Raw genomic sequence first — 55,713 nt, 5'->3', positions numbered from 1 at the left:
TTTCACATCCGTTGCAACACCTTTTTTATGATTTATTTTACGCATGTCGCTTTTTTGAACACATAAACATTCTTTTGTATTATTATTGGGCTATATACGCCCTATTTCATATAATAAAACGTATATAAACCCAATTTTCATTCCATTTAATTTAAGACATTTTTGATTTCGTATGGTTGTTTTTAAAAAAACTGCCTATTTAATAATGGCGTGCTCCATTTCACCCTTATTATATGCAGCTCCCACAGCAAATATTTTCACAACCACTTTCTCTATTTTGAGTTATGCCAAGTGGGAAACCACTTCACCCAAATTTTGCGTGATTAATAATTCAAGTTTAGTCAATGATTTTAAAAAACTTGCGCCAACCCACAGCACTTATAAAATTACAGCCATCAATGTGATTGACATCAAATCTAGTCATTGCCAAGTTTTATTTTTTTCCAATCTATCAGCAAAAGAAGAACAAAGTATTTTAAACAACCATGTTAATTTCCCCGCCCTCTCTCTAAGTAGTAACAATAGTGAGTGTGAGTCGGGCAGTGCATTTTGTTTGTATAAAAAAAATCAGAGTTATTCGTTTAAAATTAATATGGAAAGCTTAACGCAGTCACAAATACATATTGATCCACGTGTTTTATTACTGGCGAAGTCCTCGGAGTCAGCTGAATGAAACAACTCTATAACCCAATTACATTACACCAATTATTTACGCGTTCGCAGCTCACTATCTTTGCTTTAACTTTTACGATTTGTTCTGCGATTTTTTTGGTTATTTCCACTTATACTATGCATACCTATGCAAAAAATAGCTTAACGATTTTATCAAATGCGATAAACGAACGTGTTCAACCCGCTGTGGTGTTTAATGACCAAACAACGATGCGTCAAATTTTAAACGAATACACTCAATTGTATCCCATTCGATCGATAGAAATTACCAACCTTCAAAATGCGTCGCTTGCTCATGCTGAGCAAAAAGAAATTTCAACATTTTCCAGCCAAGCGATTTTAGATTATTTCTTTTTTAGCCAACCGATTCGCTTAGATATTCATCATGATCAGAAAAATTACGGCGAACTGGTCGTATATGGAAACTCTTCAGATTTAGTTAGTTTCTTCCATAAAATTTTATTGGGTTTATTTTTAGGTTTTATACTTTTATTGGCTACCGTGTTTTGGTCGGTGAATTCTGTTTATCAATACTTAATGCAATCCGTTCGCTCGATTGTTGAATCAGCTCAAACCATTAGCATTAAGAAAGATTATAAAATGCGGGTTTCAAACTCTGATATTCAAGAATTACACGCACTCAGTACCGCCTTTAATGGTTTACTTAGTGAAATTGAACAGTCAAATAAAAACTTGATTTCAGAAAATGACAAGCTAATTCATCTAGCACGTCATGATGCATTAACCCAATTGCCAAATCGTAATTATTTTTATGAAAAGCTGTTTGAGCTATTTGACTTACAAGCGAACGCTGCTGTGTTCTTTGTCGATATTGAAAACTTTAAACATGTGAATGAACAATATGGACACTTAGCTGGAGATGCAGTACTGCGTGCCTCATCACATTGTTTAAAACAAGCACTACCAGATGATGCTTTAGTTGCACGACTCGGTGGTGATGAATTTGCAATTATTATCAATCGTTTAAATGTCCTAACAGAACTCGAGGTCTTTTGTCACAAAATACATGAATGCTATGGTTCAACATTTGTTTATGAGCAACATAATATTACATTACAAGCTAATATTGGTGTGGCACTGATCCAAAATGCGAAATCGCCAGAAGATCTAATCGCTGATGCGGATCGCGCCATGTATGATGCTAAACTTTCTAATAATCATTGGTGCATTGCACTTCAACGCCCCAACTCATAGGAGTTGCTATGTTAAAGAACGCATTTAAAGTTTTATTTATACTTGCATTCACGGCTACTATGACAGCCTGCATGAGTTTAGGTAACTTAAGCTATAAACAAGCACGTATGCTTAAAAAAGAAGGTTTTGTCTTGACCAATGATGGTTGGACACTTGCCCTACCAGAACGACTTTTATTTGGTTTTGATGATTATCAAATACAACCTCACCAACAAGTCAAGTTAAATACCCTCGCCACTCAACTGATTAAATATGATCTAAACAAAATTAAGTTTATTGGTCATACGGATAATGTTGGACAAGCCAATTACAACCAACAACTTTCAGAAAAACGTGCGCAAAGCGTCGCAAACGTCTTTTTAAAGCAAGGTTATAACAGTTCAAATATTCAAATTATTGGCCGTGGTGCTGAACAACCTATGGTTTCTAATGACACCGAAACCAATCGTGCCATCAACCGTCGTGTAAATGTCACGATCATTCCCTAAATAGCGAAATTTGGAAAAGCCACCTTATGGTGGCTTTTTTATTGTGTTTATAAATTTTAGGCATAAAAAAACCGCTATATGCGGCATCCTTTACAGTATTGTTTTTGAAATAAATGGTCGGAGCAGTAGGATTCGAACCTACGACCCCCTGGTCCCAAACCAGGTGCACTACCAGGCTGTGCTATGCTCCGCTTTCAACTTTAAAAGTTGGGGTGAATGATGGGATTCGAACCCACGACAACCGGAATCACAATCCGGGGCTCTACCAACTGAGCTACATCCACCATCATGTTCTTGCTTGTGAATAACCAATATAACGCATTTTAAATTACAGGCATAAAAAAACCGCTGTATGCGGTATCTTTTATCGACCGTTTTCTTTGAGAAAATGGTCGGAGCAGTAGGATTCGAACCTACGACCCCCTGGTCCCAAACCAGGTGCACTACCAGGCTGTGCTATGCTCCGAATTGGGGTGAATGATGGGATTCGAACCCACGACAACCGGAATCACAATCCGGGGCTCTACCAACTGAGCTACATCCACCATCACAACAAGTTTCAGATTCTAGTATCAGAACACCATTAAAATGGCGCGCCTGACAGGATTCGAACCTGTGACCATCCGCTTAGAAGGCGGATGCTCTATCCAACTGAGCTACAGGCGCATTACCGATGACATAGACTATCACGCGATTTTTGCCTTGAGAAATTGGTCGGAGCAGTAGGATTCGAACCTACGACCCCCTGGTCCCAAACCAGGTGCACTACCAGGCTGTGCTATGCTCCGTTTCATCTCAGCTTTCGCTGTATCGCATATCGTGCGGTACGGTGTGCATTCTAGGCGTGACGTTGATTAACGTCAACACCTATCTTCAAAAAAACATAAAAAATCATTTCAAGCGATTATTTATCAAGCACTTTAATCATTTTTCAAGCAAAAATTAACGTTTTAAACTGGCACTGAAATTCAACATCCGATCTAAAGGCAATTTAGCACGTTCAGCCAATGCCGGATCTACAAAAATTTCCTGATCGCCTTTTTGTAAAACTTCGAGAATGCCATCTAATTCATTCATCGCCATCCAAGGGCAATGCGCACATGAACGACAAGTCGCTCCCTCACCTGCCGTCGGTGCTTCGATGAGAATTTTATTCGGCACAGCTTGCTGCATTTTATAAAAAATACCGCGATCTGTTGCCACGATTAAACGTTCGTGTGGCAAGGTTTGTGCAGCCTTAATCAATTGCGAGGTGCTACCGACGGCATCTGCAATATCCACCACAGATTCTGGTGACTCTGGATGTACCAAAACTGCTGCATCAGGATACAGCGCTTTCATATTGGCAATACCACGTGCACGGAACTCTTCATGGACAATACATGCCCCATCCCATAGCAACATGTCTGCACCGGTTTTCTTTTGAATATAGCGACCGAGATGCTGATCGGGTGCCCAAATAATTTTTTCACCTAAACTATCTAAATGCTCAACAATTTCAACAGCACAGCTCGAGGTTACCACCCAATCTGCACGCGCTTTCACTGCCGCCGAGGTATTGGCATATACCACAACCGTATGATCCGGATGTGCATCGCAAAATTTGGTAAATTCATCGACAGGACAACCCAAATCAAGTGAGCATGTTGCCTCTAGAGTAGGCATCAGTACGGTTTTCTCAGGAGATAAAATCTTCGAGGTCTCCCCCATGAATTTCACTCCTGCAACCACCAACGTCGTTGCTTCATGATCCCGACCAAAACGTGCCATTTCAAGTGAATCCGAAACGCATCCACCGGTCTGTTCTGCTAGTTCCTGCACTTCAGGATCACAGTAATAGTGTGCAACAAGGACAGCGTTACGTTTTTTGAGTTCCGCTTTAATTAATTCAAACTTTTCAAGCTTTGCAGCTTCCGTTAAGTGATGCTCTTTAACATCACCCAAACGATCCAAATGCGCTTGTACAATTGATTTTGCTTCATTTGCAATTAAGTTGTTTGCATTATTCATCACAACGTCTTCTCTACCCTTAATGCCTGCTACTACACAGGTGCTTCACAACTGACCCATAAATATGGCACTTGGCTATTTTTTACCGGTCATTAAAAAGTTCCACTTATAAAAAAGCCTCACAACGGAGGCTTTTCAAAAACATCAAATATTTTATGAACGGTAATCTGCGTTAATCTTGACATAATCATACGACAGGTCACAGGTATACACAGTATCTCGCGCACTGCCACGTCCTAAATCTACACGGATCGTGATCTCAGATTTCTCCATCTCTGCAGCCCCTGCTGCTTCGGTATAATCTGCTGCGGCACCACCGTCTTTACAGATTTGAACATCACCTAACCAGACCTGAATTTTTTCAACATCTAAGTTTGGCACACCTGCATAACCAATAGCTGCCAAAATACGCCCCCAGTTTGGATCTGATGCGAAGATTGCAGTTTTAACCAACGGTGAATGTGCAATGCTATAAGCAATATCACAACATTCTTGAGTATCTGCGCCGCCTTCTACCGCCACAGTAATAAACTTCGTCGCACCTTCACCATCACGGACAATGAGCTGTGCAAGACGCTTCATTACACGTGTTAACACGTCTAAAACAGCAGCATAACGTGAATCTGATTCTGAAGTAATTTCTACGCCACCAGCTTGGCCCGTTGCAATCAAAATACATGAGTCATTGGTCGAAGTGTCACCATCCACCGTAATACGGTTAAACGACAGGTTAACTGTGGTTTTCAAAAGCTGTTGCACCAGCTCACGGCTAATGGGTGCATCAGTTGCCACATAGCTCAACATGGTCGCCATATTTGGACGAATCATGCCTGCGCCTTTAGAAATGCCTGTCATAGTATACAGAACGCCATCTAACTCAAATTGTTCAGATGCACCTTTAGGTGTTGTATCTGTGGTCATAATGCCCGTTGCCGCATCCAACCATGCATCTTCCTGCAAACTATCTAATGCGGGTTGCAAGCCTTGAACCAAACGATCAATAGGTAATTGCTCACCAATTACACCTGTTGAAAATGGAAGAACTTCTGTATTTTGAACACCTGCTAGTTCTGCCAGTTTCGCACACGTCGCCTCAGCATTTGCCATGCCGATTTTGCCAGTACCGGCATTGGCATTTCCGGTATTAATCACCAAATAACGTGGATTACCTGCCAATAAGTGTGCTTTCGAAATATGAACAGGCGCGGCACAAAATGCATTTTGAGTAAATACGCCTGCAACATTAGAACCTTTAGCAAATTCAAAAATGACAAGGTCACGTCGGTTCTGATAGCGCACATATGCTTCAGCCGAACCGATTTTTACACCTTTCACCACATGCATCTGTGGCATAGATACGTCACCAACTGCCATTTTTCAACGTCCAACTATATGAGTTATAAAAAATACAGCTTAGTGCAAAATCTATAAAAAATCGAGCAGAAGCACGGTTTTGCTGTAATTTTATTGTGGATTTCTTTTGCACATAAAAAAACCAGCCTTTCGACTGGTCTTTATCGCTGTTCGTCGTAAATTAGTTACGCGCCAGCTGAGTTGCTTCATCAAGAAGCACTTGTTTCGCTTTTTGTTGACTCGCAGCAGAAAGGGCTGGGTTTTCAGCCACAATACGGTCAGCATTCGCCGCATTGGCTGCTGCAATTTTTGCAGTTTGCAATACGATTGGACGATTTGGATTGGCAAAGGTATAACGAATACCCGTACGCGGGCTTGCTACAGTCACTTGACCGTCAGTACCAACCTGTACTTGAGTTGTTGTTGGACCAACTGCTTGTTGAACTTTCTCTAAAGAAGTCGTCTGAGGAGCGTTTGCAAAGGCAAAAGTTGGCAAAGCCAAAGCAGCAATCATGAACGGTTTTAGTACTTTTTTCATTGTCTTTTCCGTCTTACGGTTATTGATAGAAACTAAATAACATTTAATCTACTGCACTGCAAATACTATTCAGGTCAGATTAGTAGTGTAAATAAAAAATCAGAGCGCGAAGGCTCTGATTTATTTGAAATTAAACAATGCTGTTTAAATTTTACCGTGACATTGTTTATATTTTAGACCTGAACCACATGGGCAAGGCGAGTTACGACTTTCTGGCGGAACAATCACTTGCTCTGCAGGTGTGTATTGCGCATCGATAACATCATTACCATTGGCTTCAGCCAACAAATTATCAAAGTCATTGTGTGACAATTGAAGATTCATTGATTCAGCTTGAGCCTGTTTTTGAGCTTCCATTTCTGCAAGTTCTTCGGCTGTAGGCACATGAATACGAGATAAATCTGTCACGACATCGGACTTAATCACAGCAAGCATGTTTACAAATAAATTAAAGGCTTCTTTTTTGTATTCTTGCTCAGGATTTTTCTGCGCATAACCACGTAAATGAATCCCTTGACGTAAGTAATCCATTGCTGCCAAATGCTCTTTCCAATGGCGGTCCAATGAATTCAACATAAAGTGACGTTCGAGCATTGCAGCCGTTTCGTCACCCATTTGCGTACGACGTGAACGGTAGTGCTGAAGAACTTCATCAGTAATACGTTCAACCAAAGCCTCTTCATCCAAACGACGATCTTGCTCTAACCACTGCGAAATTGGCAATTCAATCGATAGATCTTCACGTAGCGCCTTTTCAAGACCTTCTATATCCCACTGATCGTGAATAGACTCAGGTGGAATATATATTTCGATCATGCCTTTAGTCACATCCTGAATCATCGTTTCGATGTAATCTTGTAAAGACGGTTCAACAAGAATTTCATCACGCTGAGAGTAAATAATCTTACGTTGTTCGTTGTTTACGTCATCGTATTTCAATAGATTTTTACGAATATCGAAGTTACGTGCTTCAACTTTACGTTGTGCATTTTCAATCGAGCGTGACACCATTTTATGCTCAATGGCTTCATCTTCTTTCAGCCCCATGGCACGCATCATTGCAACCACGCGATCACCTGCGAAGATACGCATCAAGTCATCTTCAAGCGACAAGTAGAAACGTGATACACCTGGGTCACCTTGACGGCCCGCACGACCACGTAACTGGTTATCGATACGACGAGATTCATGACGTTCTGAACCAATGATGTGTAAACCACCAGAGTTCAGCACCATTTCATGATTTTGTTCCCACTCTGCTTTCAAACGTGCTTCATCTGCTTCAGTCGGCTCTTCAATCTTCGCCAGCAACGCTTTCCAGTTACCACCTAACAGAATATCAGTACCACGACCAGCCATGTTAGTCGCAATGGTTACTGCACGAGGTGAACCCGCTTGCGCAATAATATCCGCTTCGCGCTCATGTTGTTTCGCATTAAGTACTTCATGTTGAATACCAGCTTCTTTCAGCTTATCTGATAAAATTTCAGAGGCTTCAATGGTTGCTGTACCAATCAGAATCGGCGCAACACCCGCTTCATGAATACGTTGAATTTCTTGAATGATGGCGTTGTATTTACCTTCACGGTTTAAATAGATTAAATCGTTTTGGTCATTACGAATCATTGGGCGATGGGTTGGAATAAGTACAACATCCAAGCCATAAATTTCTTTCATCTCTGCAGCTTCAGTATCTGCAGTACCCGTCATACCCGATAATTTTTTGTATAGACGGAAATAGTTCTGGAATGTTGTAGTTGCTAAAGTTTGGTTTTCAGGCTGAATTTCCAAACCTTCTTTTGCTTCTACTGCTTGATGCAAACCTTCTGACCAACGGCGACCCGGCATGGTACGACCAGTGTTTTCATCGACAATGATCACTTCACCTTCGTGGATGATGTAATGCACGTTGCGTTGGTATAGGTAATGCGCACGAATGGCCGCAGAAACATGGTGTACCAAGTTTAAATTAGCAGATGAATATAAACTTTCACCTTCAGCAAGCAAGCCCATTTGAATCAATTCAGCTTCAACAGTTTCATAACCGACTTCGGTCATTTCTACAGAGCGCTGTTTTTCGTCAATCCAGAAGTGACCGCCATCTGGTACCTTTTCTTCTTTTTGTGCATGAAGTTTTGGTGGAATGCTGTTAATTGCAGCATACAACTGAGAAGAGTCTTCTGATTGACCAGAAATGATCAACGGTGTACGTGCTTCATCAATCAGGATCGAATCGACCTCATCGATGATGGCATAGGTTAAGCTGCGCTGTTTTTTCTCAGCAGCAGAAAACACCATGTTGTCACGCAAGTAATCGAAACCGAATTCGTTGTTGGTACCGTAAGTAATGTCAGCTCGATACGCTTGAGCTTTTTCAGTTGGGTCTTGCATTGAGTAAATAATCCCAATGCTTAAACCTAAAAATTCGAATAATGGACGGTTTAACTCAGCATCTCGCTGTGCGAGATAGTCGTTCACCGTAATCACGTGAACACCTTCACCACTAATCGCATTGAGGTAACAAGCAAGCGTTCCCATGAGGGTTTTACCTTCACCGGTACGCATCTCTGCGATCTTACCTTCATGTAAAGTAATACCACCAATCAGCTGTACATCATAATGACGCATGCCCATGACACGCTTCGCAGCTTCACGACAAACAGCAAACGCTTCAGGTAATAATTTATCAAGGCTGTCGCCTTTTTTATAACGTTCTTTGAATTCTTCAGTTTTTGCAGATAAGTCTGCATCGCTTAGAACAGATATCGTCGGCTCGAGCGCATTAATCTTCTCTACGATTTTACGCATGCGTTTGAGTTCGCGCTCATTTTTGGTACCGAAGATTCCTCCGATCAGACTTGCCAACATGAATAGACTCTCTAAATCTTGCTTGTCAAATGAATATATTTTCTTAGTCGTTATTATGGTGCTAGAAATTCGAAGTACAAGGGTTTTGCACAAAAATCCCCTTAAATATTCTGCGCTCGGGTTCTAGCCCCGGAGACTTAAGGCAAGCTAATGTAACAAATTTTCTGCAGACAACATAGTGACTCTGTCGTGAGATATTTCGCATTTATCCCCCAATAAAACTGTTTTATATGAAATATATTCATAAAGAAATGAAAAAACACTATTTTTAATCATAAAAAAAATCCTTCATATTTATTTTCAAGTTAAACAAATTCAATAAATACGGGGATATTCCATGACGATTCGTTTAGGTGATACTGCACCAGACTTTACTCAAGACTCAAGCGAAGGCAGCATTCATTTTTATGACTTTTTAGGTGACAGTTGGGGCATTTTATTTTCGCATCCTGCCGATTACACCCCAGTCTGCACCACAGAACTTGGATTTACCGCAAAACTAAAAGATGAATTTAGCAAACGTGGTGTCAAGGCCATTGCCCTGTCTGTTGATGATGTTGAGTCGCATCATGGTTGGATTAACGACATTAATAATACTCAAAATACCACGGTGAACTTCCCGATCATTGCAGACAAAGACCGTAAAGTGTCCACCCTTTATGATTTCATTCACCCCAATGCCAGCGAGACATTAACTGTTCGCTCTTTGGTGATCATCGATCCAAATAAAAAAGTCCGTTTAATCATTACTTATCCTGCATCTACAGGGCGTAACTTCCATGAAATTTTACGTGTCATTGATTCTTTGCAACTGACAGACAACCATAAAGTTGCAACACCCGCTAACTGGCAACAAGGTGAAGATGTGGTAATTGTGCCGTCATTAAAAGATGAAGCTGAAATCAAACAACGCTTTCCTCAAGGGTATAACGCCGTTACGCCTTACCTTCGTTTAACGCCTCAACCTAAGTAAGGATAAAACGGAGCATTACGCTGTCCGAGCGCAAGATAAGAAGCTCTGCGGCGAGTGACCAAAGCGAAGGTACAACTTTAACTATTTTTAAGCGCGGCACCTGAGTCAACGATGGATCATAACCATAGTTAGTTTAGTTTTCCCCTCAGAACGAATGACGAGCCCGTTCTGGAATTCTCCAACCTGCTCATCTTCGGATGAGCTTTTTTTGATTACAAATTCCTCTCAGGGATTAGATTGGTTAAACCTCTCAAATCCGTTATAACTAAGAAAAACTTGAAAATAACAAACCGTGATTCATCAAATTCATCATTTACATTGTGGTAGTTTTTGTCCAACGTGTGCCCCTTTATTTGGACAGAAAGGCTTTCGCGCACATTTGGTCTGTCATTGCCTGCTCATTGAAACTGATAAAGGGCTCGTCTTAGTCGATACAGGACTGGGCTTACAAGATTATTTGCATCCACAAAATCGTTTAGGTCGGTTTATTTCACGCACAGCGCAGATCAAATTTAATCCGCAACTGAGTGCGATTCATCAAATTCAAAAATTAGGCTTTAAGGCTCAAGATGTTCAACACATTTTGTTGTCACACTTAGATTTTGATCATGCTGGCGGGATCTCTGATTTTCCGCAGGCGACTGTGCATGTCTTAGCCAGTGAATATAATGCCACTCAAAACCTTCATAGCTTAAAATCACGACTGCGCTATCGACCACAGCAATTCCAACTGCATCGTTATTGGAATTTTATCGAAAGCATCGGGACGCAAGCATGGTTTAACTTAGAACACACTGCCGGTCTGTCTATTTTTCAAGATGACATTTTAATGCTTCCACTTTTGGGACATACCGCGGGTCATGCCGGTATTGCGATTAAAAATAACCAGCGCTGTTGTTATATTGTGGCGATGCTTATTACTCACAGCATCAATTAAATCCAAATTTTCATTCGCGGGCCTTAAATCAGCTTGAGCGTTTATTTGCCACCAACAATACACAGCGACTGCACTCCCTTCATAAGATTCAGCAGTTAGCGCAGCATCCGGACATCGATCTCATCTGCGCACATGACCCTTTCGAACTCGCTCGATATCAGAACACAAACTATGACCGCTAAAATCCTGCCAATGATCCTACTCAGTGCTAGCTTCACGGGTTGCATGACATCAAATCCATTACCGTTAAATGAACGTCCTCAGCATTGGGGGAAAGTCGTTCATCAACAGCATAATTTTTATCAAATCAGCCCAACGCTATTTCGCAGTGAACAACCTGATGCAGATCTCGCCCCTGTTCTACGAGAACAGCAAATCGATGTGATCATAAATTTACGTTCACGGCATCATGACCCAGAACGCTTAAACAATGTCATTGATACGCAAAAGATTAATTTTGTACATATTCCGATACACACGTGGCAAATCGATCGTGAAGATTTACTGGCGGTGATGAAAACCATAAAAGAAGCTGAACAACAGCAGCAAAAAGTATTAATCCATTGCTACCACGGCTCAGACCGTACAGGCGTGAGTGTGGCCATGTACCGTATTATTTTTCAGCATTGGTCCATTGAGGAAGCAAAACGTGAAATGAAACAAGGTGGCTATGGCTTCCACCCTATTTGGAAAAATATTGACCGATTATTCAGCCCTGAAAATGTAAAATGGATTCAGCAGCAACTACTGAATCCATCTTATTAAAGGTCATTCCTCAAATAAACTTAGCGTTTATCGAGTGGTACCCAATCAATCACCCACGCAGATTTCATATTCAAACTTGCATCTGAATTGATCTTTTTACGTGTTGCGTCCGCAGCATCACGGTCCTTCGAAGGGCGACCATAATACGAATGCCTTTAGATGTAGGACTCTTCGTCACTTTATAGCCTTTTGCACGTAATTTTGCAGCGACAGCATCTGCATTGGCTTCATTGGCAGCCAATGCAACTTGCACCATCCATTGCTTATCGCCATTTTCCAACAGATCACGTGCTTTTTCAGCTTCAGCTTTTTTCTTAGCTTCTGCTTTACGCTTTTCTTCTGCCTTGTGTTTTTCTTCGGCTTTACGCTTTTCTTCAGCTTGTTGCTTCGCTTCGGCTGCTTTCTTATCTGCTGCTTTTTTCTCAGCTTCAGCATGTGCTTTACGTTCAGCTTCTTTTTGAGCATCCGCTTTACGTTTTGCTTCGGCTTTTTGTTTATCTGCTGCGATACGTGCCTGATCAGCCTTTTGCTGCGCCGACTGAGTCTCTAACTTTTTTTGAGCCGCCAACTTATCCTCAGCTAAACGCTTTTGCTTAGCTTTTTCATCTTCAACCAATTCGGGAGGAATATTATCCGAACTTTGTTGAGCTGAACGATGTGCGTTTAAAGCCGCATATTCTTCTGCTGCTTTACGTGCTGCATCCGCTTCCGCTTGTTGTTGCATCGCTAAAAATTCTGCTGCACGTGCTTCTTGCTCCGCAACCGATTTTTCACGGGTACGTCGTTGTTCTTCGAGCAAACGCTTTTCAGTTTCAACATCAACAGTCAATGATGACATTTTACCCGCACCCTGACCTTGTTGCTCAACTTGAGCCATTTCAGGGGTTTGGCTTTGATTTTGATGTATTTCTTCTTTGCCTTTAAGTAAAAGTGCGGCCAGCAGTACACCACCACCTAATAAAACAACACCACCCATCCAGCGTTGTTTGTTATTCATTGACATTCTTCCAGATACTCCCATACCGCTTCTAAGGTATGAAATGAACCACATACCAGAATCAGCTGATTATTCTTTGTTTCTTCCAGCGCGGACTTAAAAGCTAATTGCACATTGTCATAATGTTCTACGACTTGATGCTGTAGTGCGCTATCCAATTGTGTGATAGATGCCGCACGTGGCACATTTAATTGTGCAATTTTCCACATTCTTACCGTATCTTTCAATAAGTTAACGACAGAATTTATGTCTTTATCAGTCAGCATGGAGAAAACGCTGATCACTTCTGTGTATTGTTTATTGTATTGGAGGAAATTTCGCAATTGCTTTAACAAAAATTCAACACCATGCGGGTTATGTCCCGCATCGAAAATCACCGTTTTTCCTGCAATTTCTCTAACTTCAAAACGGCCTTGTAACTTGGCATTGATAATCCCTTGAGCGATCGACTGCTGAGAGACCACCAAACCACTGGCCAATATTGCTGCTACAGCCGTAGAGATATTTTCGAGTGCCAAAGAACCCGCGGGTAGTTTTAAGGTTGAACCTGATGAGGCAAACATCCAAGATTGTCCGTCATCACTGTACTGATAAAAATAATCACGATTGAGTACATGTAAAGCGGCTTGGCAATCTTCTGCTTTTTGACGAATGGCTTCAGGCAAAACTTGCTGCCCACCAAAAATTACGGGAATATTTGGACGAATAATTCCTGCTTTCTCAAAAGCAATTTTTTCAATGGTGTCGCCCAACCAATCGGTATGGTCTAAACCAATATTGGTAATCACTGCAACATCTGGATCGACGACATTGACCACATCAAGTCGACCGCCAAGACCCACTTCGAGGACCCATACATCGCAATGTTGCTGTTTAAAAATAACAAAAGCGGCCAAAGTGGTCGCTTCAAAAAAAGATAAACTTAATTCACATTCACGACGCGCCTGATCAACGGCCACAAAAGCATCAATCAGGGTTTGGTCGGCCACTTCAACACCTTGAAGCTTTACACGTTCATTGAATCGATAGATATGCGGTGATTGGTATAAACCCACATTATAACCTTGCGCATTTAAAATGGCAGCCAATGTCGTTGTGGTTGAGCCTTTCCCATTGGTTCCAGCAACCGTCAGAACTTTGGCATCAGGCTGAGTTACGCCCAATCGATCTGCAACAGGAATTACCCGCTCCAGTCCTAAATCAATACCCGTAACATGAACATGGCTCCAATAATCGAGCCATGTGTTTAAAGAATCAGTTGCAAGTGGTGCTGTGTTCAAGGCAAGTTCATCAATTTCGCTACAATACGATAAACTGTATCACGTAATGCATGACGATGAACAATTTGATCGACTACACCATGATCAAGCAAATATTCCGCACGTTGGAACGGTTCTTCCAATTTTTCACGTACAGTTTGCTCAATTACACGCTTACCAGCAAAACCAATCATGGCTTTCGGCTCAGCCAAATGAACATCACCGAGCATTGCCAATGATGCAGTCACACCACCATAGACTGGATGTGTCAGCACCACTAGATAAGGCAAGCCTGCATCTTTCATTTTTTGGATGGCAGCAGAAGTACGCGCCATTTGCATTAAAGACAACATGCCTTCTTGCATACGCGCACCACCAGAGGCAGCAAAGCAAATAAGTGGTTGTTTGGATTTAATCGCAAGTTCAGCTGCTTGAACAAAACGGTCACCGACAACAGTACCCATTGAACCGCCCATGAAATCAAATTCAAATGCGGTTGCAATCATTGGAATGCCTTTCAGCGTTCCTTGCATCACCACTAAAGCTTCTGTTTCACCGGTTTTCTTCTGCGCTTCAGACATACGGTCTGGATACGCTTTGCTATCTACAAATTTAAGTGGATCTTTGGCTTTAAATTCTTGACCCAATTCTTTTTGTACTTGGTCAAAGAACCAGTTCAAACGATCACGCGCTTTCATTCGCAAGTGTTCATCACACTGCGGACAAACGTAGGCATTAAATGACATTGCAGTACGAGTCACAAGTGCATGACACTCAGGACATTCAATCGTCGGCTCAGTAAATGTCGCCTTTAATGCTTGCTGTTCATCAGGTACATGAATACCTGGTACCGCACGCTCTGTCCATGGCGTAGATGCGCTCAGAATTTTGCCTGTTTTTGCGTCTTGACTCATACTAACTCATCGAGCGCAGCTCGAAGCTCCTTCACTTTATTCACTGTTTCGATTACAGCTTGTTCTGGCGCTAAGTTTGCAAATTGTTTAACAAAAGCACTACCTACAATCACCGCATCTGCAGCAACACCCATGGCTTTCGCCGATGCTGCATCACTAATACCAAAGCCAACGCCGACAGGTACCTGAGTATACGATTTGATTTTTTGAATACGTGCCGCAGCTTCAGCAACATCTAACGTCGCTGCACCTGTCACACCTTTCAAAGAAACATAGTAGATAAATCCACTGGCTTGTTTCACCACATGCTGAATACGTTCATCAGTGGATGTTGGCGCAAGTAAGAAGATTTGATCCATGTCGTATTTTTTCAATACTGCATCTAAATCTTTTGCTTCTTCTGGTGGAAGGTCCACCAAGAGCACGCCATCTACACCGCATTCATGTGCATAGGCAACAAACTTTTCATAGCCGATTACTTCAACAGGGTTTAAATAGCCCATCAGTACTACTGGTGTTTCTGTATCGTTTTTACGGAACTCTTTCACCATGTTCAAGGCATCTAGAGTATTGGTTCCTGCAGCAAGCGCACGCTCAGCGGCAAGTGCAATAACAGGACCATCCGCCATTGGGTCTGAAAATGGAAGACCCAATTCGATCACATCTACACCTGCCTCAACCATTTGATGTAACAAAGGTACCGTTACTTGTGGATGAGGGTCACCAGCCATAACATAAGAAACCAAGGCCTTACGCTGTTGAGATTTAAGCGTTCCAAATCGAGTGGCTAAACGTGACATAGGGTTATACTTTCCTTGAATGAATCAAAACTATGATGTGGGTTTTGTCGAAATACAAGACATCGCATTGTAACGCTATTTTTTACCCATTGAACAGGGTATACAATCCTCAGTCGGCATTTCTCATGCAAACATAATTTTCCAGAACAACCCGAAAGCATCATTTACCGATATTTCAGTTTTTTTCACAATGATCAAAGATGCCTAATTTTAGGATCTGGCAAAATTATAAGGTTTTAGACTAACTTAATTTTATCATCAAAAAAATGTTAAAAATAACAGGCTTAGCGTTTACATTTTAATTTTCCTTAAATTGCAAAACCTGCTTTATACTAGCCGCATACTTTTATTTTTTTATCTCCTATGTCCTCCGATTCACAAGTGAAAGTGCCTGCTCGGGCATTTGCACTGCTCCCGCTTATTGTTTTTCTGACCATTTTTTTGGGCAGTGGTATTTACCATTCCATCATTGGAACTGAGTTTGCGTTCTATCAAGTGAAAGCCCCAGTCGCTGCTCTTCCTGCAATTGTATTGGCAATTTTGCTCTATCGCGGCAAGATAAATGACGCGATTGATACATTTATGAAAGGTGCTAGCCACCCGAATTTGATCTTAATGTTCATGGTCTTTATGCTCGCTGGTGCTTTTGCCAGTGTCAGCAGTGCCATCGGTAGTGTTGATGCAACAGTGCAGTTAGGACTATCAGTGATTGCACCTGAGTTCGTGCTGCCTATGCTGTTTATTATTGCGGCCTTTATTGCCACAGCGATGGGAACCTCCATGGGCACTATTGCAGCCTGTGCACCAATTGCCTTTGGTTTTGCTCAAGTCACCGAAATTGAAGCGGTGTATGCCATTGGTGCTGTGGTCGGTGGTGCTATGTTTGGTGATAATCTGTCGATGATTTCAGATACCACTATTGCTGCAACGAACAGTCAAAAAGTTCAGCTTCGCGATAAATTTAAGGTCAATGTCTGGATTGCTGTTCCTGCATCGATTGTCAGTATTTGTATTTATTTATTCATGAGTCAAGGCTCACAAGCGATTGAACATAAAGCTTATAATGCGTGGCTAATCCTGCCGTATTTAGCCGTATTTATTTTGGCCTTTTCACGTTTGCACGTGCTTGCTGTGCTGACTATTGGTGTCTTACTGTCTGGATTGATTGGTTTGGTGATTCAACCTAAATTTAATTTTTTAAGCTTAAATAATTCTATTTATGAGGGCTTTACCGGCATGTTTGAAGTTGCCCTGCTTTCTATTTTCTTGGGTGGTATTTCTGCCATTATGCAAAAAGAAGGCGGTTTAGAATGGCTGATTCAACGTATTTACAGCATGACACGCTGCTTTAAAGTTGGTGCTGAACGCGCAGGTGAAATTGGTATCAGTTTCTTGGTGATTTTCTCTAACCTATTTGTAGCAAACAACACTGTCGCAATTATTTTATCTGGTGACATGGCACGTGAAGTCGCCAAAGAATATGGTGTAGACCCTAAACGTGCTGCAGCGCTCTTGGATATTTTCTCTTGCGTAGTCCAAGGTCTCATTCCTTATGGTGCACAGCTGTTACTGGCTTGTTCGATCGCAAAACTTTCGCCTGTGGAACTGATTGGTAGTGTGTATTACTGTTGGGTCTTGGCAATCTTTGCAATCCTTGCCATTTTACTTCGGTATCCAAAATTAAAAGCTGCGGCATAAGTTTGGCTTTAAAGAAAAGCGGTCGTTTGACCGCTTTTTTTAATGTTGTTTGAAAGGCTTTTCTTAACGAGCAATCTGCAAGTTTTATTCTAATCTCAAGGCTTTTTTTCGCGCTAATAATGTCTCTCCGCTATATGCCTTAAAAGCACGTGCCAAAGCAGACTGATCTGAATATCCTAACTGCAACGCGATATCCGTCAAATGGGTTTGTTGTGAAAGTAGATATTCACAGCGTTTCATCCGTTCAAGCTCCAAAAGCCGTTTAAAGGAGGTGTCTTTCTCCTTTAACTGTCGTTGCAAGGTTCTGACTGACAGATGTAACTCCTCTGCTAACCACTCTATTTTAGGGGCTTGCTGTTTTCGTTTGAGATGATCAGCGATGCATTGTTGCATCTGTAGAATTGGATCTGCATGTTGCGGACGCGCGGCGATCGCCTCTTCGGCCTGACGTAATAACAATTGCATCAGTGACGGATCAGCAAGTTCTGACTTTAAATCCAAACTGTCTGCATGAATCACAAATGAATATTTAAGGGTCGAAAATTCCATTTGGCAGCCATAAAACTTTTCATAGTGATAACGTGCCATCCGCGGCGCATGGGCAAAATGAATGCGGAGTAACTTTAAAGAATCTGGAAAAATTTGCTTGGCCAAATGTGCCATACAGGCCATGGTCAACTCATTCACCAAAACATATTCATCATCATGCTGTGGCCAAGACAGAATAATTTGATGATCTTGATGGCTCATATTCATTGGCACAATTTGCGCCCCATCAATCACCAAACGACTAAATCGCATCACATATTGCAAAGCATCTGCAACGCTATTACTCAGTGTCGCCATATAGCCTAACACCCCAAAATGCTCCGCACGAATATACTTGGCCATTTCAAAAACCAATTGCGGACAATCCAGATGCTGCTGAGTCAGTTGCATGATGCTGTTAAAAAAAGAATTCGGCGATTGAGAGTCGATCGGCAAAGACAGCACATGCTGAATTTGCGCAGCATACGGCGCAATCCATTCGAGCTGTGTATAGTTTAATTCACGCTCAATTAAGACCATATTCCATAGTTGGAAGTAACCATTTGGGATCTGAATTTCAGCCATCTCGCCCCTCTTTCTGACCTGCCAATTCTGACATTTTATATTTTCTTCATGGCGTAAAATGTATAAAAATTGGCAATATCTGTCAAAACAAAGTGCAATTTCTCCGACATACTGCAATCAATACGACTCGCACAGAAAAAATATCATGAATGCTATCGTCAAATATCAAGTCGAACCCATTGTTCGCACAAAACTAAATTTTAAGTTGGAAGAAATCCCGCGCTATTGGTTTGGCGGAGACCCCTTTTTAACTCGTATGTTTGATGCCTTGAGCCTGACCTTTCCTGATGGCGAGCGCTATTTTATTGAATCTGTACGACTGTTCCGCAGTCAAATTCAAGACCCTGATTTACAGCAACGTGTCGCTGACTTTATTCGTCAAGAAGCGCAGCACGGTATGGCGCATGACAAAATGAATATGTTGATGAAACAACAAGGCATGCCTGTCGATGCGTTCATTAAACGTCTGAATAAAATTTTTAAATTTGAACTGAGCAAACGCTCACCTGAATACAACATTGCCATGACGGCTTCTGCCGAGCATTTGACTGCGCTGATGGCTGAAACGTTCTGTAGCCAAAAGTCCGTACTAGAATCTGCGCATCCTTATGTCCGTGCATTATTTATTTGGCATGCGATAGAAGAAATGGAACATCGCGATGTGGCTTTTGATGTGATGAAAGATGTGGCTAAGGTCGATGAAAATTTAAAGAAATTCACTTTGGTTTGGACCAGTGGATTGATGCTCGGCTTTACCTTATACCGTGCCAATGTGATGCTGAAACATGACGGCTTCAGTTTCACTGAACGTTTAAAATTAAATATGAAAGGCTTACCGTGGTTCTTTGGTAAAAATGGCACCCTCACCCGAATGAGCAAGCCATATCGAGATTGGTTTAAAAAAGACTTCCATCCGAGTCAGCATCCCATTGTGCAAAATTATGATCTTTGGTTAAAAACTTATGAAGAAACCAATGATCCAATTCAAGCTGCAGAAGTGTTTTGGCAAGCTGCAAAATAAAAATTGAATAAAAAAAGCCGCAACGATTGCGGCTTTTTTATAGGCTTAGACTCACCATTTGGCATAGTGCTGCTCAAGTAAACCATATTCATTTAAGAATACAATTTCTTCGCCATCACGTTGAATTGTACCGCTAATTTTTGCCTGCCATTGACTGAACTGACTACCAACCAATCTTAAGTTCAAGTTTTCATAGCGCCGCCAACCTGTGGTGACGATCAAATTTAAGCTGTTGTCTAAAGAACTAATATTCCATTGATTATCGCCTTGTTGCTGGAACAGCACATCAGACATGGCATATAGATGTCCATTGACCCAAAGGCAATTTTCATTGCCAAAGCTTTCATTTACCCCAGAGGCAAGATTGATCCCAACGCGTCGATTTTGACTGTCCCAAAAGTTACACGATAACCAAAACCATGCGGTTTCAGGACGAAGAAAACCACAGGTATCATCTAAAGACACCAATGTCCGGTCATGGAATTGAATGGTCTTGCCTTGCTTATTGATAAAGAAACCTTCACAGCCTAACGTCGTCAATTTTTGAGTATAGGTCCAACCATTAATCCCTGTGGGGCTACACATACTCAGCGGATCAGTCCCTGCGCAAAACACTCGAGCGCTCAGTTTGAGTTCGCCATGTTTCGACATTTGAATGTATCGCACACCATTGGCATGCTGAATGTCCAGTTGAATCCCTGACTTAATAAAATGACTTTGATTAAATAAAGGTTGTTCATCTAAAACGGTATTACGTGACAGGAAATTAATCGAATTCCATTCCAATACTTCATTCGAAATATGATCATACACATAGACAAAACCGTGCCCCGCCCACGCGATATCGGCGATCGCTAGACCAATCGTATAATGTTCATGCTGAATACAACAAAATTTAAATTTTTTATATTTTAAACGCTTACGCCAACCTTGAAGTCGTTTTCCATACGGTGTCTTATATTCATACTTACTTAAATCGATTCGATTGGGAAGTTCACTAAAACGCCCATAATGCGGCTGTCCATTCGGCCGTATTAAATCCATATACGCCATTCCATTGAGGTTTAAGGTCTAAATCCTGAATGTTATTATGCCCATTATTTAACGCCTGAAAAGACAATCCATCTGATTTCAGGCGAATATCACAAAAAAATATAAAAGCTGACATTTCAGCTCTTAATCATCACAAATGTTCATTTATTAAGATGTAATCATTTTTCCATGAATTTTGCTGGCTATGCGGGGTTTCAACCAATTCGATATAGCGCCCATACACATGATCAATCGCAATACAATCATCAACATCTAGGGTTCGGTCGGTATGCTGTTTTTGCCAATGTGACTCAAAAAAAGCCTTGCCTCGTTGTTTTGCAACAACGGCATTTTGTCCTGTCACCAAAACATAACGATGTAATTCACCAAATTCGCGGGCATCATATCCCCCGAGATTAATCAGCCATAATTTTTCATCTTCAGCTCGGGGCGCGGCATCACAAAATTGGATGCGATAATGCCGATTTTCAGTGCTGACTGTATGTACTTGTGCCCAAGCATCAATATGTAAGCCTTTTTGCTCACCAAACCATGCCGTTCTCAGTTGCGGATAAACCTCTTCTAATGCGTTACCCACTGCAAGAATGACGTCATGCACTTCAATATTTGCTCTTGAATGGCGTCCGCCGAGCATCACCATAAATAAACTGGACACAATCTCCCCCTATTTTTGACTTCAACTGCCCACATAGGGCTGAAGCAATTTCAATAAAATCACGCCGCCTAACGATAGTACCGCGTTGTTAACGAAATGAATGAGTAAGACATGCCAAATGTTACGCGTCCACAAATAGATGAGGTTGAGAAATAGGCCTGCCGCCATAAAACTGATGGTCGCAATCAAATCGCCATCGAAATTATGATAATGAATCAAGCCGAATAAGATTGAGTTCAGTAAGACCAAAATCACTCGCCATAGACACGGCTGTACAAACAGCTTTTGCAGCAAGGTATAGCGGAAAATAATATCTTCGAGCAAAGCGGTAAATAATGGCCCAAGACTGATGATCAGCAAACTAAAAAAGGCAATCATATTGGGATCAATGGTCGATTCTTTTTCAATGCTCTCGCCCACTGGCAACAGACTGCGTGTAAAAGAAATCACCACTTGTAATACGACTGCACCGACAACCACCAACAGGCTTGAGCGCCAAAAGGCCTGTTTATACTTTTGCCAGTGCGTATACAGCATCGTTTTATAGAGCCAGCACACGGCAATAAATAAAATGCCGCGAAAGATCGAATCACCCAAAGCAACCTGAGCTGAAACACCAAAAAATTGGTCTAAGACATAACTGTTGAACAAGATCAGCGGAAGAATACACAGCGCAAAAGTATCACGCCATTGCCAATAAATATGGGTTGGAAAGGATTCTGCACGAACCAATTGGGTAAACGTCATTGTTATAAAGTCTTTCTAAAGCAATAAAATTCGCACAGTATTGTGATTTATTTCACACTTTTATTCTGCATCAGTTTTGTAGTGATTTGCCTTAATAAAATTTTCAGCCAAAAAAAAAATCGCGCGGAATTGCTTCTGCGCGATTTTTAATTCACCCTCTCCACTTGCGAACTCAGAATATATTCCGAGATTCTCATCCCAAAGGGAGAGGTTTAAAGGAGTTTACATCTCAACCATTTCCACGCCATCAATGCGGGCAACGGTCATTAAGTCTTTATCACCACGGCCTGATACAGTCGCAATAATGATTTGGTCTTTGTCCATGGTCGGCGCAAGTTTCGTCACATAAGCCATCGCATGTGAGCTTTCCAATGCAGGGATAATACCTTCAATTTGGGTTAAATCACGGAAGCCTTGTAGCGCTTCAGTGTCATTGATTGGCACATAGTTCACACGGTGCATATCTTTGAGGAAACTGTGCTCAGGGCCTACACCTGGGTAGTCCAGGCCTGCAGAGATTGAATGTGTTTCAATGATTTGACCTTGATCATCCGACATCAAGTACGTACGGTTACCGTGAAGTACACCGACATGACCTGCGTTTAATGGTGCAGAATGCTTGCCCGTTTCAATGCCGTAGCCTGCCGCTTCAACACCGTACATTTTCACATCTTCATCATTTAAGAATGGATAGAATAAGCCCATTGCATTTGAACCGCCGCCTACACATGCAACAAGCGCATCTGGCAGACGGCCAGCTTGTTCCTGAATTTGTTTACGCGCTTCACGACCAATGATCGATTGGAAATCACGTACCAATTGCGGATATGGATGCGGGCCTGCCACTGTACCAATAACATAATAGGTTGAATCTACGTTTGTTACCCAGTCGCGCATCGCTTCGTTCATCGCATCTTTCAATGTTTTTGAACCGCTTTCTACAGGTACAACCGTTGCACCAAGCAAACGCATACGGTACACGTTCATGGCTTGACGTTTAACGTCCTCTGCGCCCATAAACACCACACACTCAAGGCCTAAACGCGCTGCAATCGTTGCCGTTGCTACGCCGTGCTGACCTGCGCCTGTTTCCGCAATAATACGTTTTTTACCTGAAAGTTTAGCCAGCAAAGCCTGACCAATCGTGTTATTCACTTTATGTGAACCTGTATGGTTCAGGTCTTCACGTTTTAAATAAATTTGCGCACCACCCAACTCTTTCGACCATCGTTCAGCATAATACAAAGGACTAGGACGACCGACGTAATACGCCAAGTCACGGTCGAATTCTGCCAAAAACTGTGCATCATCTTTCATGCGGAAATAGAGTTTTTCTAAGTCCTCAAGTGCTGCCATTAGAGTTTCTGACACAAAACGCCCGCCATGAATACCGAAATGCCCTTGTGCGTCAGGGAATTGGGTATAGTCAATCTTATTTTGCTGATCCACGATGGACTCCTTGCATAAAGCGTTCTATGAGTTGTTGGTCTTTAATACCTTTTGCCGATTCTACACCACCACTCACATCTACGGCGTAAGCACCAGTGATTTGAATCGCTTCTTCAATATTGTCAGGCTTTAAACCGCCCGCCAAAATTAAAGGAATATCGAGTTTTGGGAACTGTGCCCAGTCAAAGCTATGCCCTGTTCCGCCTTTTAATTCTGGATGCCATGCATCCAATAGTACGGCGCTTGCCCCAGCCTGTTGAAAGGCTTGAATCTCTCTAATCACGTCCAAATCGGGTTTGACCTGAATGGCTTTATACCAGCGGCGCCCAACGGACTGCGCAATCGTTTTGCACTGTTCAGGGCTTTCATCACCATGAAACTGCAGGATATCTACAGGTGAAATTTTTAAAATATCCTGTATGTCTGCAGCCGATGCATTCACGAATAAACCAACGGTCTGCACATACGGTGGCACATGCTGAATCAGCTCAGCAGCTTGCGCTGCCGTTACACTGCGCGGGCTTGGCGCAAAGAATACGAATCCTATCGCATCTGCGCCAGCTTGGACGACAGATTGAATATCTTGAATACGTGTAATTCCGCAGATTTTGGCACGGGTTCGCATGTTGTTTTGGCTCTGACTCCGCCCTATTCATAGCCTATCTATGAATATGAAGGCGAATCATTGTAATGCAATTTTTAGACCTTGCGTAAAGTTCATCCTGAATATTTATTTACATCCGTTGTTTAAGTCTCATACAAACTTTATACTGCGCCCAACTTGCTGCAAGTTGAGCTTAGGCTTAGGGAAGCTGGTGAGAATCCAGCACTGCCCCCGCAACGGTAAAATGAACCGCATATCTTTATAAATGTCTTCAATTCATGAAGGGATTTACACCACTGCATTTGTGCGGGAAGGTGGATATGCCAATATTGTTTTAAGCAATATTTATATTTAAGTCCGGATACCTGCTTGCTGCGTTCTTTAACTCAATCATTCACGTGGGGTGAATGTATGGAGCCAAGTATGTCTACTTTTTTTCAGCCTACAGCATTAGTGGGCGCAATCGCTATTGCGATGGGTTTTTCAGCAAATGTTTTGGCTGCCGATGCAATTGAAAAAGCAAACAGCACAACTTTAGATACCATCGTAGTTACCGCTTCACGTTCTGAAGAAAATATTGAAAACGTGCCTGCACGAATTAATGTCATTGAACCCAAGATTGTTCAACAGTCGCCAATTGCATCACTACCTGACTTATTAATGACTGACCCAGCGATTACCGTTGTTCAAAGCGGCGGTTATGGTCAAGCATCTTCTATTTTCTTACGTGGCGCCGAATCTGATCAGGCACTAGTCTTACGTGACGGCGTGCGACTAAATTCTGCAACATCTGGCGCAGCTTCGCTTCCATTTATTGATACAACTGATATCAAACAAATTGAAGTTCTTAAAGGGCCGGCATCAGTTCTATACGGTACAGATGCAATTGGTGGTGTTGTACAACTCATCACAAAAACACCAACTAAAAACAGTGCTTTTATCACTGGTGAAATGGGTGAAAACAATACCTATAAAAGCATCATCGGTGCAGACTTAGCCCAAGACGGTTACTATGCTCAGGTTCGCGGTCAGCGCTTAGAGACTGATGGCACACCAGTAAAAGACTCAAAAGATGCGCCTAATGCATCCTTTGATCAAAAAGGCTATAGCGCAAAACTGGGAATTGAACAGGATGACTATGCAGCATCTATCGATTTCAGTGAAAACCAAGGAACAAGTCAGTACGATAATTACGGCAACAACATCAGCCAAGATTTTAAAAATCAGATTATCAATTTAAAAGGCCGTGTGAACCTCAATTCTAATCTCTCTTTAAATGCCCGCTTATCACAATTTAAAGATGATATTGATCAAAACAGTTCAACTGATTTCATTCATAGTAAAACTCAAGAAGCTGAATTGTACGGAAAATGGCAATTTACGCCTCACCAAAATATTTTATTAGGTAGCACTTACAGAGAAATTCAAGGTAATGCGATTTCTTATGGCTCTCCTTATGAAGGTGATATAGATTCTGCTGGTTATTACATACAACATCAATATCAAAACAATGGGTTAAATACTCAGCTTGGTCTACGTGTTGAAGATAATGAAAAGTTTGGCACACATACTGTTGCCCAAGGCGCTGTACGTTATCAGCTGCTGCCATTAACCAGTATTTACGCCAATATTGGTTCTGCATTTAAAGCGCCAACGTTGAATGATATGTACGCCTACGGTGGTAACCCAGATTTAAACCCAGAAGAAAGTATTTCTTATGAAATTGGTTTAGATCAAAAATTGGCTTACAACATTTCTACTGGATTTTCGTTGTATTCAACAAAAGTTGATAATTTAATCAATTATGACAATGCCAAAAAATTAATGGAAAACATTGATAAAGCCAAAATGGAAGGTGGCGAAGCCTACATCAAGTGGCAAGATGACAACCTGTATATCAATCTTGGCTATAACTATGTTGATGCAAAAGACGAAAAAACGAATACTGGTTTAAGCCGCCGCCCACGTCAAAGCGCAGCTTTAACTACAGGCTGGGCTGATGACAAAATTGGTTTCTCTACCACATTGACGGCAAATAGCTCATACGACAACAGCGCCTATGATGATATTACGATTCCAGGGCATCTCAGAATTGACATGCACGGTTTCTATAACATCAATCCAAATATGAAAGTATTTGCAAACATTCAGAACATTGGCGATACAGGTTATAAAACAGCTTACGGCAGCGGCAGCTACTACATCAATGGCGGCCGTTTAGCCTCTGCTGGCGTAACGTTTAAATACTAATTTAAACAGCATTAAGCCGTTAAAAAACTCAAGGATAATGTCATAACTATGGCATTATCCTTTTTTATGACAGACCCGAAATTTTCATCATTTTAAGGACAAGACATGGGCCACCGTTTAAGTAAAATTTATACCCGCACAGGCGATTCAGGTACGACAGGTCTTGGCGACGGATCACGCGTAGCCAAAGATGATTTACGTATTGAAGCCTTAGGAGATGTCGATGAACTCAATTCAAGCATTGGTATTCTGCGTTCGCACATCGCACTTAGCAGTATTGAAGACAAAGCGGCTTGGGATAAATCGCTCAGCCTGATTCAGCATTGGTTATTCGACCTTGGCGGTGAAGTCTGCATTCCAAACTTCAACTTGGTACAACCTGTGTCAATTGAGTTTTTGGAAAATGACATTGACCGTATGAATGAAGCGCTGCCAATGCTCAAAGACTTTATCCTGCCATCAGGAACATTGGTGTGCAGCTTTGCCCATCAAGCGCGTGCAGTTTGCCGCCGTGCAGAACGTCGTTTAATGGCTGTACATAACCGTGACCAGAACATTCAAGCACCGTCATTGCAGCTACTTAACCGACTCTCTGACTGGTTATTTGTCGCATCGCGTACATTACAACGCGCTGAAGGTGGTTCTGAGGTGCTGTGGCAGAAAAATATTAACGACACGATTGATCAATAAGTATTGGATCAAAACATTGCTCAAATCCTTTGACCAATTAAAAGTCTATTTTACATTGAAATAAATCGAAACATTTCGTCCGATCATTCTTGTATTTCAGGATGATCGGCTCAAAATAATAGTGTCATCTCCCTGTCATGCTTACAGGACACTATGTTTTTATCTTTCAATTTTGCAGGCCCTTTATGCGCATAATCGGACATCGTGGCGCTCGTGGCGAAGCACCTGAAAACACCCTTGGCGGTTTTCAATATATTCAAGACTTAGGAATTCGTGCTGTCGAATTTGACGTTCGGCAACTGAAAGATCGTGCCCTAGTGATCATGCATGATGACCAATTTATGCGAACGGCAGGTCAAAATAAACATCTATATGAATGTAGTTCACAAGAGTTAGAACCCTATAACCATGCTGTGACTTGGTCAGAATGGAATAAAGTTGAGCCGACGCCACTGCTCGAACAAACGCTCAAAATTATTCATAACTTCGATCATATTGAAGTCGAAGTGAAAGCAGTTAAGACACAGACTGAAGCTGAAGCGCTGACTGAAACCTTGGAACAACAGCTCCAAGGTTTCGAACATTCCGCGGTGATCACCAGTTTTGACTCTAAAATTCATCTTGCTTTGCAACAAAAAAAATCCGGCTTCAAACGCGGGCTTTTGGTTGAAACGGACGTAAAGTTTAAAGCGATTGAACAAGCACTTGAATTGGGTTGTATCCAAATCGGTTGGATGAACCAACTTGCCAATTCAGATATTATTCAGGCCACACAGCAGGCAAAATTAAATGTGAGCGTATGGACCGTCAACGACGTTGATCGTGCTAAACAGCTTAAAGATTGGGGCATCAACGGTTTAATTACCGACTATCCTAAATTAATGATGCAGCATTTTTAATGCTGCTTTATTCACCTAGATTTGTGTAATTCACTTCTCGATCAACACGTCGATATTTCAATCGGTCTATTTTCTTTCTAAAACCAATACATTTTGTCCCCGACTGTTTTGCATCGTCATGTGTTTCCCTTTTATTTGGAATTGTGTTGCGGCTTGCAAGGCATCTGAAAGTTCAGCCTCTTGAGCCAAAGCCGAATCACAGCTGAAATAACCTGCTCGGGCATTCAGATCAATGCTGTGTTTTAAGGTATCGATCACATAAGTGCCACTGATATTGTTACATCCCGTATTTCCCTGAATTTGTCGAAACTGCGAATTGAACTGAAGATAAGGTTGATGATGAAAGAACTTTGCTTTTTGTCCAGCGATTTTAACAATCGTCCATGGAATATCTTGTATCCCATCGTTCACGCGAATAAGTTTTAATGGCTGCTCAATACTGTTGCCCAGTGATTTTCCGTGTAACTTTGTAGTCACTGTCCGTGTAGGAGAATTTTGACAAGCCATCAGTCCAAGACAACTGATCAGAAAGCTGCCCCAGATGCAGTATTTGATAAGTAATTTCAGATTATTTTGACAAATTTGCTGATTTTTTGGCATCTTTTTACTCCACAAAAAGTCAAATAACTTCAGTCGTATTATGTTACTGTTTAGAACAATACAACTGTACAATAACAGTGGTGAAAACGGGTTTTCCCGTGCTACTATTCTGTACGTTTAAAATCCCTTAAAAATTTAATGGGATTCGTCCTATCTATACCTCCCAAGGTTTCAGGAGTGCTGTTGGAGATGAATGCTCCCCTACCCAAAGCCCCAATGAACTGGATTGCCATTTTTGCATTGGTGTTTTTACCTATTGTCGCAGTTATTGCAATTCCGTTATATGCCATTAATCATGATTTTAGTGCCGCTGCTTGGATCAGTATGTTTGTTTTACTGGGTGTTAGTAGTTTAGGTATTACCGCAGGTTATCACCGCTTATGGGCACACCGTGCTTATGAAGCAACCTTGCCTTTAAAAATCATTTTAATGCTCATGGGTACTTTTGCAGTTCAAAATAGTATTTTATTTTGGGCTTCAGGCCACCGTACACATCACCGTCATGTTGATGATGTGGATCAAGATCCATACTCAATCAACCGTGGTTTTTGGTATGCACACATTGGTTGGATGCTTCGTGATTATCCAGCAGCAGCACCAAACTATAAAAATGCACCTGACTTATTAAAAGATAAAGTCGTGATGTTCCAAGACAAATATTACATCCCTTTAGTGATTGCCGTTCACGCAGCTATTTTGTTACCAATTGGTTGGGCTGTTGGCGACATGTGGGGCGTTCTATTATTGGGCGGTTTAATGCGTTTAATCTTAAGCCATCACGTAACTTTCTTTATTAACTCACTTTGCCATATGTGGGGCACGTCCGTATACTGATGAAAATACGGCACGCGACAACTTTGTTCTAGCTATTGCTACTTGGGGTGAGGGTTATCATAACTACCACCACATTTTTCAATACGACTACCGTAATGGTGTGAAATGGTGGCAATATGACCCAACTAAATGGCTAATTTGGTCATGTTCTAAATTAGGTTTGGCAAAGAACTTACGCCGTATTCCAAGCTTCAATATTAAAAAAGCTGAGTTGGCAATGAAGTTTAAATATGCTGAACAAGACCTTGCGATTTATGGTCTGAATATGACCGATGACATCGCCACAGCAAAACAACGTATTTCTCAAGAATATGATGCGTTTTCGCAAACCTTGAATGACTGGGCAAAATTAAAAGAACAGGAAATTCAAGCGAAGAAAACAGCAGTTGCTGAAAAAATTCATCAAATGGATGACAAACTCAAACTTGAATTCCAGCAAGTTGAACAACGCCTATCTCAGCACCGTGAAACACTGAATCAATTAATGCGTAATTTGAAAAAGAGAACCGCTTAATTGTTTTAAGCTTCTCAAATGATATAGCCTCCCTTGTGGAGGCTTTATCATTTTAAGCTACAGTTTTTCTATCTGGTCTTTGCTATAGTTTCAACATAATTTGAATTTTTAAAGATCATTATGCTGTTCAATGCCCGATATAACACCCTGCCACCTCGCTTGTACCATCATCAGCAGCCTGTACCCTTAAAAGGCGCAAAAGCTGGACATTTTAATGCGGCTCTTGCAGATGAGCTGCAATGGTCGGCAGAAGATCAAGCTGCGTGGGTTGAAATCTGCAGTGGTCAAAAAACCTTTGCTGAATTTGAACCTTTGGCCATGGTCTATGCAGGTCACCAGTTTGGACAATGGGCAGGCCAATTGGGCGATGGACGCGGCTTATTGATTGGGCAAATCATCGATAAACATGGGCAAACCATTGACCTGCACCTTAAAGGCGCCGGCTCGACCCCTTACTCACGCATGGGCGATGGTCGTGCAGTATTGCGCTCGACTATTCGTGAATATTTGGCAGGACATGCGCTGAACAGCTTAGGTGTTGCATCGAGTAATGCAGTGGGTTTTACCAGTTCCGAGCAAGGCGTGCAGCGTGAGAAGCTCGAGCTCGGCGCGATGATGCTGCGTACATCTGACTGTCATATCCGTTTGGGGCACTTTGAATGGATCAATCAGTATCAGGGTGATTTACTGCCTGAATTCACGCAGAAATGTATTGAGTGGCACTACCCTGAATGCTTGGATGCCGAACAACCTATTTTAGCTTTTGCCACTCAAGTTATTCAGCGTACCGCAGTGATGATTGCCAAATGGCAGCTCATTGGTTTCGCACATGGCGTGATGAATACTGACAATCTGAATATTACTGGTTCAACGCTCGATTTTGGACCTTATGGATTTATGGAGCGCTTCCGCCCAAACTGGATCAACAACCATTCGGATTACCAAGGCCGCTATACCTATCAGCAGCAGCCGAGCATTGGGCATTGGAATTTATGGCAATGGCTGAATAATCTCATTCCGCTCTGCCCTACGGACTATGACAAAGAACAGTGGAAAGAAGATTTAGCTAAGTGCTTAGAGCATTTTGAACTGACCTTCTTGGAACATTATAAATTGGGCTTAGCTCAGAAAATGGGTTTGCCAAGTTTTCATAAAGACAGCTTTGACTGCGCCATGGCCTTTTTGCGTATTCTGCAAAGTGAGCAACTGGATTACACGCAAAGCTTTATTCGTCTGCAAAATCATGAATATGAAGCCATTAAAGACGACTGCTTAGACCGCCGCGCCTTTGAAGGTTTCTTGGCACAATATGAAAGTATCCGTGAGCATCAGGACACCGATGCTTTAGATGCTGAAATGGCAAAGGCCAATCCGCATTATATTTTGCGAAATCACATGGCGCAAAAAGCCATTGAACTGGCAGAGCGTAATGATTTTTCTGAAGTTGAACGCTTATTTATATTACTAAGCCAGCCTTATCTGAAACAGCCTGAACTGGAAACAACAGAAGATTTAGGCCCCTTGCCAAGTGATGTGCCTGAAGTGATGGTGAGCTGCTCGTCTTAAACATTTATCCACAAATTTATGCATCAATCGAAGCAAAATTGTGGATAATTTAGACATTATCCACAATACCGAAATGGATGGACTGTAATGCCGTCCATCCTCTAAAAAATAATGACAAGAAAACGTATCGCTATTTTTAGTTTCGCTATCCTCGTCTGTATTGTCGCTGCCTGCTTTGCCTATCAAAAATTTGAAAAATATCTACCTACACCTGCCAATGCACTGGTCTTTCCACCTGAATTAAGCGACTTGCAAATTCAAAAAATTCGCATACAAACGCCGATCGACAATATTCATGTATATAAAGCTCAGCGTTATTTGGAATTAAAACATCAGGATCAAGTCATTCGGCGTTACCCAATCCGTTTGGGTTTTACTCCGCTTGGACATAAAGTTCAAGAAGGTGATGGCAAAACGCCTGAAGGCAGCTATATGATTGATTGGCGCAATCCGCAAAGTTCATTTTATAAGTCCTTGCATATCTCTTACCCCAATGCGACCGATAAACAGAAGGCTAAGCAATTAGGTGTTTCTGCAGGTGGTGACATTATGATTCATGGTTCAGCGACCAGTTTGCAGATGAAAGCTGCACCACAACTGATGACGTATTTTCCACAAAAAGATTGGACTTGGGGCTGTATTGCAGTGCGTAATATTGATATGGATGAAATTTGGCAATTGGTGAATAATGATACCGTTATTTATATTCATCCTTAGGCTTGAACGCACAGGCTTATTTTTGGTTATCTCTTATGATTGCATTACACGCTGTAGCTGCTAAGACGGCCTTCGCCCTGCCAGAAACCACGTGCAGCCAGCCTTTTGGTGAAGGCTGTGATGTGTTTAAAGTGATGGATAAGGTTTTTATGCTGAGTTTTCATTTAGAAGGCAAAGCAGCCGTTAATTTAAAAGTACTGCCAGACAATGGCGCAATGCTTAAAGATATTTATCCCTTTATTCGTGCAGGCTGGCATATGAATAAGCAGCATTGGATTTCTGTTTTTACAGATGAAGAATTGGAAGAAGAACTGCTGCAGGATTTGGTGCTAAATTCTTATGAATTGGTTGTATCGAAGTTAAATAAAGGACAGCGGCAAAGGATTGAGTTGCTGAGGAGTGTTTAGATAACACTTCCCTTTCGATCTGGTTGATTTTGCAAATTTAGTATAATCGCAATTATGTTTAATCGGTGTATTATTAACAGACTGGAATATTATTTTTCTATATAATTCTTAATCTCTTACTTTAGTTAAACCAATAATCAAAATGAAACTACTAATAATCATTGGCATTACTTTAAGCTTCAATTCATTAGCATGGTCTGCATTACCTGAAAATAATCAAATTTCTTCAATTCTCAAAAACCAACTCAGCGATAAAATATTAACTGAATCTGAAATTATGGAAGGTGCTGCACAAACCCAAGGTCTATATCAATATTGCATCCAAGATACTGTAAGCAAACTTAAGCTTATGTATCCTGATGCAGATCAAGCAATGACAATGGATACCGTTAATAATGCTTGTATATATCCTGAAGATCGCTTTAATCTATATAGCATATTATTAGCTGCTTCTAGCATGAAAAAACCTATGTCAGAGAAAGAAGCGGCCATATTTATAGAACAAAATTATCATAACAATGGTCGTAATCAAACAAATGCTACTCAGCGTGAGAAAATTTATACAAACCTAGGTTTATTGAAGTAAAAAATCATCGAAGACTTTTGAAAAATTAAATAATTTTTTATTGAATTAATATTCCAAGCTTCTGTCATATAACATAGATTAAGTTTTCTAAAATCAGCATAATACACGTTATACGAAATAATTTGTTTTATCCAATATAAATCATAATCTTATATAAATTCGCCCTAGAATTGAGTGCACTAGAGCAGTTTTTATATGAATATTCACTCAATTTGCGTATTTTGTCAGAATTTTTCAAAATCATTTTTTAGTGACAGTGAACAAAGGCTCATCCCTAAGCCTTCATGGTATTAAACCTTCTTCAATTGCATCACTTTAAACAGCACATACAGCAGTAAAATCCATACGGGCTGCATCAGCACCGACAGCATAAAGCCCTGATTCCACATGATGTATAAAATAATCAGCATGAACACCAAAACAAAATAGTTGGTGAACGGTGCAAATAATGCAGGAAACTTGGTCAGTATGCCCTGCTGATGCATCGCTTTTCTAAACTTCAGGTGAATCAAGCTGATCAGCATCCAATTCAGCACCGCAGCGCTCACCACGATATAAATCAAATAACTCAATGCTTTTTCAGGTAAGAAATAATTCAGCAGCACACAGCCAAAAATCAGCAAAGCAGAAAATAAAACTGCGGCAATCGGCGTACCGTATTTATTCACATGTTTAAATGCTTTTGGCGCATTGCCCTGTTCTGCCAAACCCAGCAGCATGCGGCTATTGGCATACATGCCGCTATTACAGACCGAAACGGATGCAGTCAAAATAATAAAGTTCAGCAAATGTGCCGCCCAATCAATCCCCATCTGATTAAAAATCATCACAAAAGGACTATGATCCAAACCGCCAAGTTTCAACTGATTCCACGGCACCAGCGACAGCAGTACCGCCAAGGAACAGATATAAAATAAGAACACGCGGATCACGGTCTGATTCACCGCTTTGGGAATATTTTGATCAGGATTTTCAGTTTCAGCCGCCGCCATGCTGATCAATTCAATGCCGCCAAAAGCAAACATCATAAAGGCTAGCATGTAGAATAAGCCTTCAAAACCGTGCGGGAAGAAGCCGCCATGTACCCATAAATTACTAATCGAAGCGGTAGAGTCTGCGCCTGCTGTAAGTAGCAGGTATATACCAAAAATAATCATGGCAACAATCGCCACAACTTTAATCATCGACAGCCAAAATTCAGATTCTGCATACAGTTTGACATTGGCTAAATTGGCTAGCGTAATCACAGCAAAAAACACCAGAACTGAAACCCAAGCAGGCACATGCGGCCACCAGTAATTGATATATTTGCCTATCGCAGTCAGCTCGGTCATCACCACTAAAATGTAGAGAATCCAGTAGTTCCAGCCCGTTAAAAAGCCAGCAAACTTGCCCCAATATTTAAAAGCAAAATGACTGAATGAACCTGTGACTGGCTCTTGTACAACCATCTCGCCCAACTGGCGCATAATCAGAAAAGCAATCAAGCCACCAATCAAATAGCCCAGAATTATCGATGGTCCAGCCGACTCAATAATATGCGCAGAGCCTAAAAATAGCCCTGTCCCGATTGCGCCACCCATTGCAATCAGCTGAATATGACGGTTCTTTAATCGGCGCTGCAGTTGAGGCATTTCGCTGCTCACAACACGTTCTCATCTTATAAAAAAGTGGATTGTAGCCTGTGCAGCTCTTTGCAGCCAAATATTCGCAGATTATTTCTGTACGAATCATTATGGAATACAGTGCGTGAGCTGCATTACTGCATAGCACTTGGTCAACTTGATAGGATGGACAATATAGGCCATATGGTTCTATTAGAACAGCCAGAAAATTTAGCTGCCAGCATACTTAAGTGGCTGAATATATTGTCCCTTTAAATATAGACAGCTCTCAATTGAGAGCTGTTTTTAGCATTCACCACGCTTGATGGTTGATTGATCGCGAATGCAGTACGCCTAATCCTATTCTAACCATTCATACTGCGCCACCATGTAAATCGTTATTTACGCTGTGGCACTTCAGCCCACCGTGCATAACTCTTCGTGCTTTTCAGCACAGTGCCCGCTTGTTTTGCAGCGACGCCAGTATAGTCCTGAGAGAAACTATCTGAATTTTCATCAAAACTCGCTCCATCAAATAATGGGAAAGTTCCGGCTTTTTTCTGAATCACCACATCATCAATCATCCATCCGCGGAAACCGTTATAAAGTTGATCGACCGTTTTGAATTGGAATTTCAGTTGAACATTGGCCTTGCCTGCATATTCATCCAATGAAATTGCTTCTTGCTGAACAGCAGCCGGCGCGAGGTTAAAGCCTAAATTACTGTATGGAATCGGCGCGCGCTCATATGCAGAGGACGGATCTGCCAGCGGGTTTAATCGAGCCAAGGTCTTAAAGCTGTTGCCACCGTCGGTAGAAACTAAAATATTCATCAAATCGAACCCTTGATTATTTGGATTGACCGACTCAATTTCCCACCATGTTTTAAAGCTTAAACTCAAAGGTGCTTGATACTGGCTTAGATTAATGGCAGGTGAGATTAACTCACCCATATTATGGGTATTAGATGTTCCGCCATCAAACTCTGGAGCCAAAGATGAATCACTTAAAGCGCCAATAAAGTTGCCATTTACTTTGTCGCCATACCAATATGCCGTATTACCTTGCAGTGGCTCAGGCACCTTGCCTTGACTTTGGTCATTCGGCGCTAAGCGTACACGCTGATTCACTTGATTATTACGGATGTTGTGACCTTTGTTTAGCAACTGCCAATCAACATTGGCCACACTTGGCTGCGACCTTGTCCATGCATTGCGAGTAGCAGAATCCGCTTCAAAAGTTTCACGCCATACCGCATCTACAGATGCTGTTTCGGGCAGCACTTCAAATTGATAGCCCGATGCAGAAGAAGCAATGACCGTAACTTTTTTCGTAATAGTGTTAATTCCTGCACCGTTAATGGTGAGCGTGGCATTTTTCAATGCTTCAAGCAGCGCACTGGATACATTAAATGAAAGCGTGAAATATCCATTGGCATCAGTCAAAGCACTAACAAATGCGCCATTGGTCGCTGTACCGCCAGACAATGACACTTGCGCATTCGCCAAAGGTTTCCCTTTAAAAATCACTTGACCAGACAATGTTCCGACCACTGCATCATTGACTGGTGCATCACTTAGTGTCTGACAGTCTTGGTCTAAGCAGTTGAGAACCACATTCAACACAATGCTCTTATTGGTATTTTTAGGATGGATCAAGAATGCCGAAACTGCAGACTGCCCATTTTTAGTGACCAAAACATAATATGTGCCTGCAGCCAATTTAGGCAGTTTAACGATGCCTTGAGCATTGGCAAGATAACTTTGATCTTTAAAATGAGTTGCTGTCGGTAAACTATTGATCGGTGGAAAGAACTGCTCAGAATCATCCGCTGTAATTGTATTCGTTGCTATTTTCAGACTGCCTGCTTGTACTTTTTGCCATTCTTCATCACTTAAAATCTGAATCGACGCAGCATTTAAAGCAAGATTATTCACATCTAATAAAGTCAGCTCTTCTACACTTTTTTGTACCATAGCATCGGCAACTGCCTCTGGCGGTACACTCCCTGTCTCGTCACGATCACTACCGCCACATGCCGTTAAACCCAAGACACCCGTGACCATTATTATTTTTACAAAAGCGCTATTTTTCATCTGTTCTGCCCTCTGGCTGTTCCATTTTTAAAAATTGTTATGTCTACATTGAACTTTGCCAGCTCAAACATACTGGTTAATATTCCAGCAAAATAATAACCAATTTTCATAAAATGCGCAAGTTTCGCATTTTATATCTTTATGGCTTTCGGTTCTTCTTGTATTTAAAATTAATGCAACTAGCTATACACGTAGCAAAAAAAAACAGGCCGAAGCCTGTCCTTTTAGTATTCACAATCTATTTTAATCTTCTGGATATTCAAAACGATAACCAACGCCATACACGGCTTGAATCCACTCATGACGGTTGCCAGTTTCCGCTGCATCTGAAATCTTACGACGTAAATTTTTAATATGACTATCAATCACACGGTCAGCCACTTCAAAACTGTCTGGGTTAATATGATCAAGCAATTGCGCACGTGAATACACCTGCCCTACATGCTCTAAAAACAACTCTAGTAAACGAAACTCTGTTGGCGTTAAGCTCAACGCTTTTTGTTGATACCAAATGCGTTGCTGTGCTTTGTCCATACGGAATAAATCATTCACCTCTGGCTCTGCTTTACGTTCTAAACGACGTAATACCGCTTGCACACGTGCCACCAATTCTTTCGGACTAAACGGTTTGCAGACATAATCGTCAGCACCCATATTGAGCCCCAATACACGGTCGATTTCTTCAGTTCGTGCAGTCACCATAATAATTGGCAGATCAGACTGCTCACGGACTTTACGACAAATGGTTAAGCCATCCATACGTGGCACCATTAGGTCCAAAATCATTAGACTCGGCTTACGCTGCGTGAAGCTCTCATAGGCTTCTTGACCATCATGAAACATGCTGACTTCAAAGCCTGCAGCCTCTAGATAATCACGCACTAGCTGTGCAAGTTCCACTTCATCTTCAACCAACATGATATGTTTCATGCATGCTTCCTTTTAATATTTCATCTGTTTGGGAAATGTCAATTTGCAACGCAAACCGCCCAATGGAGAATGATCAAAACTCAACTCTCCACCCAATGCTCTAGCTATTTTTACGGATAACGCCAATCCTAGTCCTGTACCACCAGTTGCACGCGTACGTGAATCATCCACACGATAGAAACGCTCACCTAAACGTGCCAACTGTTCATCAGTTAAACCAAATGGGCTGTCATCAACATACACGGTCCACTGGGTTTCATCTTGCTCAGTATGAACATGCACTTCACCACCAGCTTCCGTATAACGAATACTGTTACCCAATAAGTTGACCATAATCTGTTTAAAACGGTCTATATCTAATTGTAATGAAGTCCCTTCGCCCATTGCGGTAATTTTCAAATCCGCTTGCTCAAACTTCGGCTTAAAGCTTTCAACCTCTTGGATCACTACATCCCAAGGATTGAGCGTGGTCAAATAACAATTCAGTTGTTGTGCATCGGCTTGTGCCAAATCTGCCAAATCTTTGGTCAATTTTTTCAAACTACTCACTTGATTCAGCATCGAAGTAAAATGCTCTGGCGTTGGCTTACGAATACCGTCCTGCATCGCCTCAATTTGAGCCTGTAACACGGCCAATGGCGTTTTCAATTCATGTGAAGTATCAGCCACCCATTGACGACGTGACGTTTCATGCTGATCGAGAATTACGGCCAACTGATTCAATTCATTCGATAAATCACCAAGCTCATCATTACGGTTCACTGCAACTTGATGTTGATAATTACCCTTGGTTAATTCACGTGTTCCCATTAACAAACGCTGAATCGGTTTTTTAAAGTATGTTGCCAATAACAATGCTGTAATCAAACTTGCAATAAACGTCAGCACATAAACCAATAATAAATAACGTTTTTGCTTACTAAAGAAGTTAATACTGATCGCATCATCTTGATCGAGTACAGGTTTGAGCCCCAAATATCCCACGATTTGATTATTCACCATAATCGGACGATAAGATATTTGTTCATCTGTCGGCTCACCCACAACAAATTGGCGATGTGCATCATATAAAGATAAACGCGAACTCAAGCCCAAGCGGTCAGGCATTTGGATAAATTGTTTCTTACCACCATTATTACTGTTACTTTGTGAGGATTGATCTTCATCTTTTTCATCTGTGTTCGACTCTTTTGGACGGAATACATTTTGGTTCGTACTTAAAGGAAATTTTAAACCTTCAAAGGGTTGGAACTCAGATGGTAAGTTTTGTTCCAGCCATTTCAGCTCTTCAATTTTTTGCTCTGCCGTATGCTGTGGTGTTGCCAGCATCGATGCTGCATTTAAACTATGATCTTGGAAATAGCGCTGCTGCAATGCAATGTCATATTGACGACGTAGCCACCACCGAGAGAGACGATCATAGTCATCTGGCGCTGCCTGCCCTTCAATTTGCAGAATCTGTGCCTGAATCGCATTGCCCCAATCATGATAGACCGTATACACATCGGCTAAATTTTCAATGACATGGTCAAGCTTTTGCATCTCGACATCGGCCACATATTTGGTGAAATTACGCTGCATATTCCAATGCAAAACGCCAAGACTTACCGTTGTGATGACGAGCGTCGTCAACAGCACAGTCAGAAACAAGCGTAGGGCAATCGGGATACGACGTATTTTCAAAAGAGAACTCTCATTTTTCTTCTATATTCATTATTGTAGCGAACACGCAACTAAAAAACTCTCCATTGTTTCTACATCTTTATTATTTAATCTTTAACCATCGGAAAAAGATCTAATCTGGTGGGGTAAAGACTATGAAACAAATGACCAAAATGGCTTTAATCAGTGTAAGCGTATTGAGCATGGGTGCATTAACTGCCTGTCAATCGACAACCGCACCAAAAGATAACGATCATGGCCGTATGATGAAACAACATCATGGTGATCACGACCGTCGTATGTCACCTGAGCAACGTGAACATTTTAAACAAATGCGTGCCGAGCAACGTCAAGTGTTTGCTGATATGCAAAAAGCTTGTAATGGCAAGACGACAGGTTCAACAATTCAAGTAAAAGCTGGCGATAAAAACATTGATGGTACATGTACCATGGTGTTCAAAGCAGACCGTCAAGACATGAAAAAAGCACGTGGTGAACACAAACCAATGCGCGGTGAACATCGTCCAATGCGTGGCGACATGCGTGGTCAGATGCAACGCGGTGAGCCACTGACTGATGCAAAACGTGCAGAACTGACTAAACAGTTTGATCAACGTTTAGCTGAACACCAAGCGAAGCAACAAGCCATTATGAAAGCATGCCAAGGCAAGACTGATGGCAGTGCGGTTGCGATTAAAGTTGGCGAACAGCAAATCAATGGTAAATGTGAAGTTCGCTTCCAACCTAAAGCCCCTGTTGCCCCAACGCCAGCACCAGTAAAATAATCCAAACTTAGATCGCAATATCATTGCTTAAAAAAGGCACTCCCATGAGTGCTTTTTTATTGGACATATCTTTTTACGCTTTTTGACTATTTGTGTCATTCATTTTCATCTAAAAGCGTTTACACTCAATGCACTTAGCTTTTTCAAGGGATATTTCTTTGACTTTACAGTCACCAACAAATCACCCTGAAATGCTTGTACCCAATAAGAAGATGTTGCACGATTAGAACCATTCCAATACGTGTCATTGAAGACACGTTCAAATGTTATTTAGGATTACTAACGCTGGTAGAAACCAGTATTGAGGAAAACGATATGCCACAATACAAAGCGCCCTTACGTGATATGCAATTTGTTCTGCATGAACTTTTAAAAGCAGAAGATCACTACGCACAACTGCCTGCATTTTCTGACACCGTAAGTCGTGAGTTGGTTGACCAATATCTAGAAGCTGCTGCTGACTTCTGTGAAAATGAACTTTCTCCTCTTAACCAAGTCGGCGACCGTGAAGGTTGTACTTGGAATGATGGCGTTGTAACAACACCAACTGGTTTTAAAGAAGCGTATCAAAAATATATCGAACTCGGTTTCCCATCTTTATCTGCTGAAGAACAATACGGCGGTCAAGGCTTACCGGTTTCTTTAGGCAACATCATTTCAGAAATGGTGGGTACTTCGAACTGGGCATGGGGTATGTACCCTGGTCTATCTCATGGTGCTGTCCGCACATTAGAACATCACGGTTCTCAAGAACAAAAAGACACTTACCTGCCTAAACTTGTTTCAGGTGAATGGACAGGTACCATGTGCTTAACAGAATCTCATGCAGGTTCTGACTTAGGTATTATCCGCTCTAAAGCTGAACCACAAGCAGATGGTAGCTACGCAATTTCTGGCGAGAAAATTTTTATCTCTGCTGGTGAACACGACATGGCTGAAAATATCATCCATATCGTACTTGCTCGTCTTCCAGGTGCACCAAAAGGCACGAAAGGTATTTCATTATTCATCGTACCTAAATTCAATGTAAATGCTGATGGCTCAATTGGTGAGCGCAATGCGGTACGTTGTGGTTCGATTGAACACAAAATGGGTATCCATGGTAACGCGACTTGTGTCATCAACTTTGATAACGCAAAAGGCTTCTTGATTGGCCCTGAAAACCGCGGTCTAAACTGCATGTTCACATTCATGAACACTGCACGTATCGGTACTGCTGTACAAGGTCTTTCAGCTTCTGAAGGCGCTTTCCAAGGTGCACTTGCTTACGCAAAAGACCGTTTGGCAATGCGTTCACTTTCAGGCCCTAAAGCACCTGAAAAAGAAGCAGATCCAATTATCGTGCACCCTGCAGTGCGCAACATGCTGCTTACGCAAAAATCATTTGCTGAAGCTGGTCGTGCTCTGGTTTACTTATTGTCTTTCCATGCCGATATCGTGGAACAAGGTGCAACTGAAGAAGAACGTAAGTTCTCTGACAATATCTTGTCATTATTAACTCCAATTGCTAAAGCATTCTTGACTGAAACAGGTTCTGAATCTGCAAAACACGGTGTTCAAGTATTTGGTGGCCACGGCTTCATTTCAGAACACGGTATGGAGCAAATCGTACGTGATACACGTATCTCTTGCTTGTACGAAGGTACGACTGAAATTCAAGCAATTGACTTGTTAGGCCGTAAAGTATTGGGTACTCAAGGTGCAATGTTGAAAGACTTCACCAAGATCATCCATAAATTTGTTGAAGCTAACAAAGACAACGCTGCCATGAAAGAATTTGTTGAGCCGCTTGCTGCGCTAAACAAAGAATGGGGCGACTTAACCATGCAGATTGGTATGAAAGCAATGCAAAACCCTGAAGAAGTAGGTGCTGCTGCAGTCGATTACCTCTACTTCTCTGGTTATGTAACGCTTGCTTATTTATGGGCTCGCATGGCCTTAGTTGCACAAGAAACTTTAGCTGCAGGAACAACAGATGTTGATTTCTACAATGCAAAAGTAACGACTGCTCGCTTCTACTTCAAGAAAATCTTACCACGCGTTCGCTCTCATGTAGAAGTGATTGCAGGTGGCCTAGATCCTCTTATGGCATTGGATGCAGAACACTTTGCATTCTAATGTGAATATCTAAAACATATTCAAAAAATTGTACTCGTGAGTGCAGAAATAGAGAAAGGACGGTCATAGCATTGGCAGTCCTTTTTCTTTATAAATAGTCCCATAATTTTACTTTGGTCAATTTTCGCCACGCTTTGTGTTGATACAAATTGCCCCAAGTCCACAGATTCAAACAATAAACAGGTGAACGAACATGCCAATTTATAATGCGCCGCTTGCAGATATGAAATTCATCTTAAATGATGTTTTTAAAGCAGAACAATTCTGGCAAAACAACGAAAATCTTGCTCACGTTGATGCTGCTACTGCAGAAGCCATTCTTGAAGAAATGGCAAAATTTGCGCAAAACGTCACTCATCCTTTAAACCGCACAGGTGATGAAGAAGGCGCAACCTATAGCAATGGCAATGTCACGACTCCTGCTGGTTTCAAAGAAGCATTTAAACAATATGCAGAAGGCGGCTGGATTGGTCTAGGCGCAGATGAAGAATGGGGCGGTCAAGGCATGCCAAAAATGCTGACTGTTCTGTCTGACGAAATGCTGTTTGCAACCAACCCATCATTCATGCTCTACCCGCTTCTTTCTGTAGGTGCAGGCATGGCATTAAACAGCTATGCATCACAAGAGCAAAAAGAAACTTATTTGCCAAAAATGTATACAGGCGAATGGTCAGGCACGATGTGCTTAACTGAACCGCATGCAGGTACAGATTTAGGTATTATCAAAACTAAAGCTGAACGTAATGAAGACGGTACTTATAACATTACTGGTACGAAAATCTTCATCACTGGCGGTGACCATGACCTTTCTGAAAATATCATCCACTTAGTTTTAGCGAAAACGCCTGATGCGCCTGCGGGCTCACGCGGAATTTCACTATTCATCGTACCTAAATTCTTGGTGAATGCAGATGGTTCATTGGGAGAGCGTAATGCTGTAGGCCCTGGTTCTATTGAACATAAAATGGGGATCAAAGCGTCTGCAACATGTGTGATGAACTTTGATGGTGCGAAAGGCTACCTGGTTGGTAAAGAAAATGAAGGCCTTGCAGCGATGTTCGTCATGATGAACTACGAACGTCTGTCTATGGGTATTCAAGGCCTAGGTGCTTCTGAATTTGCTTATCAAAATGCAGCGCAATATGCGACTGATCGTTTACAAGGCCGTAGCGCGTCTGGCGTTCAATCACCTGCAAAACCTGCAGACAGCATCTTAGTTCATGGTGATGTACGTCGTATGTTGCTGAACGCACGTGCCAACAATGAAGCGTCTCGTGCATTTGCGGTTTATGTTGGTCAACAACTGGACATTACCAAGTTCTCTACTGACCCAGAAGCAGTCAAAGCAGCCAATAACCGTGTTGCGCTGTTAACACCTATTGCGAAAGCGTATTTGACAGATACAGCTTTCCAAGCAACGCTAGATGCCCAAATGGTCTTCGGTGGTCACGGCTTTATCCGTGAATGGGGTATGGAACAATGTATTCGTGACCTGCGTATCGCACAGATTTACGAAGGGACCAACGGCGTTCAATCTCAAGACTTAATTGGTCGTAAAACCATTAAGTGCAATGGTGAATTCATTGCTGAATATATCCAAGAAATCCGCGATTTTGCCAATAACTTAGATGCCAGCTTGAACTACATCAAAGATGCAACATTAGATGCAGCAGCTGAAGTTGAAGCGGTGACTCAATATGTACTTGAAGCTGCTCGTGAAAATATTGAGTTCCCGAACTCAGCAGCAGTTGATTACCTACATGCTGTAGGCCTACTCAGCTTTGCCTATATGTTTGCCCGCATTGCAGATGCAGCAAAAGACAAAGATGGCGAGTTCTACCAAAACAAACTTGCACTGACTCTTTACTTCACGCAGCGTATTTTACCTGAATTGGCTTTACGCATTGCTAAAGTAAAAGCAGGTTCTGAAGTGATCATGAACTTCTCTGAAGATTACTTTACCAACCAAGCTTAATTAGCCGTACAAAATCAAAAATGCCCGATTTATCGGGCATTTTTTTATTTTACTGCTCTTATTACATAAACACTGAGTGCAACTTTTTCAAAAAATCATAAGCATACTTACTTATTCACAATCTCCTAATTCCATTCGATATGTAAAACAAGAATGGAGCTGATCGTCTAGCATTGGAAATGTAGCCCAATGCGTTGTATCTTTATCTTGTTTAAATCCTGCCTTCATTAAGACATTTTGTGATGCTAGATGTTTCTCAGCACAAAAAGATGAAACAACATTCGTGACATGATTCTGCTTTAAATACTTAATTCCTCCAATTAAAGCCTCAGTCATATAACCACAACCATGAAAATTCACCCCTAACCCAAAATGTATTTCTCCATGGTTTTCTTGATTGAAGAAATACAGTAAGCCCATCGCTAAATGCGTATTCTTATCACTAATCACCCATGCAAAATCAGGATTGTGTATCGACCAATAATGATCTGCCCACTTTTCTAAAACACTCTTAGCCTGTTGAATCGTTAAATGTGGCAACCGCTGCAGATAACGAGTTGCTTCTATATTCGAAAAATATGTATCAAATAATGAAATTTCATCTCCTAACTGATGCTTTCTCAGGCATAAACGTTCAGTTTCAATCCTATTGGGCATGATTCTTTAGCCTGTTATTTCATGGGATAAAATTTTTTGATCGACTCAACCATTTCAGCATTCGACATTTCCAAAGCTTTTGCCACATTCATTGCATCTACAACGCTGCGATTTTGACTCACTTTAAACTTACCCAAAATTGAGTCTATTTCGATTTCAATCGCTATAATTTTTTCCAGTTGTTCCGCGATAAAATCATGAGGCGCATCGCCCATTTTCCATGGCACGGGTTGGCTAGCTTCATGTTGTCGAGTCAGCCGAGCCAAAACTCCTCGTAAATATTTTTCATCGTCAACTTTACGAATTGTGCCTTTGACATGTACCACGCGATAGTTCCATGTCGGCACAACGCGATGATGTTCCTGCTTTCCTTCATACCAGCTTGGCGAAATATATGCTTCGTCGGCATGAAAAATCACATAGGCTTGTGCTGACTGATTTAGCAATTCAAACATTGGATTGGCCTTGGCAATATGACCGCGCAATATGCCCAATTCGCCTGACTCAGCGTCATATTCTAGTGGTAAATGATTCACTTCCAACTCACCATTGGGTGCAGTCAGTATTACTGTCCCCAAAGCATACTTACGCATAAGATCAATCAGATCAGGGAGTTCATCATGTTTAAAATGCGTTGGTTGATACATCGTCGCTTCATTCTTATAGGACAAAATTTAAGCTCAAACTTAACATTAAAACCTTTATTGAACCTAAAAAATATTTTTGTCATATGCGCTTCATGTGCATGAAATTTGCTTGGTATTTAATGACTCGTTCTTCATTGAATATTTACGCAATTTACACAGGAGGAATATATATGACACATCGTGATCCCAAAGTAGAAAAAATCGAAGCCCTCCTCGACCGACTTGGCAATATTGCTGTAGAAGGTTTTCATTATCTTGCGCTGTTTATCATCGGCTGTATGATTTTATGGTCTGCGGGTCATACCATTTTTGAAATTATTACGGTTAAACAATTCGCCACGATTGACGATATTTTATTATTGTTTATTTACCTTGAACTCGGTGCCATGGTCGGTATTTATTTTAAAACCAACCACATGCCAGTACGCTTCCTGATTTATATTGCCATTACTGCCCTGACCCGTTTACTGATTTCGGACATTCAACATGACCATAAAGCAGATATGGGCTTGGTCATTACTACAGGTTCGATCCTCATTCTTGCTGTGGCCATTTTGATTGTGCGCTATGCCTCTTGGACTTACCCTTCGGTTATTCGAGACAAGCATTCCGAAAAGCCACTGCCTGAAGGAAAAACCCCTCGCCCACAAGATGATGAATTGGCTTAAACACTAAATCGTTCCCTCTCCTTTTAAGAGATGAGTAGCACTGCTACGCAAGGGAGAGGTTATAAACCTTATCGATTAGGCACCAGCACATAGCGACCATTTTCAAAGATCCAGTACATGCCACTTGGGGGTGCAGGTAAACCTAAACGCTGCCAATCACTGATAAACGTATAGGTCGAACTCGAAATACTAGCGCTGGCAAGATCGCCATTGACCCAACTATAGCTCTGCGAATTTTGGATAATCGTAGTCGGTGCTTGATATTGAATACTTATGCCATTTTGCACCTGTGGTGGATATGGACGGTTTGGATAATTGGGATATTGAGGGCGATGAGGATAGTTCGGGTAATGCTGCGGGTAATTGGGAGCATGCTGTGGATAGCTTTGACCATGTTGGGGATAACCAGGCCGATTCATCGACGGTGGGCGGTGTTGTGGTTTTGATGTATCCACACCTTGGTAGTTTGCCCATTTGTTTTCCGCAAAAGTACTGGCCGAAGCACTGATCAGCATCACACCTGCCATTGCATAGAATAATGTTGCTTTCACTCGAGCTTTCCTTCACGGTATATAGATTAAGTATAAAACCCATTTTAGGAGAAAAAATGAATAAAAATCCATCAAATGCAAGAATTTGTTAATTTTCCGACCAAGCTGATCGCACCTTCATGCTAGCCTGTTTTTGATTGGATTATGCTAAGATTGATTTTATTTCGTAGTGGATCAAACGCTGTGTCTGAATTAAGTTTTGACCGACTTCATCAATTTTTTTCGAAAGTACCAAGTATCCAAGAAGCCTTAATCGACTCCTACGGCACCGATGGCAAAAATGCGTGGTGGTTCAAATTTCAAATTAATGTAGATCACCCTTTAGCATGGCAAACTGTTCAAGAATTGGGCCATGTATTGAACTATATTTCTAAAAATGAACGCTTACCGACTCAATTTTTACCGGTTTCTCCGCCACCATATATGAATGGCGAAGCAAAACAATTCTTGTCTTGGGTGATTCAATGTAACCATGCTGACTTTCCACCAGATGTCATCTGTGACTGGTTAGAAGCTCGTTTACCTCAACCGGTAGAAGATGCAGATAAATGGAAAATCAAAACGGATATTAAAGAATTAGATCAAATGTCAGATAAAGATTTAGATCAAATCGTTCCGCCGAATCCTGTACCGAAGAATTAAAACTGATTAAATCCCTCCTAACCTCCCTTTAAAAAAGAGAGGAAAGTCCCTCTTTTTAAAAGAGGGATTTGGGAGATTAAGACAATTCTAAAAAGTAGATATTCCGCTCCATTCCATAAAGCGATACAACACATATTTCAAGGTCGATTCATCCGCATATTTACTATAATCGACACTCATTTGTTTACCATCCAGATTTGACCAAGCAGTATTAAAGTACTGTGATACATCTTTAAAAACTTGAGCATCTTTCACACCGATCACTCGTAAATCAGTTTCTAAATTATAATTTTTCAAGTTACGCGCCGTGAAATTGGCAGAACCTAAAATCATATCGGCTTGATAAGCAGTACGTTTTAAAATCATCTTGCTATGGCACTGCTCACCTTGGGTATTACACCAACGTACATCAATACCCGCCTCATGTAATTCGGATGCTACAGGTCGATTTGGAATGCCATTTTTGGTACGTCCAAAAGCATCCTTATTCGGATCGAGTAATACACGCACTTTCACGCCACGTTCATGCGCAGCAATGAGTGCCTTGATAATTTTACGTTCTGACAAGTAGAACATCGCAATATCAATTTCTGTACCCGCTTTTTGTGCCGTATTAATCATATCTAATACGCCATCATAAATGGCTTTTTCAGTCAGCACCTGTACTTGAGGCTCAGTTTTCGCGGCTTCAACATCCTTAATCACCACAAATGGAATATTGGCTTTGGACATCATGCCTACGGCTTGCTCGGTCTTTAACAGATCAATCGCGGTCATGCCTTTGACGGTTAAGGCCACATTGGAATGTCGTGAGCTACCATCATGTGGATTCATAGAGGTGACTAAACCTTTCCAACCTTCAACGGTATCTACCACCAAGGTTTTACGATGATTGGCTTTAAAGTTGAAAAGATCCATATAGCTGCGAATCGTCACTTTTTCCGTACCTAATGGATTCGGTAACCAACCTTTTTGTGGGTTATTGCCAATATCTTGACAGCAGATATACCAAAAGCCTGACCATGCTGGGTTGGATGCACGAAGCGGTACCAAATTGGTTTCGATCAACTCAATGCCCCCTTGTCGTAATTGACGATAATGTTCGGGTTGAATGCCGCCATATACCGAATTGACTGGGTCAGTAATCACAAAAATTTCCACTTGAGGAGATAGACGACGCTTCAAAATCAGCGCATCGGTCAACTCCTGTGTTAATTGTTCATGTTTTAATTGAGAGTCACCAACTTGCGGATTAAAGAGAAACATATCCAACACAATGGTCGACTGTGCTTCCTCAATCATTTTCAGCATTTCTTTAAAAATGCGATGTTCCTGTTGCTGCTTTCCTTGCGCATCGATATAGGTTTCATCCACTAAAAAGTTCACTTCAGCATGGCGAAGTTTTCCTGTGTAGTTCAACCCTTCTGGGAGTGGCTTTAGCGTGTGATAGGTTGCCGAGGCCAAATAACCTAAAACCAATAAACCAATGACCACACCCACATAGCGACGACGTGACCAATTGAGCTTGTGATGTATTCGTTGAATGATGCGCATAAGAAAAAACCTAGTCTAATGCGCTCAGACTAGGTTTTATTCATTGATTTTTCAAGAGGATTTCTGTGACTTTACCTAGACTTACTTAGAGAAGTCTGTGCAAATTCAATTAGAAACCAAATTCAAGACCAACCGTAAAATTACGACCGACTTGTGGAATATTGGCAAGGAATGACGTATGAGAGTAAACATCTTCATCCAATAAATTATTGGCTTTGAAATAGACTCGATAATCATTTTGATCTTTCAATTGACCACTATAGGCCACACCCAAATTCACCATATTGTAGCCATCTGTTTCACGCTCAAATGCAGTGATTTTGTCTTGTTTGAATACATGTGAATATTCTGCAAGACCTGACCAACCATCGGCAAAGTCAACATCGACCTTAGTTCCTAAGCGCCCTGCAGGCACACGTGGCGCATTTTCACCATCAATTTTGCCGCGTACATAGTCACCAAAGACACTGAGTTTATACATATCATTAATGGCATAACCCACTTGAGCTTCCGCGCCATAGAACTTGGCTTTGTCTTGGGTGTAATCAACTAAGCGGAAGTTTTCAAAATTATCTTTGGTTGCAGCATAAATGTAGTTGTCATACCAGTTGTGGTACACATGAACGTGATAATCCAACTGATCTTTTTCATAATGGAAACCTAATTCTAGATTATTAGATTTTTCAACATCTAGATTTTCATTTCCGCGTTCATAGGTATTGGTCGCAAAATGCTTACCATCTGCATAGAGCTCTTGCGCCAATGGCAAACGCTCTTGATGAGAACCCACCAAGGATAATTTATAATTGGGTGCAAACGCCCAGTTCACAGCACCTGAGTAGGAAATACCATAATCGTCATAATCTTTTTGTGCAGAATCGATCTGAATTTTCTGCTGATCGACACGGCGCCCAGCTCGACATGAAAATCACCAAATTGTTTATGTTCTAAACCAAATACACTCCATTTTTGGGTTTTATTTGGGTTGATCAATGACTCTTCGCCACTGATATTGAGCTTTTGCTGATTGTATTGTGCGCCTATCACCCCTTCCCAATCCGCAATCGGGTTATGCACCAACTCTAAACGACCATCATAGCCCTGACTTTTAAAGGTCGTTGCCGCTGTATCACCTTCAATTTCATCATGTTGATAATCGGTATAACTTGCATGTGCACGGATTTTTTGGAAGCCCGCAAACGGATTCGCAAGTTCGGTACGGAAATCATAGCGTTCTGACTTTAAATCGACCCACGGACCAGCAGCATCATGGTCATGATCGTGGTCGTCATGGGCTGAATGATCATGCTCATCGCTGTGATCATGATTATCATGCCCGTCACAATGCAAATGATCATCATGTGGATGACAGCTTTCATATTCATGACTATGCCCCGGCAAGCCATATTGGTCTTGACGGTTGCTATAAGACAGTCCAGCAAAACCTCGATCATGAATCCATGACGCACCTACACTGACATTTTGCCCTTCTGCAAAGGTGTTGCCAACGCGGCGTTCTTTTTCTAATTCGCCATCATGATCATGGAAATAATTGGGTACGATATAGTCATTGGCTTTACGCTTTGATCCCTCAACTCGCAGTGCAAAATTTTCTCCTAGCGCTGCAGTGACACCTGCACTCGATAATTTTTCGCCACTACCTGAGTTATAACGTAGCCCAACCTGCCCCTCTAAACCATTTTCAGGCATCTGCGTTGGAATTTTTTGATCGGTAACATTCACCAACCCACCAACCGTCCCAGCTGCATATAATAAAGTGGATGGCCCACGAATCACTTCTACTTGTTTCGCTAAAATTGGATCAACCGTCACTGCATGGTCAGGGGATAAAGTTGAAACATCTGCTGTTTCAGATGCATGCTCCAACACTTTGACACGTGGCCCATCTTGCCCACGTATTACAGGTCGACTTGAGCCTGCACCAAACTGATTTGAATACACTCCAGGTTGTCCGGCAATGGCATCACCAATAGTGACTCCACCTTGTGCCAAATCTTTATGCTTAATAATGTTATCTGCAACCGCAAAATCTGCAGCACTTTGATTTAAAGGATGAACCTGAACATTAATCGCCTCTAAAGTTTGTACCTGTTGTTGCTGATCATCAGCATAAATATTGGGTGCAATCACTGCAAAAATTGAGATTGTGATTAAATTCTTATGAAAAGACATTTGGAGAGACTCAAATCTGGCTAATTTTGAATAATGTTATAATATAACATTTCATTACTTTTGCAATAAAAAACATTCTAATCTGCCCAAATCATATACACTCACCGATACCACATTGTATTTATTCATATATTTATTTTAGTTCAATGCCTTTTACCATATCCCATGCTGTACTCGCACCGCCTATTTCCAAATTAAGCGGAAATCGCCTGCCTATTGCAGCACTCGCAATTGGTAACATGGTGCCAGATTTATTCCGTTTATTTACTAATGCTGACTATGCAGGTTCACATCAATGGTCGGGGTTAATTGTTCCAAACTTAATCCTTGGTTTGCTGTTTTGTGTGCTGTGGTATGTGCTCTATCGCCCGATGTTATTTGCTTTTTTTGGTTTAAATAAGCCGCTGAATCTACAGAATTTCAATCAATACTGTGGGTTTATGCTCAGTCTCATCCTCGCACTCATCATTGGAACTTCGACGCATATTGTTTGGGATGGCTTGACCCATGTTGACTTTCGTACCTTTGCTTTTAAAGATCTCTTAAGTCTGCCGATTCCATTTTTTGGTCATTCATATCCCCTACATCGTGTGTTGCAAATTGGATTATCTGGCTTGGCACTCCCCGTTTTGGCATGGATGATTTATCGTCATCATCTTCACTATCGAAGTACTGCAAACGTCCCCACATCCATCAAAGTCTATGTATATGGTTTAGCGGCCCTGTCTTTAGCTGCGGGAATCGCAAGTTATTTTTATTTTGCTGACAGTATTTATTCTGATGCCTTTGTACACGACTTGTATGCCTATGTCGGCAAAGCCATTAATTATTTTTTCCGTGCATTTTTAGCCACGTTTAGCTTCGGTAGTCTGATATTTCTGATCTTAAGCAAGAGCACCAATATTTTTTCAACGTCATCGGCTTAAGCCCATCATTGACCGAAAATTTGCTGTAAATTTGGCTGTTTTAGCAATAAGTCCTTGTGACAAAACAGCCAAAAAGAGGCATAATCCCCTATTCGAATAAAAGCGGTACGCTGTTTACGTATTCGCTGACCTTAACCCATATAGTTGGATTTCTAACGCTATGATGCGAACTCATTACTGCGGTTCTTTAACCGAAGCTCAAATTGACCAAACCGTTACATTATGCGGTTGGGTTCACCGTCGCCGTGACCACGGTGGTGTAATCTTCCTTGACATGCGTGACCGTGATGGTCTTGTTCAAGTGGTTATTGACCCAGATACTCCTGAAGCATTCGCAACTGCGGACAAAGCACGTTCAGAATTCGTATTAAAAATTACAGGCCGTGTACGTCGTCGTTACGCAGGTACTGAAAACGCGAATATGACTAGCGGTCAAATCGAAGTTCTTGGTAAAGAAATCGAAGTGCTTGCTGGTTCAGAAACTCCGCCATTCCCATTGAATGATGAAAATACCAATATTTCTGAAGAAGTACGTTTGAAATATCGTTTCTTGGATATCCGTCGTCCAGAAATGTTAGATCGTCTTCGTTTCCGTTCTAAATTGACTAACCTAATTCGTAACTACTTCGAAGAAAATGGTTTCTTAGACGTGGAAACACCGATTTTGACTCGTGCGACTCCTGAAGGTGCGCGTGACTATTTAGTACCAAGTCGTGTTTCTAACGGTAGCTTCTACGCACTTCCACAATCTCCACAATTGTTCAAACAGTTGTTAATGGTTGGCGGTATCGATCGTTACTACCAAATTGCTAAATGTTTCCGTGATGAAGACTTACGTGCTGACCGTCAGCCTGAATTCACACAAATCGACGTTGAAACATCGTTCATGAGTGACGATGACATCATGGATTTAATGGAACGTTTAACGGTTAAGATGTTCAAAGAACTTCTAAACGTTCAGTTCGACAAGTTCCCACGTATGACGTATGCAGATGCAATGCGTGACTATGCATCTGATAAACCTGACTTACGTATTCCTTTGAAATTGGTTGACGTTGCAGACATGATGCAAGACGTTGAGTTCAAAGTATTCGCAGGTCCTGCTAAAGATCCTAAAGGCCGTATTGTTGCGCTTCGCGTACCAGGTGCTGGCGCGCTTCCACGCAGCCAAATCGACGAATACACTAAATTCGTGGGTATCTATGGCGCGAAAGGTTTGGCTTACATCAAAGTCAACGAGCTTGAAAAAGGTATTGAAGGTCTTCAATCTCCAATCGTTAAATTCATCGAGCCTATCGTACTTGATCTATTGAAACGCGTTGGTGCTGAAAATGGCGACATCGTGTTCTTTGGTGCGGACAAAGCGAAAATCGTAAATGATGCGATGGGTGCTTTACGTATTAAAATCGGTCACGACATGAAACTTGCAACTTGCGAGTGGGCGCCACTTTGGGTTGTTGACTTCCCAATGTTCGAAGAAACTGATGACGGTAAATGGACGTCTGTTCACCACCCATTCACGCTGCCAAAATCAAGCGTTGAAGAAGTGAAGAACAACCCAGGTGCTGCACTTTCTGTTGCTTACGATATGGTATTGAACGGTACTGAAATCGGTGGTGGTTCACTTCGTATTTATAACCTAGAAATGCAAAAAGCGATCTTCGAAGCGCTTGGTATTTCTGAAGAAGAAGCAGAAGAGAAATTCAGCTTCTTGTTAAATGCGTTGAAATTCGGTGCGCCTCCTCACGGTGGTTTAGCATTCGGTCTTGACCGTTTAGTGATGTTGATGACTGGTGCATCTTCTATCCGTGACGTGATTGCATTCCCGAAAACTAAGACTGCGGAATGTCCTTTAACTCAAGCGCCTGCGCCAGTTGAAGCGAACCAATTACGTGACTTAGGTATTCGCTTACGTGAAAAACCAAAAGCTGAAGAATCTAAATAATCTTACATTTTAAGATTTAGATTTTAAGTTTCAAAAAACCCTGCGCTATGCAGGGTTTTTTATGTCAACCTACAAAAGGTGGTAGAAAACCTACAAAACATAAATTTAAGATTTGATGTACTTTGCTAATATCAAAACGCTTCAAGTACGTTATGATGTTTCACTACATCCTTTGAGCAATGGACAGCTCAATTTTCCACTTCCAATTATTTTGTTTTTAGATTCAGATCTTTTTGTACTTTTCACTGAATAAGTCCGGTCTCTTGGCAAAATTTATTTTATTCCATGCTGTAAATTTTGAGACCTTGTGATCCATGTACTTTATATTCAAAATCATCGCGCTATTGCCACTTTGGCTGTTACAAAACTTGGCCTTGATGATCGCGTTTATTCTTAATCTATTTAATTCATCGATCAAACGTATCACTAGCATCAACATTCAACTGGCCTACCCCGATTTGTCAGAGACTGCGCAGAGACAGCTCATCAATCAAAGTATCCGCAGCCAATGCCTGACCTATATTGAATTTATTAAATGTTGGGGGATGCCGCCAAGTTATAGCCTGAGCTTATTGAAAAACATTTATGGTGAAAATATCCTCACGGAAGCACTGGCAAATAAAAAAGGTGTGATCGTGGTGGTTCCGCATTTTGGCTGCTGGGAATTACTCAATGCATGGCTGAATCTGTATACAGAACCCATGATTATGTATAAACCAAATAAAAATAAAGGAATCAATCGGTATCTGTTAGAAGCACGTGAGAAGTTTAATGCAACCCTAGTCCCGACAGATGAAACAGGGATCCGTGCCATTTTTAAACATTTGAAACAAGGTGGTCTGACGGTCATTTTACCTGATCATTTGCCAAAGCCTTCAGGCGGCATTTATTCCAATTTTTTTGGGCAAAATACTTTATCGATCACACTTGTTTCAAAACTTGCTGCAAAAACCCAATGCAATGTCATTGGATTAAGTTGTATCCGACAACCTAACCTACAGTACTTTGATGTGCATTGCCAAACCTTATCAGACGAGATTTTATCTAAAGACTTACAATGTTCTGTCGACGCACTGAACATCGCGATGCAAGACATCATTAACCAAGCACCAGAACAGTATATCTGGTCTTATAAACGCTTTCGGGTCTGCTTTGGCAACATCAATATGTACCGTAAATAAAGGTGATCTGAACAAAACTCAACCTTAAGATTTGTGTATCACGGGTTTGGATTAATCTTATTCAATTGAGATCGATTATCGACAGTGGCATAATAGCCTCAATTTCCACTTTAAGTGATTCTCCTATGGCTATGCGTCCTGAAGTCCGTCGTCGTGCAATCGTGTTGATTGTTTTTTCTGTCGTACAATGGTTGTTCATGCGCTACATTTTAGCCAATGAATTATTCAACTTAACCACCTATAACCGAATCGTTTTATTCTGTGTCAGCAGCCTTGCAGGTGCATTATTAATCTTTGTCGGTTTGATTTATATGGTGTTGAAAGGTAATGCGGATAAAGAATAATTTAATAAACACTAAGATTCAGTATTTTATGCATGACTGGTAT

Annotated in this window: 45 protein-coding genes, 6 tRNA genes, 4 pseudogenes and 1 riboswitch; of the genes and pseudogenes, 25 read left to right on the top strand and 30 right to left on the bottom strand. The window is 41.4% G+C overall.

Going from position 1 to position 55,713, the window contains the following annotated elements:
* Nucleotides 1-172 precede the first annotated feature (172 nt).
* The 3 genes from AVJ20_RS12095 to AVJ20_RS12085 are packed head-to-tail and all read left to right on the top strand — an operon-like array spanning nt 173 to nt 2,375.
* On the top strand, nt 173-673 hold the full coding sequence (locus AVJ20_RS12095; RefSeq protein WP_171319270.1) for a YfiR family protein: 501 nt from the start codon (nt 173-175) through the stop codon (nt 671-673).
* Entirely contained in the window at nt 670-1,887 is a 1,218-nt protein-coding gene (locus AVJ20_RS12090; RefSeq protein ID WP_111885396.1) for a diguanylate cyclase domain-containing protein, read from the top strand. The genes AVJ20_RS12095 and AVJ20_RS12090 overlap by 4 nt, the downstream gene beginning before the upstream one ends.
* 8 nt (nt 1,888-1,895) lie before the next feature.
* A complete protein-coding gene (locus tag AVJ20_RS12085) occupies nt 1,896-2,375 on the top strand; it encodes an OmpA family protein (protein WP_111885395.1) in 480 nt (159 codons plus the stop codon).
* Between the two features lie 114 nt (nt 2,376-2,489).
* Here AVJ20_RS12085 and AVJ20_RS12080 read toward each other — a convergent pair.
* The 10 genes from AVJ20_RS12080 to secA form a co-directional block, all read right to left on the bottom strand.
* Nucleotides 2,490-2,566, bottom strand: a tRNA-Pro gene (locus AVJ20_RS12080).
* A 17-nt stretch (nt 2,567-2,583) separates the two neighbouring features.
* A tRNA-His gene (locus AVJ20_RS12075) sits at nt 2,584-2,659 on the bottom strand.
* A gap of 105 nt (nt 2,660-2,764) precedes the next feature.
* A tRNA-Pro gene (locus tag AVJ20_RS12070) sits at nt 2,765-2,841 on the bottom strand.
* Nucleotides 2,842-2,844: 3 nt separating this feature from the next.
* Nucleotides 2,845-2,920: transfer RNA gene (locus AVJ20_RS12065), tRNA-His, on the bottom strand.
* A 44-nt stretch (nt 2,921-2,964) separates the two neighbouring features.
* Nucleotides 2,965-3,041, bottom strand: a tRNA-Arg gene (locus AVJ20_RS12060).
* Between the two features lie 45 nt (nt 3,042-3,086).
* Nucleotides 3,087-3,163 (bottom strand) — tRNA-Pro (locus tag AVJ20_RS12055).
* Nucleotides 3,164-3,317: 154 nt separating this feature from the next.
* Nucleotides 3,318-4,385 carry a quinolinate synthase NadA gene (nadA, locus tag AVJ20_RS12050; RefSeq protein ID WP_111885394.1) on the bottom strand — a complete coding sequence of 356 codons (1,068 nt, stop codon included), beginning with the start codon at nt 4,383-4,385 and terminating at the stop codon, nt 3,318-3,320.
* Between the two features lie 153 nt (nt 4,386-4,538).
* Entirely contained in the window at nt 4,539-5,759 is a 1,221-nt protein-coding gene (gene argJ / locus AVJ20_RS12045; RefSeq protein ID WP_111885393.1) for a bifunctional glutamate N-acetyltransferase/amino-acid acetyltransferase ArgJ, read from the bottom strand.
* Between the two features lie 160 nt (nt 5,760-5,919).
* Nucleotides 5,920-6,276 carry a hypothetical protein gene (locus tag AVJ20_RS12040; RefSeq protein ID WP_078194125.1) on the bottom strand — a complete coding sequence of 119 codons (357 nt, stop codon included), beginning with the start codon at nt 6,274-6,276 and terminating at the stop codon, nt 5,920-5,922.
* 144 nt (nt 6,277-6,420) lie between these two features.
* The gene (gene secA / locus AVJ20_RS12035) at nt 6,421-9,144 is read right to left on the bottom strand and encodes a preprotein translocase subunit SecA (RefSeq protein WP_111885392.1); all 2,724 of its coding nucleotides are present in this window, start codon (nt 9,142-9,144) and stop codon (nt 6,421-6,423) included.
* A 337-nt stretch (nt 9,145-9,481) separates the two neighbouring features.
* On the opposite strand from secA, the gene AVJ20_RS12030 reads away from it, so the two are divergent.
* The 3 genes and pseudogenes from AVJ20_RS12030 (at nt 9,482) to AVJ20_RS12020 (ending at nt 11,819) form a co-directional block, all read left to right on the top strand.
* Nucleotides 9,482-10,117, top strand: coding sequence for a peroxiredoxin (locus AVJ20_RS12030; RefSeq protein WP_111885391.1), 636 nt, complete (start codon nt 9,482-9,484; stop codon nt 10,115-10,117).
* Nucleotides 10,118-10,409: 292 nt separating this feature from the next.
* Nucleotides 10,410-11,236 (top strand): annotated as a pseudogene (locus AVJ20_RS12025) (MBL fold metallo-hydrolase).
* Nucleotides 11,226-11,819: a dual specificity protein phosphatase family protein gene (locus AVJ20_RS12020; protein WP_111885390.1), complete on the top strand. Its 594-nt coding sequence runs from the start codon at nt 11,226-11,228 to the stop codon at nt 11,817-11,819. The pseudogene AVJ20_RS12025 and the gene AVJ20_RS12020 overlap by 11 nt, the downstream one beginning before the upstream one ends.
* Nucleotides 11,820-11,839: 20 nt before the next feature.
* Here the strand turns inward: AVJ20_RS12020 and AVJ20_RS12015 are convergent.
* The 4 genes and pseudogenes from AVJ20_RS12015 to trpA all read right to left on the bottom strand — a co-directional run bounded on the left by AVJ20_RS12015 (nt 11,840) and on the right by trpA (nt 15,789).
* A pseudogene (locus AVJ20_RS12015) lies at nt 11,840-12,816 on the bottom strand (SPOR domain-containing protein).
* Entirely contained in the window at nt 12,813-14,096 is a 1,284-nt protein-coding gene (gene folC / locus AVJ20_RS12010) for a bifunctional tetrahydrofolate synthase/dihydrofolate synthase (RefSeq protein WP_111885389.1), read from the bottom strand. The pseudogene AVJ20_RS12015 and the gene folC overlap by 4 nt, the downstream one beginning before the upstream one ends.
* Entirely contained in the window at nt 14,093-14,989 is an 897-nt protein-coding gene (accD, locus tag AVJ20_RS12005) for an acetyl-CoA carboxylase, carboxyltransferase subunit beta (RefSeq protein ID WP_111885388.1), read from the bottom strand. Before accD ends, folC begins: the two co-directional genes overlap by 4 nt.
* Nucleotides 14,986-15,789 (bottom strand): tryptophan synthase subunit alpha, encoded by an 804-nt coding sequence (trpA, locus tag AVJ20_RS12000; protein ID WP_078191221.1) that lies wholly within the window; start codon nt 15,787-15,789, stop codon nt 14,986-14,988. Before trpA ends, accD begins: the two co-directional genes overlap by 4 nt.
* Before the next feature lie 363 nt (nt 15,790-16,152).
* Here trpA and AVJ20_RS11995 point away from each other — a divergent pair, with 363 nt between their 5' ends.
* Nucleotides 16,153-17,487: a Na+/H+ antiporter NhaC family protein gene (locus AVJ20_RS11995; protein ID WP_111885387.1), complete on the top strand. Its 1,335-nt coding sequence runs from the start codon at nt 16,153-16,155 to the stop codon at nt 17,485-17,487.
* A gap of 84 nt (nt 17,488-17,571) precedes the next feature.
* On the opposite strand, the gene AVJ20_RS11990 is transcribed toward AVJ20_RS11995, so the two are convergent.
* Nucleotides 17,572-18,600, bottom strand: a complete 1,029-nt coding sequence (locus tag AVJ20_RS11990) for a helix-turn-helix transcriptional regulator (RefSeq protein ID WP_111885386.1) — start codon at nt 18,598-18,600, stop codon at nt 17,572-17,574.
* Between the two features lie 145 nt (nt 18,601-18,745).
* On the opposite strand from AVJ20_RS11990, the gene AVJ20_RS11985 reads away from it, so the two are divergent.
* Nucleotides 18,746-19,621 carry a metal-dependent hydrolase gene (locus AVJ20_RS11985; RefSeq protein WP_078191325.1) on the top strand — a complete coding sequence of 292 codons (876 nt, stop codon included), beginning with the start codon at nt 18,746-18,748 and terminating at the stop codon, nt 19,619-19,621.
* Between the two features lie 51 nt (nt 19,622-19,672).
* On the opposite strand, the gene AVJ20_RS11980 is transcribed toward AVJ20_RS11985, so the two are convergent.
* From AVJ20_RS11980 to AVJ20_RS11960, 5 genes are all read right to left on the bottom strand, one after another.
* Complete coding sequence (locus AVJ20_RS11980; RefSeq protein WP_111885385.1) at nt 19,673-20,665, bottom strand: DUF2804 domain-containing protein; 993 nt, start codon at nt 20,663-20,665, stop codon at nt 19,673-19,675.
* A gap of 139 nt (nt 20,666-20,804) precedes the next feature.
* On the bottom strand, nt 20,805-21,329 hold the full coding sequence (locus tag AVJ20_RS11975; protein WP_111885384.1) for a DUF1543 domain-containing protein: 525 nt from the start codon (nt 21,327-21,329) through the stop codon (nt 20,805-20,807).
* Nucleotides 21,330-21,350: 21 nt separating this feature from the next.
* Complete coding sequence (locus tag AVJ20_RS11970; protein WP_111885383.1) at nt 21,351-22,076, bottom strand: CPBP family intramembrane glutamic endopeptidase; 726 nt, start codon at nt 22,074-22,076, stop codon at nt 21,351-21,353.
* A 222-nt stretch (nt 22,077-22,298) separates the two neighbouring features.
* Nucleotides 22,299-23,525: a tryptophan synthase subunit beta gene (gene trpB, locus AVJ20_RS11965; RefSeq protein WP_111885382.1), complete on the bottom strand. Its 1,227-nt coding sequence runs from the start codon at nt 23,523-23,525 to the stop codon at nt 22,299-22,301.
* Nucleotides 23,509-24,150, bottom strand: coding sequence for a phosphoribosylanthranilate isomerase (locus AVJ20_RS11960; RefSeq protein ID WP_111885381.1), 642 nt, complete (start codon nt 24,148-24,150; stop codon nt 23,509-23,511). The genes trpB and AVJ20_RS11960 overlap by 17 nt, the downstream gene beginning before the upstream one ends.
* 146 nt (nt 24,151-24,296) lie before the next feature.
* Nucleotides 24,297-24,517, top strand: a riboswitch (cobalamin riboswitch).
* A 35-nt stretch (nt 24,518-24,552) separates the two neighbouring features.
* Between AVJ20_RS11960 and AVJ20_RS11955 the strand changes: the two genes are divergently transcribed.
* From AVJ20_RS11955 to AVJ20_RS11945, 3 genes are all read left to right on the top strand, one after another.
* The gene (locus AVJ20_RS11955; RefSeq protein WP_111885380.1) at nt 24,553-26,379 is read left to right on the top strand and encodes a TonB-dependent receptor plug domain-containing protein; all 1,827 of its coding nucleotides are present in this window, start codon (nt 24,553-24,555) and stop codon (nt 26,377-26,379) included.
* 105 nt (nt 26,380-26,484) lie between these two features.
* Nucleotides 26,485-27,069, top strand: a complete 585-nt coding sequence (locus tag AVJ20_RS11950) for a cob(I)yrinic acid a,c-diamide adenosyltransferase (RefSeq protein WP_111885379.1) — start codon at nt 26,485-26,487, stop codon at nt 27,067-27,069.
* Between the two features lie 185 nt (nt 27,070-27,254).
* Entirely contained in the window at nt 27,255-27,968 is a 714-nt protein-coding gene (locus AVJ20_RS11945; protein ID WP_111885378.1) for a glycerophosphodiester phosphodiesterase, read from the top strand.
* 66 nt (nt 27,969-28,034) lie between these two features.
* Here the strand turns inward: AVJ20_RS11945 and AVJ20_RS11940 are convergent, their stop codons facing one another.
* Nucleotides 28,035-28,568 carry an META domain-containing protein gene (locus AVJ20_RS11940; RefSeq protein WP_111885377.1) on the bottom strand — a complete coding sequence of 178 codons (534 nt, stop codon included), beginning with the start codon at nt 28,566-28,568 and terminating at the stop codon, nt 28,035-28,037.
* Nucleotides 28,569-28,757: 189 nt separating this feature from the next.
* On the opposite strand from AVJ20_RS11940, the pseudogene AVJ20_RS11935 reads away from it, so the two are divergent.
* The 5 genes and pseudogenes from AVJ20_RS11935 to AVJ20_RS11915 all read left to right on the top strand — a co-directional run bounded on the left by AVJ20_RS11935 (nt 28,758) and on the right by AVJ20_RS11915 (nt 33,192).
* Nucleotides 28,758-29,916 (top strand): annotated as a pseudogene (locus AVJ20_RS11935) (fatty acid desaturase).
* A gap of 120 nt (nt 29,917-30,036) precedes the next feature.
* A complete protein-coding gene (locus tag AVJ20_RS11930) occupies nt 30,037-31,482 on the top strand; it encodes a protein adenylyltransferase SelO (RefSeq protein ID WP_111885376.1) in 1,446 nt (481 codons plus the stop codon).
* Nucleotides 31,483-31,593: 111 nt separating this feature from the next.
* Nucleotides 31,594-32,199, top strand: a complete 606-nt coding sequence (locus AVJ20_RS11925) for a L,D-transpeptidase family protein (RefSeq protein WP_111885375.1) — start codon at nt 31,594-31,596, stop codon at nt 32,197-32,199.
* Between the two features lie 35 nt (nt 32,200-32,234).
* On the top strand, nt 32,235-32,606 hold the full coding sequence (locus AVJ20_RS11920; RefSeq protein ID WP_111885374.1) for an MmcQ/YjbR family DNA-binding protein: 372 nt from the start codon (nt 32,235-32,237) through the stop codon (nt 32,604-32,606).
* Nucleotides 32,607-32,748: 142 nt separating this feature from the next.
* Nucleotides 32,749-33,192, top strand: coding sequence for a hypothetical protein (locus tag AVJ20_RS11915; protein WP_228157206.1), 444 nt, complete (start codon nt 32,749-32,751; stop codon nt 33,190-33,192).
* Nucleotides 33,193-33,482: 290 nt separating this feature from the next.
* On the opposite strand, the gene AVJ20_RS11910 is transcribed toward AVJ20_RS11915, so the two are convergent.
* The 4 genes from AVJ20_RS11910 to baeS form a co-directional block, all read right to left on the bottom strand.
* Nucleotides 33,483-34,838: an amino acid permease gene (locus AVJ20_RS11910; RefSeq protein WP_111885372.1), complete on the bottom strand. Its 1,356-nt coding sequence runs from the start codon at nt 34,836-34,838 to the stop codon at nt 33,483-33,485.
* Between the two features lie 356 nt (nt 34,839-35,194).
* Nucleotides 35,195-36,892, bottom strand: a complete 1,698-nt coding sequence (locus AVJ20_RS11905) for a carboxypeptidase regulatory-like domain-containing protein (protein ID WP_111885371.1) — start codon at nt 36,890-36,892, stop codon at nt 35,195-35,197.
* A gap of 243 nt (nt 36,893-37,135) precedes the next feature.
* On the bottom strand, nt 37,136-37,822 hold the full coding sequence (locus tag AVJ20_RS11900) for a response regulator (protein WP_111885370.1): 687 nt from the start codon (nt 37,820-37,822) through the stop codon (nt 37,136-37,138).
* A gap of 12 nt (nt 37,823-37,834) precedes the next feature.
* Nucleotides 37,835-39,505 (bottom strand): sensor histidine kinase efflux regulator BaeS, encoded by a 1,671-nt coding sequence (baeS, locus tag AVJ20_RS11895; protein ID WP_111885369.1) that lies wholly within the window; start codon nt 39,503-39,505, stop codon nt 37,835-37,837.
* A gap of 134 nt (nt 39,506-39,639) precedes the next feature.
* Here baeS and AVJ20_RS11890 point away from each other — a divergent pair, with 134 nt between their 5' ends.
* The 3 genes from AVJ20_RS11890 (at nt 39,640) to AVJ20_RS11880 (ending at nt 44,362) form a co-directional block, all read left to right on the top strand.
* Complete coding sequence (locus AVJ20_RS11890) at nt 39,640-40,269, top strand: hypothetical protein (protein ID WP_111885368.1); 630 nt, start codon at nt 39,640-39,642, stop codon at nt 40,267-40,269.
* 315 nt (nt 40,270-40,584) lie between these two features.
* Nucleotides 40,585-42,387 carry an acyl-CoA dehydrogenase C-terminal domain-containing protein gene (locus tag AVJ20_RS11885; protein ID WP_078194152.1) on the top strand — a complete coding sequence of 601 codons (1,803 nt, stop codon included), beginning with the start codon at nt 40,585-40,587 and terminating at the stop codon, nt 42,385-42,387.
* Nucleotides 42,388-42,580: 193 nt separating this feature from the next.
* Nucleotides 42,581-44,362, top strand: a complete 1,782-nt coding sequence (locus tag AVJ20_RS11880; RefSeq protein WP_078194153.1) for an acyl-CoA dehydrogenase C-terminal domain-containing protein — start codon at nt 42,581-42,583, stop codon at nt 44,360-44,362.
* 111 nt (nt 44,363-44,473) lie between these two features.
* Here AVJ20_RS11880 and AVJ20_RS11875 read toward each other — a convergent pair whose 3' ends face one another.
* A complete protein-coding gene (locus AVJ20_RS11875; RefSeq protein WP_111885367.1) occupies nt 44,474-45,019 on the bottom strand; it encodes a GNAT family N-acetyltransferase in 546 nt (181 codons plus the stop codon).
* 14 nt (nt 45,020-45,033) lie between these two features.
* Complete coding sequence (locus AVJ20_RS11870; protein ID WP_111885366.1) at nt 45,034-45,666, bottom strand: FMN-binding negative transcriptional regulator; 633 nt, start codon at nt 45,664-45,666, stop codon at nt 45,034-45,036.
* 170 nt (nt 45,667-45,836) lie between these two features.
* On the opposite strand from AVJ20_RS11870, the gene AVJ20_RS11865 reads away from it, so the two are divergent.
* A complete protein-coding gene (locus AVJ20_RS11865; protein WP_111885365.1) occupies nt 45,837-46,334 on the top strand; it encodes a phosphate-starvation-inducible protein PsiE in 498 nt (165 codons plus the stop codon).
* A 68-nt stretch (nt 46,335-46,402) separates the two neighbouring features.
* Here AVJ20_RS11865 and AVJ20_RS11860 read toward each other — a convergent pair whose 3' ends face one another.
* Nucleotides 46,403-46,885 carry an RcnB family protein gene (locus AVJ20_RS11860; RefSeq protein ID WP_416240547.1) on the bottom strand — a complete coding sequence of 161 codons (483 nt, stop codon included), beginning with the start codon at nt 46,883-46,885 and terminating at the stop codon, nt 46,403-46,405.
* Nucleotides 46,886-47,068: 183 nt separating this feature from the next.
* Between AVJ20_RS11860 and AVJ20_RS11855 the strand changes: the two genes are divergently transcribed.
* Nucleotides 47,069-47,527, top strand: coding sequence for a hypothetical protein (locus AVJ20_RS11855; protein ID WP_111885397.1), 459 nt, complete (start codon nt 47,069-47,071; stop codon nt 47,525-47,527).
* Between the two features lie 87 nt (nt 47,528-47,614).
* On the opposite strand, the gene AVJ20_RS11850 is transcribed toward AVJ20_RS11855, so the two are convergent.
* Both AVJ20_RS11850 and znuD read right to left on the bottom strand, forming a co-directional pair.
* The gene (locus AVJ20_RS11850) at nt 47,615-49,081 is read right to left on the bottom strand and encodes a phospholipase D family protein (protein ID WP_111885364.1); all 1,467 of its coding nucleotides are present in this window, start codon (nt 49,079-49,081) and stop codon (nt 47,615-47,617) included.
* A gap of 109 nt (nt 49,082-49,190) precedes the next feature.
* Nucleotides 49,191-51,274, bottom strand: a pseudogene (gene znuD, locus AVJ20_RS11845) (zinc piracy TonB-dependent receptor ZnuD).
* Nucleotides 51,275-51,420: 146 nt separating this feature from the next.
* On the opposite strand from znuD, the gene AVJ20_RS11840 reads away from it, so the two are divergent.
* From AVJ20_RS11840 to AVJ20_RS11825, 4 genes are all read left to right on the top strand, one after another.
* On the top strand, nt 51,421-52,200 hold the full coding sequence (locus AVJ20_RS11840) for a DUF4184 family protein (RefSeq protein ID WP_111885363.1): 780 nt from the start codon (nt 51,421-51,423) through the stop codon (nt 52,198-52,200).
* Nucleotides 52,201-52,360: 160 nt separating this feature from the next.
* Entirely contained in the window at nt 52,361-54,145 is a 1,785-nt protein-coding gene (aspS, locus tag AVJ20_RS11835; protein ID WP_111885362.1) for an aspartate--tRNA ligase, read from the top strand.
* Nucleotides 54,146-54,459: 314 nt separating this feature from the next.
* The gene (locus AVJ20_RS11830; protein WP_111885361.1) at nt 54,460-55,326 is read left to right on the top strand and encodes a lysophospholipid acyltransferase family protein; all 867 of its coding nucleotides are present in this window, start codon (nt 54,460-54,462) and stop codon (nt 55,324-55,326) included.
* A 125-nt stretch (nt 55,327-55,451) separates the two neighbouring features.
* Nucleotides 55,452-55,670: a hypothetical protein gene (locus tag AVJ20_RS11825; RefSeq protein ID WP_111885360.1), complete on the top strand. Its 219-nt coding sequence runs from the start codon at nt 55,452-55,454 to the stop codon at nt 55,668-55,670.
* The last annotated feature ends 43 nt before the right edge of the window (nt 55,671-55,713 follow it).

The organism is Acinetobacter sp. CFCC 11171, from assembly GCF_003268405.1.
GTDB lineage: Bacteria > Pseudomonadota > Gammaproteobacteria > Pseudomonadales > Moraxellaceae > Acinetobacter > Acinetobacter amyesii.
This window is presented reverse-complemented; position numbering and strand designations above follow the sequence as displayed.

Excerpts from the sequence above, each read along its gene's own strand:
- AVJ20_RS11980 (WP_111885385.1), bottom strand. The coding sequence starts at position 20,665 with ATGGATTTAATACGGCCGAATGGACAGCCGCATTATGGGCGTTTTAGT.
- AVJ20_RS11940 (WP_111885377.1), bottom strand. The coding sequence starts at position 28,568 with ATGCCAAAAAATCAGCAAATTTGTCAAAATAATCTGAAATTACTTATC.
- AVJ20_RS11875 (WP_111885367.1), bottom strand. The coding sequence starts at position 45,019 with ATGCCCAATAGGATTGAAACTGAACGTTTATGCCTGAGAAAGCATCAG.
- AVJ20_RS11825 (WP_111885360.1), top strand. The coding sequence starts at position 55,452 with ATGGCTATGCGTCCTGAAGTCCGTCGTCGTGCAATCGTGTTGATTGTT.
- AVJ20_RS11955 (WP_111885380.1), top strand. The coding sequence starts at position 24,553 with ATGTCTACTTTTTTTCAGCCTACAGCATTAGTGGGCGCAATCGCTATT.
- AVJ20_RS11920 (WP_111885374.1), top strand. The coding sequence starts at position 32,235 with ATGATTGCATTACACGCTGTAGCTGCTAAGACGGCCTTCGCCCTGCCA.
- AVJ20_RS11870 (WP_111885366.1), bottom strand. The coding sequence starts at position 45,666 with ATGTATCAACCAACGCATTTTAAACATGATGAACTCCCTGATCTGATT.
- AVJ20_RS11880 (WP_078194153.1), top strand. The coding sequence starts at position 42,581 with ATGCCAATTTATAATGCGCCGCTTGCAGATATGAAATTCATCTTAAAT.
- aspS (WP_111885362.1), top strand. The coding sequence starts at position 52,361 with ATGATGCGAACTCATTACTGCGGTTCTTTAACCGAAGCTCAAATTGAC.
- secA (WP_111885392.1), bottom strand. The coding sequence starts at position 9,144 with ATGTTGGCAAGTCTGATCGGAGGAATCTTCGGTACCAAAAATGAGCGC.
- AVJ20_RS11840 (WP_111885363.1), top strand. The coding sequence starts at position 51,421 with ATGCCTTTTACCATATCCCATGCTGTACTCGCACCGCCTATTTCCAAA.
- AVJ20_RS12090 (WP_111885396.1), top strand. The coding sequence starts at position 670 with ATGAAACAACTCTATAACCCAATTACATTACACCAATTATTTACGCGT.
- accD (WP_111885388.1), bottom strand. The coding sequence starts at position 14,989 with ATGAGTCAAGACGCAAAAACAGGCAAAATTCTGAGCGCATCTACGCCA.
- AVJ20_RS11850 (WP_111885364.1), bottom strand. The coding sequence starts at position 49,081 with ATGCGCATCATTCAACGAATACATCACAAGCTCAATTGGTCACGTCGT.
- AVJ20_RS11885 (WP_078194152.1), top strand. The coding sequence starts at position 40,585 with ATGCCACAATACAAAGCGCCCTTACGTGATATGCAATTTGTTCTGCAT.
- AVJ20_RS12020 (WP_111885390.1), top strand. The coding sequence starts at position 11,226 with ATGACCGCTAAAATCCTGCCAATGATCCTACTCAGTGCTAGCTTCACG.
- AVJ20_RS11900 (WP_111885370.1), bottom strand. The coding sequence starts at position 37,822 with ATGAAACATATCATGTTGGTTGAAGATGAAGTGGAACTTGCACAGCTA.
- AVJ20_RS11970 (WP_111885383.1), bottom strand. The coding sequence starts at position 22,076 with ATGACGTTTACCCAATTGGTTCGTGCAGAATCCTTTCCAACCCATATT.
- AVJ20_RS11960 (WP_111885381.1), bottom strand. The coding sequence starts at position 24,150 with ATGCGAACCCGTGCCAAAATCTGCGGAATTACACGTATTCAAGATATT.
- AVJ20_RS11925 (WP_111885375.1), top strand. The coding sequence starts at position 31,594 with ATGACAAGAAAACGTATCGCTATTTTTAGTTTCGCTATCCTCGTCTGT.
- AVJ20_RS11945 (WP_111885378.1), top strand. The coding sequence starts at position 27,255 with ATGCGCATAATCGGACATCGTGGCGCTCGTGGCGAAGCACCTGAAAAC.
- AVJ20_RS11985 (WP_078191325.1), top strand. The coding sequence starts at position 18,746 with ATGAATGCTATCGTCAAATATCAAGTCGAACCCATTGTTCGCACAAAA.
- AVJ20_RS12085 (WP_111885395.1), top strand. The coding sequence starts at position 1,896 with ATGTTAAAGAACGCATTTAAAGTTTTATTTATACTTGCATTCACGGCT.
- trpA (WP_078191221.1), bottom strand. The coding sequence starts at position 15,789 with ATGTCACGTTTAGCCACTCGATTTGGAACGCTTAAATCTCAACAGCGT.
- AVJ20_RS11930 (WP_111885376.1), top strand. The coding sequence starts at position 30,037 with ATGCTGTTCAATGCCCGATATAACACCCTGCCACCTCGCTTGTACCAT.
- AVJ20_RS11905 (WP_111885371.1), bottom strand. The coding sequence starts at position 36,892 with ATGAAAAATAGCGCTTTTGTAAAAATAATAATGGTCACGGGTGTCTTG.
- AVJ20_RS12040 (WP_078194125.1), bottom strand. The coding sequence starts at position 6,276 with ATGAAAAAAGTACTAAAACCGTTCATGATTGCTGCTTTGGCTTTGCCA.
- AVJ20_RS11890 (WP_111885368.1), top strand. The coding sequence starts at position 39,640 with ATGAAACAAATGACCAAAATGGCTTTAATCAGTGTAAGCGTATTGAGC.
- AVJ20_RS11950 (WP_111885379.1), top strand. The coding sequence starts at position 26,485 with ATGGGCCACCGTTTAAGTAAAATTTATACCCGCACAGGCGATTCAGGT.
- AVJ20_RS11865 (WP_111885365.1), top strand. The coding sequence starts at position 45,837 with ATGACACATCGTGATCCCAAAGTAGAAAAAATCGAAGCCCTCCTCGAC.
- AVJ20_RS11995 (WP_111885387.1), top strand. The coding sequence starts at position 16,153 with ATGTCCTCCGATTCACAAGTGAAAGTGCCTGCTCGGGCATTTGCACTG.
- AVJ20_RS11990 (WP_111885386.1), bottom strand. The coding sequence starts at position 18,600 with ATGGCTGAAATTCAGATCCCAAATGGTTACTTCCAACTATGGAATATG.
- argJ (WP_111885393.1), bottom strand. The coding sequence starts at position 5,759 with ATGGCAGTTGGTGACGTATCTATGCCACAGATGCATGTGGTGAAAGGT.
- AVJ20_RS11915 (WP_228157206.1), top strand. The coding sequence starts at position 32,749 with ATGAAACTACTAATAATCATTGGCATTACTTTAAGCTTCAATTCATTA.
- AVJ20_RS12030 (WP_111885391.1), top strand. The coding sequence starts at position 9,482 with ATGACGATTCGTTTAGGTGATACTGCACCAGACTTTACTCAAGACTCA.
- AVJ20_RS12095 (WP_171319270.1), top strand. The coding sequence starts at position 173 with ATGGTTGTTTTTAAAAAAACTGCCTATTTAATAATGGCGTGCTCCATT.
- AVJ20_RS11830 (WP_111885361.1), top strand. The coding sequence starts at position 54,460 with ATGTACTTTATATTCAAAATCATCGCGCTATTGCCACTTTGGCTGTTA.
- nadA (WP_111885394.1), bottom strand. The coding sequence starts at position 4,385 with ATGAATAATGCAAACAACTTAATTGCAAATGAAGCAAAATCAATTGTA.